Annotated in this window: 48 protein-coding genes and 1 tRNA gene (1 of these 49 running past the window's edge); 33 read left to right on the plus strand and 16 right to left on the minus strand. The window is 67.0% G+C overall.

The window, feature by feature from the left end; all coding sequences use genetic code 11:
* Positions 1–525: 525 nt before the first annotated feature.
* The 3 genes from AC07PZ_RS27180 to AC07PZ_RS27190 all read left to right on the plus strand — a co-directional run bounded on the left by AC07PZ_RS27180 (position 526) and on the right by AC07PZ_RS27190 (position 7,586).
* Positions 526–4,221 carry a DUF748 domain-containing protein gene (locus tag AC07PZ_RS27180; protein WP_495298279.1) on the plus strand — a complete coding sequence of 1,232 codons (3,696 nt, stop codon included), beginning with the start codon at positions 526–528 and terminating at the stop codon, positions 4,219–4,221.
* A gap of 90 nt (positions 4,222–4,311) precedes the next feature.
* Positions 4,312–7,152 (plus strand): DUF349 domain-containing protein, encoded by a 2,841-nt coding sequence (locus AC07PZ_RS27185; RefSeq protein WP_495298280.1) that lies wholly within the window; start codon positions 4,312–4,314, stop codon positions 7,150–7,152.
* The gene (locus tag AC07PZ_RS27190) at positions 7,149–7,586 is read left to right on the plus strand and encodes a GNAT family acetyltransferase (protein ID WP_495298281.1); all 438 of its coding nucleotides are present in this window, start codon (positions 7,149–7,151) and stop codon (positions 7,584–7,586) included. Before AC07PZ_RS27185 ends, AC07PZ_RS27190 begins: the two co-directional genes overlap by 4 nt.
* A 41-nt stretch (positions 7,587–7,627) precedes the next feature.
* Here AC07PZ_RS27190 and AC07PZ_RS27195 read toward each other — a convergent pair whose 3' ends face one another.
* The 5 genes from AC07PZ_RS27195 to AC07PZ_RS27215 form a co-directional block, all read right to left on the minus strand.
* Positions 7,628–8,425: a M90 family metallopeptidase gene (locus tag AC07PZ_RS27195; protein WP_495298282.1), complete on the minus strand. Its 798-nt coding sequence runs from the start codon at positions 8,423–8,425 to the stop codon at positions 7,628–7,630.
* Positions 8,425–9,192 (minus strand): UDP-2,3-diacylglucosamine diphosphatase, encoded by a 768-nt coding sequence (locus AC07PZ_RS27200; protein ID WP_495298283.1) that lies wholly within the window; start codon positions 9,190–9,192, stop codon positions 8,425–8,427. Before AC07PZ_RS27200 ends, AC07PZ_RS27195 begins: the two co-directional genes overlap by 1 nt.
* 21 nt (positions 9,193–9,213) lie before the next feature.
* Entirely contained in the window at positions 9,214–9,726 is a 513-nt protein-coding gene (locus AC07PZ_RS27205) for a peptidylprolyl isomerase (RefSeq protein ID WP_495298284.1), read from the minus strand.
* Between the two features lie 14 nt (positions 9,727–9,740).
* Positions 9,741–10,316, minus strand: a complete 576-nt coding sequence (locus AC07PZ_RS27210) for a peptidylprolyl isomerase (RefSeq protein WP_495298351.1) — start codon at positions 10,314–10,316, stop codon at positions 9,741–9,743.
* 80 nt (positions 10,317–10,396) lie between these two features.
* Entirely contained in the window at positions 10,397–11,005 is a 609-nt protein-coding gene (locus tag AC07PZ_RS27215) for a tetratricopeptide repeat protein (protein WP_495298285.1), read from the minus strand.
* Positions 11,006–11,195: 190 nt separating this feature from the next.
* Here AC07PZ_RS27215 and cysS point away from each other — a divergent pair, with 190 nt between their 5' ends.
* The 6 genes from cysS to AC07PZ_RS27245 all read left to right on the plus strand — a co-directional run bounded on the left by cysS (position 11,196) and on the right by AC07PZ_RS27245 (position 16,793).
* Positions 11,196–12,572: a cysteine--tRNA ligase gene (gene cysS / locus AC07PZ_RS27220; protein WP_495298286.1), complete on the plus strand. Its 1,377-nt coding sequence runs from the start codon at positions 11,196–11,198 to the stop codon at positions 12,570–12,572.
* A 14-nt stretch (positions 12,573–12,586) separates the two neighbouring features.
* Entirely contained in the window at positions 12,587–13,237 is a 651-nt protein-coding gene (locus tag AC07PZ_RS27225; RefSeq protein ID WP_495298287.1) for a DNA-3-methyladenine glycosylase family protein, read from the plus strand.
* A 16-nt stretch (positions 13,238–13,253) separates the two neighbouring features.
* Positions 13,254–14,234, plus strand: coding sequence for an acetyl-CoA carboxylase carboxyltransferase subunit alpha (locus AC07PZ_RS27230; protein WP_495298288.1), 981 nt, complete (start codon positions 13,254–13,256; stop codon positions 14,232–14,234).
* 44 nt (positions 14,235–14,278) lie between these two features.
* Entirely contained in the window at positions 14,279–15,247 is a 969-nt protein-coding gene (tilS, locus tag AC07PZ_RS27235; protein WP_495298289.1) for a tRNA lysidine(34) synthetase TilS, read from the plus strand.
* A 155-nt stretch (positions 15,248–15,402) separates the two neighbouring features.
* A complete protein-coding gene (locus AC07PZ_RS27240; RefSeq protein ID WP_495298290.1) occupies positions 15,403–16,674 on the plus strand; it encodes an aspartate kinase in 1,272 nt (423 codons plus the stop codon).
* Positions 16,675–16,700: 26 nt separating this feature from the next.
* Positions 16,701–16,793: transfer RNA gene (locus tag AC07PZ_RS27245), tRNA-Ser, on the plus strand.
* A 142-nt stretch (positions 16,794–16,935) separates the two neighbouring features.
* On the opposite strand, the gene AC07PZ_RS27250 is transcribed toward AC07PZ_RS27245, so the two are convergent.
* The 3 genes from AC07PZ_RS27250 to AC07PZ_RS27260 all read right to left on the minus strand — a co-directional run bounded on the left by AC07PZ_RS27250 (position 16,936) and on the right by AC07PZ_RS27260 (position 18,722).
* Positions 16,936–17,424, minus strand: coding sequence for a hypothetical protein (locus AC07PZ_RS27250; protein ID WP_495298291.1), 489 nt, complete (start codon positions 17,422–17,424; stop codon positions 16,936–16,938).
* 44 nt (positions 17,425–17,468) lie between these two features.
* On the minus strand, positions 17,469–17,669 hold the full coding sequence (locus tag AC07PZ_RS27255) for a hypothetical protein (RefSeq protein WP_495298292.1): 201 nt from the start codon (positions 17,667–17,669) through the stop codon (positions 17,469–17,471).
* A 678-nt stretch (positions 17,670–18,347) separates the two neighbouring features.
* Positions 18,348–18,722 (minus strand): hypothetical protein, encoded by a 375-nt coding sequence (locus AC07PZ_RS27260; RefSeq protein ID WP_495298293.1) that lies wholly within the window; start codon positions 18,720–18,722, stop codon positions 18,348–18,350.
* A gap of 640 nt (positions 18,723–19,362) precedes the next feature.
* On the opposite strand from AC07PZ_RS27260, the gene AC07PZ_RS27265 reads away from it, so the two are divergent.
* A complete protein-coding gene (locus tag AC07PZ_RS27265; protein WP_495298294.1) occupies positions 19,363–19,854 on the plus strand; it encodes a hypothetical protein in 492 nt (163 codons plus the stop codon).
* Here AC07PZ_RS27265 and AC07PZ_RS27270 read toward each other — a convergent pair.
* On the minus strand, positions 19,835–22,177 hold the full coding sequence (locus AC07PZ_RS27270; RefSeq protein WP_495298295.1) for an ATP-dependent DNA helicase: 2,343 nt from the start codon (positions 22,175–22,177) through the stop codon (positions 19,835–19,837). The genes AC07PZ_RS27265 and AC07PZ_RS27270 overlap by 20 nt on opposite strands.
* Positions 22,178–22,372: 195 nt before the next feature.
* On the opposite strand from AC07PZ_RS27270, the gene AC07PZ_RS27275 reads away from it, so the two are divergent.
* Positions 22,373–22,852, plus strand: coding sequence for an SET domain-containing protein (locus AC07PZ_RS27275; protein WP_495298296.1), 480 nt, complete (start codon positions 22,373–22,375; stop codon positions 22,850–22,852).
* Between the two features lie 42 nt (positions 22,853–22,894).
* Here the strand turns inward: AC07PZ_RS27275 and AC07PZ_RS27280 are convergent, their stop codons facing one another.
* Complete coding sequence (locus AC07PZ_RS27280) at positions 22,895–23,812, minus strand: LysR family transcriptional regulator (RefSeq protein ID WP_495298297.1); 918 nt, start codon at positions 23,810–23,812, stop codon at positions 22,895–22,897.
* A 173-nt stretch (positions 23,813–23,985) separates the two neighbouring features.
* On the opposite strand from AC07PZ_RS27280, the gene AC07PZ_RS27285 reads away from it, so the two are divergent.
* From AC07PZ_RS27285 to AC07PZ_RS27355, 15 genes are all read left to right on the plus strand, one after another.
* On the plus strand, positions 23,986–24,903 hold the full coding sequence (locus AC07PZ_RS27285) for an alpha/beta hydrolase (protein ID WP_495298298.1): 918 nt from the start codon (positions 23,986–23,988) through the stop codon (positions 24,901–24,903).
* A gap of 202 nt (positions 24,904–25,105) precedes the next feature.
* Positions 25,106–26,347: an efflux RND transporter periplasmic adaptor subunit gene (locus tag AC07PZ_RS27290; RefSeq protein ID WP_495298299.1), complete on the plus strand. Its 1,242-nt coding sequence runs from the start codon at positions 25,106–25,108 to the stop codon at positions 26,345–26,347.
* Between the two features lie 37 nt (positions 26,348–26,384).
* Positions 26,385–29,681: an efflux RND transporter permease subunit gene (locus tag AC07PZ_RS27295; RefSeq protein ID WP_495298300.1), complete on the plus strand. Its 3,297-nt coding sequence runs from the start codon at positions 26,385–26,387 to the stop codon at positions 29,679–29,681.
* 33 nt (positions 29,682–29,714) lie between these two features.
* On the plus strand, positions 29,715–31,166 hold the full coding sequence (locus tag AC07PZ_RS27300) for an efflux transporter outer membrane subunit (protein WP_495298301.1): 1,452 nt from the start codon (positions 29,715–29,717) through the stop codon (positions 31,164–31,166).
* Between the two features lie 115 nt (positions 31,167–31,281).
* Positions 31,282–32,790 carry a cobyric acid synthase gene (locus AC07PZ_RS27305; protein WP_495298302.1) on the plus strand — a complete coding sequence of 503 codons (1,509 nt, stop codon included), beginning with the start codon at positions 31,282–31,284 and terminating at the stop codon, positions 32,788–32,790.
* Positions 32,791–32,794: 4 nt separating this feature from the next.
* The gene (gene cobT / locus AC07PZ_RS27310; protein WP_495298303.1) at positions 32,795–33,835 is read left to right on the plus strand and encodes a nicotinate-nucleotide--dimethylbenzimidazole phosphoribosyltransferase; all 1,041 of its coding nucleotides are present in this window, start codon (positions 32,795–32,797) and stop codon (positions 33,833–33,835) included.
* 7 nt (positions 33,836–33,842) lie between these two features.
* On the plus strand, positions 33,843–34,625 hold the full coding sequence (gene cobS / locus AC07PZ_RS27315) for an adenosylcobinamide-GDP ribazoletransferase (RefSeq protein ID WP_495298304.1): 783 nt from the start codon (positions 33,843–33,845) through the stop codon (positions 34,623–34,625).
* Positions 34,622–35,176, plus strand: coding sequence for a histidine phosphatase family protein (locus AC07PZ_RS27320; RefSeq protein ID WP_495298305.1), 555 nt, complete (start codon positions 34,622–34,624; stop codon positions 35,174–35,176). Before cobS ends, AC07PZ_RS27320 begins: the two co-directional genes overlap by 4 nt.
* Positions 35,177–35,333: 157 nt before the next feature.
* A complete protein-coding gene (locus tag AC07PZ_RS27325; protein ID WP_495298306.1) occupies positions 35,334–36,878 on the plus strand; it encodes a Fic family protein in 1,545 nt (514 codons plus the stop codon).
* 99 nt (positions 36,879–36,977) lie between these two features.
* Positions 36,978–37,373 carry a hypothetical protein gene (locus AC07PZ_RS27330; RefSeq protein ID WP_495298307.1) on the plus strand — a complete coding sequence of 132 codons (396 nt, stop codon included), beginning with the start codon at positions 36,978–36,980 and terminating at the stop codon, positions 37,371–37,373.
* 110 nt (positions 37,374–37,483) lie between these two features.
* Positions 37,484–38,797, plus strand: coding sequence for a TolC family protein (locus tag AC07PZ_RS27335; RefSeq protein WP_495298308.1), 1,314 nt, complete (start codon positions 37,484–37,486; stop codon positions 38,795–38,797).
* Between the two features lie 32 nt (positions 38,798–38,829).
* Positions 38,830–39,393, plus strand: a complete 564-nt coding sequence (locus AC07PZ_RS27340; RefSeq protein WP_495298309.1) for a hypothetical protein — start codon at positions 38,830–38,832, stop codon at positions 39,391–39,393.
* A complete protein-coding gene (locus tag AC07PZ_RS27345; protein ID WP_495298310.1) occupies positions 39,390–40,529 on the plus strand; it encodes an efflux RND transporter periplasmic adaptor subunit in 1,140 nt (379 codons plus the stop codon). Before AC07PZ_RS27340 ends, AC07PZ_RS27345 begins: the two co-directional genes overlap by 4 nt.
* Before the next feature lie 10 nt (positions 40,530–40,539).
* The gene (locus AC07PZ_RS27350) at positions 40,540–43,659 is read left to right on the plus strand and encodes an efflux RND transporter permease subunit (protein ID WP_495298311.1); all 3,120 of its coding nucleotides are present in this window, start codon (positions 40,540–40,542) and stop codon (positions 43,657–43,659) included.
* Positions 43,660–43,700: 41 nt separating this feature from the next.
* Positions 43,701–44,084 (plus strand): hypothetical protein, encoded by a 384-nt coding sequence (locus tag AC07PZ_RS27355; RefSeq protein ID WP_495298312.1) that lies wholly within the window; start codon positions 43,701–43,703, stop codon positions 44,082–44,084.
* 28 nt (positions 44,085–44,112) lie between these two features.
* Here AC07PZ_RS27355 and AC07PZ_RS27360 read toward each other — a convergent pair whose 3' ends face one another.
* The 3 genes from AC07PZ_RS27360 to AC07PZ_RS27370 all read right to left on the minus strand — a co-directional run bounded on the left by AC07PZ_RS27360 (position 44,113) and on the right by AC07PZ_RS27370 (position 46,721).
* Positions 44,113–44,934: a ParB N-terminal domain-containing protein gene (locus AC07PZ_RS27360; RefSeq protein WP_495298313.1), complete on the minus strand. Its 822-nt coding sequence runs from the start codon at positions 44,932–44,934 to the stop codon at positions 44,113–44,115.
* Between the two features lie 77 nt (positions 44,935–45,011).
* A complete protein-coding gene (gene nth / locus AC07PZ_RS27365; protein WP_495298314.1) occupies positions 45,012–45,659 on the minus strand; it encodes an endonuclease III in 648 nt (215 codons plus the stop codon).
* 63 nt (positions 45,660–45,722) lie between these two features.
* Entirely contained in the window at positions 45,723–46,721 is a 999-nt protein-coding gene (locus AC07PZ_RS27370) for a GlxA family transcriptional regulator (protein WP_495298315.1), read from the minus strand.
* Between the two features lie 142 nt (positions 46,722–46,863).
* Here AC07PZ_RS27370 and AC07PZ_RS27375 point away from each other — a divergent pair, with 142 nt between their 5' ends.
* The 3 genes from AC07PZ_RS27375 (at position 46,864) to AC07PZ_RS27385 (ending at position 49,830) form a co-directional block, all read left to right on the plus strand.
* On the plus strand, positions 46,864–47,532 hold the full coding sequence (locus AC07PZ_RS27375) for a DJ-1/PfpI family protein (RefSeq protein ID WP_495298316.1): 669 nt from the start codon (positions 46,864–46,866) through the stop codon (positions 47,530–47,532).
* A gap of 50 nt (positions 47,533–47,582) precedes the next feature.
* A complete protein-coding gene (locus AC07PZ_RS27380) occupies positions 47,583–48,569 on the plus strand; it encodes a tripartite tricarboxylate transporter substrate-binding protein (RefSeq protein WP_495298317.1) in 987 nt (328 codons plus the stop codon).
* Between the two features lie 73 nt (positions 48,570–48,642).
* The gene (locus AC07PZ_RS27385; protein ID WP_495298318.1) at positions 48,643–49,830 is read left to right on the plus strand and encodes an aminotransferase-like domain-containing protein; all 1,188 of its coding nucleotides are present in this window, start codon (positions 48,643–48,645) and stop codon (positions 49,828–49,830) included.
* A 39-nt stretch (positions 49,831–49,869) separates the two neighbouring features.
* Here AC07PZ_RS27385 and AC07PZ_RS27390 read toward each other — a convergent pair whose 3' ends face one another.
* Positions 49,870–50,097: a hypothetical protein gene (locus tag AC07PZ_RS27390; protein ID WP_495298319.1), complete on the minus strand. Its 228-nt coding sequence runs from the start codon at positions 50,095–50,097 to the stop codon at positions 49,870–49,872.
* A 75-nt stretch (positions 50,098–50,172) separates the two neighbouring features.
* On the opposite strand from AC07PZ_RS27390, the gene AC07PZ_RS27395 reads away from it, so the two are divergent.
* Positions 50,173–50,526: a DUF6172 family protein gene (locus AC07PZ_RS27395; RefSeq protein ID WP_495298320.1), complete on the plus strand. Its 354-nt coding sequence runs from the start codon at positions 50,173–50,175 to the stop codon at positions 50,524–50,526.
* Positions 50,527–50,559: 33 nt separating this feature from the next.
* On the opposite strand, the gene serB is transcribed toward AC07PZ_RS27395, so the two are convergent.
* On the minus strand, positions 50,560–51,273 hold the full coding sequence (serB, locus tag AC07PZ_RS27400; RefSeq protein WP_495298321.1) for a phosphoserine phosphatase SerB: 714 nt from the start codon (positions 51,271–51,273) through the stop codon (positions 50,560–50,562).
* A complete protein-coding gene (gene mfd / locus AC07PZ_RS27405; protein WP_495298322.1) occupies positions 51,270–54,752 on the minus strand; it encodes a transcription-repair coupling factor in 3,483 nt (1,160 codons plus the stop codon). The genes serB and mfd overlap by 4 nt, the downstream gene beginning before the upstream one ends.
* 143 nt (positions 54,753–54,895) lie before the next feature.
* Here mfd and ispD point away from each other — a divergent pair, with 143 nt between their 5' ends.
* The 3 genes from ispD to AC07PZ_RS27420 all read left to right on the plus strand — a co-directional run.
* Positions 54,896–55,612, plus strand: a complete 717-nt coding sequence (gene ispD, locus AC07PZ_RS27410) for a 2-C-methyl-D-erythritol 4-phosphate cytidylyltransferase (protein WP_495298323.1) — start codon at positions 54,896–54,898, stop codon at positions 55,610–55,612.
* Entirely contained in the window at positions 55,609–56,115 is a 507-nt protein-coding gene (gene ispF / locus AC07PZ_RS27415) for a 2-C-methyl-D-erythritol 2,4-cyclodiphosphate synthase (protein WP_495298324.1), read from the plus strand. Before ispD ends, ispF begins: the two co-directional genes overlap by 4 nt.
* A 217-nt stretch (positions 56,116–56,332) precedes the next feature.
* Positions 56,333–56,645, plus strand: the 5' portion of a protein-coding gene (locus AC07PZ_RS27420) for a hypothetical protein (RefSeq protein ID WP_495298325.1). Its footprint extends 242 nt past the window's final position; the window shows 313 of its 555 coding nt (coding positions 1–313); it begins with the start codon at positions 56,333–56,335; its stop codon lies beyond the right edge, outside the window.

Genomic DNA, 56,645 nt, shown 5'->3' on the forward strand with positions numbered 1-56,645 from the left:
TGTGGATGGGTACGAATCAGGTCCGCGCAAAAGGGGAGGGGGCGCGGTCGTCTGATCAAGCCGGTTAATTCGGCAGCGGATTTCAGGGTGCCGGGCTGCAGGGGCAGCGCCGGGCCAGCGGCATTCTAGGAGTGGCTAAATACACGGTCAAGGATAAAGGAATTGATCGTTAGTTCTTTTTAGTCTAACGATGCATGCAGTCCGGCGCGAATATTTCAGTTATCGACAATGAAAAAGCCATTGAAAAAGCTATGAACCGGGCCGTTGCAAACCCTGTTGCGACGCTTTAACCTGAACCCGCTCGAGCATTTCGAGCATCTGCCGACGCCGATCGACATTGGTGCCAACCAGATGTCTGGCGAAGGCTCCCCTTGGCGGTAATCTCTTGCCGCCAGCGCAGTCGGAACGATTCAACTTCCGATCCTGCGGAACAGATGGCATGGGTCTTGAGCCCGCCATCGAGCCCGGAAGTTCGGACCGCAAAGTCCGGCTTCCGGGCTTTCTTGTTTGCGGCACACTCATGCGATGAATGCCGCCTCGCTGAGACATAACAAATGGGTCCGACGTGCAGCGGTGCTGCTGTTGGCATGGCTTGCGCTGTGGCTGCTGACATGGTTGGCGGTGCCTCCTCTGATCAAGAGTCAGCTGCAGCGGATCGCCAGCGAAAAGCTGGGGCGGCAGGTCACGGTCGGCCGTGTCGATTTCAAGCCCTGGACGCTCGAGCTCACGTTGAGTGACTTGCACATCGCCGGCCGCGATGGCGGCTTACCGCAGGTGGCCATCCGGCGCCTCTATGCCGACGCCGAACTCCAGTCCATCCTGCGGTTCGCGCCCGTGATCGATGCGCTGCAGGTCGACGCCCCGGCGGTGCGGCTCACGCGGCAGGCCGACGGCCGGTACGACATCGACGACGTCCTCGCGAAGCTGGCAAGTCCCGCTGGCACGCCCTCTGGGGACATGCCGCGCTTCGCTATCTACAACATCGCGATTTCTGGCGGATCGGTCGATTTCGACGACCAGGTCATCAAGCGCCAGCACACCGTGCGCGAGCTCATGCTGCAGGTGCCGTCCCTCAGCAACCTGGGCGCCCAGCGCGATGTGCAGACCCAGCCCAGGCTGGCGTTCACGATCAACGGCAGCGTCTTCGATTCGCAAGCCCTTGCGCTGCCGTTCGCCGAAAGCCGCAAGACGGATGCGCACCTGAGTTTCAAGGGGCTCGACCTCGCGCCCTATCTGGGCTACATGCCGGCCGGCCTGCCGGTGAAGCTGCAGTCGGGCACGCTGGACGCCGATCTGCAAGTGGATTTCGAGCGTGCGGCCACCGGCGGTCTGAAGGTCACCGGAACGGTCCAGGCCCATGGCGTCAAGGTGGCGGACGCGCGGGCGCACGATTTGCTGGCGTTCCAGTCGCTCAAGCTCGAACTCGCGGACCTACGGCCGCTGGAGGGTGTCTTCCAGTTCGGAGAGATCGCCCTGGACGCGCCTCGTCTGACGGTCGCGCGCGACGGCAGTGGGCGCCTGGACCTGCTGGCGACCGATCCGGTGACCGGCGCCACTGACAAACCGGTTGCGCAGGCGCCGGTTCCCGCTGCAGGCTCGCCGGTGGTCAAGCCGTCGCCGCAGCCGATTCGCGTCGATGTCGCCAGGCTGCGGCTCCAGGGCGGTGAGGTCGGCTGGCGCGACGCGACCACGCAGCCGGCTGCGGCGATCGACCTCACGCAACTGGCGGTCGAGGCGAGCGGCATCCGCTGGCCGATGGAAAAGCCAGCCCGGTTCAGCGGTGCGGCTGCCATCGGCGATGCGACTTTGAAGTTCAAGGGCGAGGCGACGGACAAGCATGCCGATGTCGAGACCGATGTCGCAAGCCTTCCTCTGTCGCTGGCCGCGCCGTATCTGGCGCAGAGCCTGGTGCCCTCGCTGGACGGGAAGCTGAGTGGTCAGATCGACGTCGCCTGGGCGGCGCCGGACCTGCGCCTGAAAGCGCGCCGGCTCGCGGTCGACGGGCTCGCCCTGACGCAGGCGAAGACGGCATTGGCGAGCATCGGGCGTTTCGAGTTGGTCGATGCGCAAGCCGACATGACGAGGCACACGCTGGCCATTGCGTCGGTCACCGCAACGAATCCGAAGGTGAGCGTCGAGCGCGACAACCAGCGGCGCTGGATGTTCGAGCGCTGGCTGCGCACGCCCGATGGCGCACAGGCTGCACCGGTTGCCGCGCCCAAGCCGGCGGAGGCCGAAGTGCCTCCTGCCGGTTCCAACACGCTGCCGTGGGGTCTGACCATCGGCAGCCTGGCGGTCGAGGGCGGCGCGGTGTCCTATTCGGACAAGGCGATCGCCACGCCGATCGCCGTCGAGGTCAGCGACCTTCGGGTCAACCTGCAGAAGCTCGCGCCAGGCACCAGTGCCGTGTCGCCGCTGCAGGTGTCCGGCCGTATCGCCGCAGGGCGGGCCGATCCGGGCCGGATCGACTACAAGGGCAACCTGGTGCTTGCTCCACTGTCCGTGGATGGCCGGCTCGAAGTCTCGGCGGTACCTGCGCATGCCTTCAAGGCCTATTACGCGGATGCGTTGAACATCGACATCCGTCGCGCTTTCGCCAGCTACCGTGGAACGTTCCGGCTGGCGTCCACGCCGGCAGGCGTCGACGTCCGCCTGTCGGGCGACAGTGCGCTGGAGGACTTTCGGGCCAACAGCGCGGAACTGACCCAGTCGCAATCGCCCGGACTCGAGCGCGCCAACACCCAGTTGCTGGGCTGGAAGGCCCTCGGACTGCGCGGCATGCAGGTCGCGATGGTGCCGGGCGCGCCGCTCACGGTCGATGTTCGCGAGACGACGTTGACCGATTTCTTTGCGCGCGTGATCGTGGAGCCGAGCGGACGACTCAATCTGCAGAACCTGGTGCGCAGCGCTGCGGCGGAAGCGCCCGCTGCCACGCCGGCCGAGACGCAGCGTGAGCGCGGCGGCGCCACGGTCACGACGCGCGCGCCGACGCCCGAGGTGACCCGTGCCGACAATGCCTCGCCGCGTTTGAATTTCGGGCCGATGAGCCTCGTGAATGGACGGATCGACTTCACGGACCAGTTCGTCAAGCCCAACTATTCCGCGGACCTGAGCGAACTCACTGGCAAGCTGAGCGCGTTTTCGTCGCGACCTGCGAGTCCCGAGGCCGGCATGGCCGATCTCGAACTCCGCGGAAAGGCCCAGCAGACGGCGGCGCTCGATATCACCGGCAAGATCAATCCGCTCGCGAAGCCGCTGCAGCTCGACATCACCGCGAAGATGCGCGACCTCGACCTGGCCCCGCTCACGCCGTATTCGGTGCGCTATGCCGGCCACGGCATCGAGCGCGGCAAGCTGAGCATGGACGTCAACTACCAGGTCGCGGCAGATGGGCGGCTGACCGCCACCAACAAGCTGGTTCTGAACCAGTTGCAGTTCGGCGAGGAAGTCAAGGACGCGCCCAACAGCCTGCCGGTGCGGCTGGCCGTGGCGCTGCTGGCCGATCGCAACGGTGTGATCGATGTCGATGTGCCGTTGAGCGGCTCACTCAACGACCCGCAGTTCAGCATCGGTTCCTTGATCTTCAAGGCGATCGGCAACCTGATCGTGAAGGCGGTGACGGCACCGTTCAGTCTGTTGACGGGTGGTTTTGGCGGTGGAACGACGGAATCGAGCGCGGTCGCATTCGATCCCGGCTCGTCGGATCTGCCTGCGAAGGTCGACGCGAGCCTCGACAAGATCGCCAAGGCACTGAACGATCGTCCCGGCCTGCAGATGACGGTTGTCGGTACCGCCAACCTCGAGAAGGAAGGCGAGGCGTACAAGCGCCAGCGGTTGCGCCAGCTCACGCAGTCGGAAAAGCGTCGCGCGGCCGTGCGCGGCGGCCTGCCGGCGACCGCGGATGTCGCTCCGGTGACCGATGACGAGTACCCCGCGCTGTTGACGGCGGTCTACAAGCGCGCAGACATCACCAAGCCGCGCAACCTTCTCGGACTGGCCAAGGATCTGCCTCAGAAAGAGATGGAAGATCTTCTGCTCGCGAGCATTCCGGCGACCGAAGAGTCGATGCGCCAGCTCGCTGTCGAGCGTGGCGCCGCGGTGCGTGATTACCTGCTCGGGCGGCAGGTGCAAGGCAGCCAATTGTTCCTGGGCGCGGTGCGAACCGGGGCTCCGGACGCAGCCTGGAAACCCGCGGCCGAGCTCAATCTCGCGACGCGTTGACGCACCGATGCGCGCGTCGGTGAAAATAGAGGGGTTTGCCGGCTTTCGTCGGCCTCCAGCTTTTCCATCTTCGACAACGATTTGCGCGCAGTGACCTCTACTTCTTCCAAGCCTCACGACCTCCAGTCCCTCGACACGCTCACCGGCGGTGCGTTCACCGCCCCTACATCTGGCGAACGCGCGCAGCGCATTCGCGACTGGCTTGCGGGCAACCCGACGCAGGAACAGATGCAGGAGGTGTTCAAGGAACTGAGCGGCCGCGACAAGGGTGCCGCGCGCGTGCTGCGCGAAAAGCTCGACGAAATCAAGCGTGCCAAGGGTCAGGAGGCGATCGCCGCCGAATGGGCCCAGAGGGCCGAAGCGCTGCTGGCCCAGACCAAGCTGAACATCGCCGACGCCATGGCCTGGCAGCGTGATGCGGCCAAGGCCGGCGCGCCGCTGTCGCGCGAACCGTTGGCCGGCTTCAAGGTGAAACTTGCCGAACGCGTGAAGGGCATCGACGACCTGCAGCACCGCGTCCAGGTGCAGCGCGAAGCGGCCGTACTTCTTGCTCAGCGCTTCGAAGTGCTGTCGACCAAGGGCTGGCGCGATGCCCAGGCGGCCGAAGAAGCCCTGCGTGCCGACGTGGCGCACTGGCAGCAGCAGGCCGCCGATATCGCGGCCGACGCCAACTGGAACAGCCTGGACGCGCGCTTTGCGCCCCAGCTCGATGCCTCGAAGGCGCAATTGCTCGTCGTCTCGGACGCCTTCCACGGCGCGCTGGCACAGACGCTGGCCGCAGCGGCCGATGCCGCAGCGCCGCTGCCGCCGGTCCCGGTCTGGGCCGACGAACTGCGTGCCGCACGCGGGCTGCCGCTCGAATCGGCGCCCGCAGCGCCGGCCAAGCCGGCCGCACCCAAGGTCGACCCCGAAAAGCGCGCAGCGGCTCAGGAAGCCGTCACCGTCGCCCTCACCAAACTCGAACAACAGACCGCCGAAGGCCACGCCAAGGGCAGCTCGGGTGCAGCGGCCGCGCTGCGCGCCGTGCTCAAGGAACACGGCAAGCTGGTCGAGTCCCCGCTCGAGGCACGCGTGCACGCTGCGCTGGTGGCTGCCGGCGAACTCGAAGGCTGGCAGCGTTGGAGCGCCGACAAGGTCCGTGAAGAACTCGTCGCCAAGGCAGAAGGGCTGCTCAAGCGCCCGGAAGGTCAGGCACTCGGTGGCCGCAAGATGCAGGAAACGCTGCGTTCGCTGCGTGACCAGTGGAAGCAGGCCGACCAGGGCGGTGCACCCAACCATGCGTTGTGGAAGCGCTTCGACGAAGCCTGCAACGAAGCCCACAAGGTGGTCGAAGCCTGGCTCGAAAAGGTGCGTGCCGATGCCGCCGAGCATCGCGCGCACCGCGTCGCGCTGATCGAAGAGGTCAAGGCCTGGGTTGCCGAGCATGCGGCCGGTGCCGACCTGAAGGCGCACAACCGCGCGCTGCATCAGTTCGCCGATCGCTGGCGCGATGCGGGCCATGTCGGCGAGAAGGTGTTCGCCGAACTGCAGTCGCAATGGAACGAGGCCTTCGGCGCGGCGCGTGCGCCTTTCGAGGCCGCCCAGAAAGCCAGCATCGACCGTCGCCAGGCCATGATCGCCGAGGCCATCGAACTGGGCGCTGCGCCGATGCTGCGCATCGACGCGGTGAAGGCGCTGCAGCAACGCTGGCAGGCCGAGGCGCAGAGCGTGCCGCTCGATCGCCGCCATGAACAGAAGATGTGGGATGCGTTCCGCGCACCGATCGACGAAGCTTTCAACCGCAAGACCGCCGAGCGCGAGAAGGTGTCCTCGCAAATGAGCGAGCACGATCGCTACGTGCTCGATGCCTCCAAGGCGCTGGACGCCGCCAACAGCAGCGGCGACGCGCAGAAGATCCGTGCAGCCGTCGCGCGCCTCGAAGGCGCACTCCGCGGCGAAGCGCCCCCGCCGGCCCCGCGTTCGGCAGCGAAGGAGGGGGCGGACGGTCCTGCCGTCGGTGCAACCGAAGTCGTTGCACCAGGCCAGGCCGCCGCCGAATTCGGCGAAAGTGCCCAGGTCGAACCAGCCGCTGGCGAGGCGAAAGCGCCCGCGCCCGTGTCGTCGGACGCGCCCGAAGGCGTGGTGCCGGCAGCACCTGCTCCTGCCGGCGATCTGATCGCGCCGGAAGGCAGTGCCGATGCCTCCGCGCTCGCCGATGCCGGCGACCGCGACGCTGGCGCTGCGCCAGCCGCACCCAAGGCGCCGCCCAAGCCCGTGGTGGCTGCTCGCCGCGGCGATGATCGTCCAGGCAGCCGCCAGGCCGAACCCGCAGGAGGCCGTGACGGCCGCTTCGGTGGCGACCGCCGCGATGGCCGTAGCGGCCCGGGCGGACGTCCCAATGACCGTGGTCCGCGCCCGGATGGACGCGGCAACGACCGCGGAGGCCCGGGCGCCGGCCGCTTCGGTGACCGCCCACCGCGTGAAGATCGCGGTCCTCGCCTCGGCGACGCTGCATTCCGTGCACAGCGCGAAGCGCTGGAGCGCGCCGAAATGTCTCTGCGCAAGTTGGCCTCGCAAGCCCATGGCGAGGCGTTGACGCAATTGCTCGGTGCGTGGGAGAAGCGCGACACCGCACAACTGCCGGGCGTGCAGGAGCTCGGCCGTGCCGTGAGCCCGGCCGTGCGCGGCAATTGGTCGCAGGCGATCGGTGCAGCGCCTTCGGGCGATGCTGGCGAAGCGTTGCTGCGCCTGGAGATGGCGGCGGAAGTGCCGACGCCGGCAGACCAGATCGATGCGCGCCGTGCCCTGCAGCTCAAGCTGCTCACCAAGCGCGGTGATCCGACGCCGGCCGAAACCTGGGGCCAGGACGCCGGCAAGGTGCTGGCTTCGGCACACGACGCTGCGGCTGCGCGCCGCTTGCAGAACGCGCTGAAGGCCCTGTTGCGCAAGTGAGCGTCGACCAGCCTTTCGCGCTCCGTGCATTTCAGCAAGACGACGCAGACGCCGTCGTCGCGCTGTGGCGCGCTTGCGGTCTGGTACGCCCCTGGAACGACCCGCACAAGGACATCGCCCGCAAGCTGAGCGAGCAGCCGGAGCTGTTCCTGGTCGGTTGCATCGGTGCGGAGGTCGTGAGCTCGGCCATGATCGGCTTCGATGGCCATCGTGGCTGGGTCTACTACCTTGCCGTGGCTCCCGGCATGCAACGCCGCTCGCTCGGCCGCGCGATGATGGAGCGCGCCGAGCAACTGCTCATCGAGCGAGGCTGTCCGAAGATCAATCTCATGGTTCGGAGCGACAACAACGCAGTCGTCGCTTTCTATCGCGAGCTCGGCTACGCCGAGGACAAGGTGACGGTGCTGGGCAAGCGCCTGATTCCGGACATCTGAGGCTCTCGATCGATCTCAGGTCGCGGTGAGATGCCCTGAGTTCAGGCGACTCGATGGTCAGGCAAGAAGAACGTGTCGAACAACTGGATCAGGGTCGGAAATTCGTCGCCTAATGCTGCGCGGTTGACGAAGTAGGCCTCGCAGGCCACCGCGAAGAACTCGCTGGGCGATTCGGCACCGTAAGGATCCAGCCATGGCGCTTCGCCGCCGAAGCGTTCGGCCATGATGGTTTTTTCGCGGAATGCCTCGAAGGTCGGTTGCAGCACGGACATCCATGCGGCGCGGGCGGCACGTGCCGAAGGCTGGCCGCCAAAGCCACTGGGCAGGTTGGGGCAGCCATCGGCTTCGCCGCCACGCATGTCGATCTTGTGGGCGAATTCGTGGATGACGACGTTGTAGCCGTCGCCTGCCGTGACGCTGCTGGCCAGCACGTCCTGCCAGCTCAGCATGACCGGCCCGCGGTCCATGGCCTCTCCGGCGACGACCTCGTCGTACTCATGGACGATGCCGGCCTCGTCCATCGTCGTGCGCCGCGCGACCACTTCCGAGGGGTGGACCACGATGCCAACGAAATCGTCGTACCAGTCGAGCCCGCCATGCAGGTGCAGCACCGGCAGCACGGCTTGCGCGGCGATCGACAGCGCGACCTCGTCGGTGATGACGAAGCCATGCGCGCCATGGAACTGCTTGTCGCGCAGGAACTCGGCGGTGAGTGCGCGCAGGCGTGGCAGATCGGCGGCTGCCCGCTCGACCAGGAAAGGGTAGCGGGCGAGTACGTCCGACCATGCCGTATCGGAAATGTCCGGGGCGGCACGCAGGCTGCGCAACCACTTGAACATCAGCGGAGGTCGACGCGCTGTGCGCCGGCCGGCGTGAGGCAGAGCACCTGCGCGCGCGGTGGGTGCGCGGTTGCGTCCCAGTCGCTCAGCACGATGCGCTGCAGGTCATCGCCGAGTTCGTGGCGACCTGGCCGGTGCGTGTGGCCATGGATGAGCACCGGTGCATCGGCGCGTTTCAGCCAGTCGCGCGCAGCGCCACTGTCGACGTCGGCCCAGACCATGTCGGGGCTGCGCTTTCGGTCCTCGCTCTGGGTGCGCATCGTGCGTGCGAGGGCGCGGCGTTCTTCGAGCGGGCGCGCGAGAAAGGCGCGTTGCCACTCGGGCGTGCGCACCTGTGCGCGGAACCGCAGGTAGTCGGTGTCATCGAGGCACAGCGCATCGCCATGGCTCAGCAGCCAGCGCGCGCCATGCAACACCAGCACGGTCGGCTCGTCGAGCAGCGTGAATCCGCATGCCTCGGCTGCGGAAACACCAACCAGGAAGTCGCGATTGCCGTGCATGAAGAACACCGGCTTGCGCATCGCCGTCTCGTGCAGCAACGCGGCGCATCGCGCCTCGAAGCCGGGCAGGGTGCACGCGTCGTCGCCGATCCACACCTCGAACAGGTCGCCGAGGATGAAGATCGCATCTGCCGGCGTGGTCTGCAGGTAACCGCGCCAGACATCGAAAGTAGCCGGGTCGCTTTCCTGCAGATGGAGGTCGGAGATCAGGTCGACCGTGCGCCAGGCTGCCGGCGCGACGATCTCGGCGAATGCCCGGTCGGTCATGCTGCAGCTCGGTGAAGCGGCTTATTCGACCGTGACGGTCGCCTTTTCGATCACCACGTCTTCGACGGGCACGTCGTCATGGAAACCCTTGCGGCCGGTCTTCACGGCCTTGATCTTGTCGACCACTTCGGTGCCGGCGATGACCTTGCCGAACACGGCGTAGCCCCAGCCTTGCGCGGACGGTGCCGTGTGGTTCAGGAAGCCGTTGTCGGCGATGTTGATGAAGAACTGCGCGGTCGCGGAGTGCGGCGCGCTGGTGCGAGCCATGGCGACCGTGTACTTGTCGTTCTTCAGGCCGTTGTTGGCCTCGTTCTCGATCTCGGCGGCCGTCGGCTTCTGGGTCATGCCGGGTTCGAAGCCGCCGCCCTGGACCATGAAGCCGGGAATCACGCGGTGGAACACGGTGTTGTCGTAGTGGCCCTTCTTCACGTAGGCGATGAAGTTGTCGACCGACTTCGGCGCCTTGTCGCGATTCAGTTCCAGGGTGATCGTGCCTTGGCCCTTGATGCTGAGTTCGACTTGGGGATTGCTCATGGAATGCTCCTTGGTTACTTCGCCACGACGGTGGCGGATTGGATGGTGATGGGTTCGACCGGCACGTCCTGCATCCGGCCGTTGTTGCCCGTACGCACTGCGCGGATTTTGTCGACCACGTCGGTGCCCGCCACGACCTTGCCGAATACGGTGTAGCCGTAGCCATCCGGATTGGGTGCGTTGAGCATGGCGTTGTCCTTCACGTTGATGAAGAACTGCGAGGTCGCCGAATTCGGGTTGCTCGTGCGTGCCATTGCAATGGTGTAGCGGTCGTTCTTGAGGCCGTTGCTTGCCTCGAGCGGTACCGGCGGACGCGTCGGCTTTTCCTTGAGGTCGGCCGTGTAGCCGCCGCCCTGGATCATGAAGCCGTCGATGACGCGATGGAACACCGTGCCGTCGTAATGCCTGGCCTTCACGTATTCGAGGAAGTTGGCCACCGTCTTGGGGGCCTTGTCGGGTGCCAGCTCGATGACGATGTCGCCTGCCGAGGTGGCCAGCTTGACGCGTGGCGCCTGCTGCGCAAGGGCGGATGACGCCAGCACGAAGCCCGTGACGAGCAGCAAGGCCGCGCGGCGTGTGGTGGAGGACATGTTCAAGAAAAACTCTCTTTCATGGAATTCGCGTCGACGCGCAAACCCGCGCTGGCACGCGGAATGGTCTGCGTGGCGGATCAGCGCCGCACCGCTTTGCGCGCTTCGGGCGGCGGCGGCGGAAGCGTGCCGGCCGATGGCGCATTGAAGATCTGACGGATCAGCGCGAGCTTCGGCGGCACGCTTGCGCTGGCCGGGTCGAGTTGCTGGACCTTGCCATAGGCTTGCGCCGCAAGCCGCGCATACACGTCGCCCAGGTTTTCCTGGGCGGTCGTGTATTTCGGGTTGAGCTTGAGCGATGTTTCGAGCGCCGCACGGGCCTTGTCGAACTCGCTTTGCTGCGCATACAGCGCCGCCAGATTGTTGTAGGGCTCAGGCAGTTCGGGGAAGTCCTGCGTGAGCTGCGTGAAGGCGGCAATGGCATCGGCCTGCTTGCCTTGTTCGGTGAGGATGACGCCGCGAAGGAAGCGCATCTGCGGGTCCCGGGGCTTGCCGGCGATGTACGCGTCCGCCTTGCTCAGCGCTTCGGTCGGCTTGCCGGTGCGCAGCAACTGATTGACGTCGGCGTAGTCGTCTGCATGGGCGACGCCAGACAACCCGATGGCCAGCAGGATCGCGGCGATTGCGGACGACGTGCGTGGCAGGCTGAGCAGGTGGCGAAGGACAGGGGGGAAGAAGACGGCGTTCATGGAAGCCTCGGGAGAGCGGTGGATGCGGGCTTCGAAAAACACCCGAAAATACCCGGCAGGGGCCGTTTATACTTCGAACGATTGTAGCCGAGGGGCCGCGCCCAACCCCTCGTGCGAACATCCCCTTTCCCTCTGAAAACTCCGTCGTCGGCCCGCCTGGTGCGAGCGCCTGACGAGGCTTCCCGAATCTATGAGTCTGCGCATCTACAACACGCTTACGCGTGAACTGGAGAACTTTTCCCCGCTGCAACCCGGTCACGTGCGCATGTACGTCTGCGGCATGACGGTGTACGACTTCTGTCACATCGGGCATGCCCGCTCGATGATCGCCTTCGACGTGGTGCAGCGCTGGCTGCGGCAGGGCGGCCTGGCGGTGACTTACATCCGCAACATCACCGACATCGACGACAAGATCATTCGGCGTGCCGTCGAGAACGGCGAGAGCATCCATGCGCTCACGGCACGGATGATCGATGCGCTGCACGAAGATGCCGACGCGCTCGGCGTCGAACGGCCGACGCACGAACCACGCGCGACGGCCTACGTGCCGCAAATGCTGTCGATGATCGGCGCGCTCGAGCACAAGGGCCTTGCCTACCGCACGCCGGGTGGCGACGTGAACTATGCGGTCCGCAAGTTCGCAGGCTACGGCAAGCTCAGCGGCAAGTCGCTCGACGAATTGCATGCGGGCGAGCGGGTCGCGGTGCTCGACGGCAAGGACGACCCGCTCGATTTCGTGCTCTGGAAGAGCGCCAAGCCGACCGAGCCCGACGAAGTGAAGTGGGCGAGCGAGTTCGGTGCGGGCCGCCCCGGCTGGCACATCGAGTGCTCCGCCATGGCCTGCGAGATGCTCGGCGAGACGATCGACATCCATGGCGGCGGCGCCGACCTTCAGTTCCCGCACCACGAGAACGAAATTGCGCAGAGCGAAGGCGCAAGCGGCAAGCCGCTCGCCAGCTATTGGATGCACAACGGCTTCATCAACATCGACGACGAGAAGATGTCGAAGAGCCTCGGCAACTTCTTCCTCATTCGCGACGTGCTCAAGAACTTCGATGCGGAAACGATCCGTTTCTTCGTCGTCCGCGCGCACTATCGCAGCCCGCTGAACTACAGCGACGCGCATCTGAATGATGCCCGTGCCTCTCTCAAGCGGCTGTACACCGCGTTGCATCTGGTGCGGCCGGCGTCGGTCGAGATCGATTGGCGCAGCGGCCATGCCGCGCGCTTCAAGGCAGCGATGGACGAGGACTTCAGCACGCCCGAGGCGGTTGCGGTGTTGTTCGACCTGGCGGGAGAAATCAACCGCACCCAATCGGCCGAACTGGCCGGGCTGTTGCGTGCGCTCGGTGCCTGCCTGGGCATCCTGCAGTCGGATCCGCAAGGTTTTCTGCAGGCCGGCACGTCGCTCGACGATGCAACGATCCAGGCGCTGATCGGCCAGCGGGCTGCGGCCAAGGCAGCGAAGAACTTCGCCGAAGCCGACCGCATCCGCAACGACCTTCTCGCGCAGGGCATCGTGCTCAAGGATTCGCCGACCGGCACGACCTGGGCCGCGGCCCAGTGAGCGGGGAGATACGCATGGCTACCGCAGCGAAACCGGCCGTCAAGATCATCACGCCCGACTACTGGGACGAGGCCTGTCGCCACCTGGCGAAGAAGGACCGCGTCATGAAGCGCCTGATCCCGCAATTCGGCGGCGCCAGTCTCGAGTCGCGCGGCGACGCGTTCGTCACCTTGGCGCGCAGCATCGTCGGTCAGCAGATTTCGGTGAAGGCCGCGCAGTCGGTCTGGGACCGTTTCGAACTGCTGCCGCGCAAGATGACGCCGGCCAACGTGCTCAAGCTCAAGGTGGCCGACATGCGCGCCGCGGGGCTGTCGGCGCGGAAGGTGGAGTACCTGGTCGATCTGGCCATTCATTTCGATTCCGGCGCCGTTCACATCGATGCCTGGAAGGACATGACCGACGAGATGATCATCAGCGAGCTGGTGGCGATCCGTGGCATCGGCCGATGGACGGCCGAGATGTTCCTGATCTTCCACCTGATGCGCCCGAACGTGCTGCCGCTGGACGACGCGGGCCTGATCAGCGGCGTGAGCCACAACTACTTTTCGGGCGAGCCGGTGAGCCGCAGCGACCTGCGCGAGGTCGGCGTCGGCTGGGCACCGTATTGCAGCGTGGCGACTTGGTATATTTGGCGGTCGCTCGACCCCGTACCGGTCGCTTATTGAACACAGGAGAAAGACGTTGGCGAAACGAACCTTCCTCGATTTCGAGCAGCCGATTTCCGAGCTCGAAAGCAAGATCGAAGAGCTGCGCTACGTGCAGACGGAATCAGCGGTCGACATCTCGGAAGAGATCGACCAGCTCAGCAAGAAGAGCCAGCAGCTCACCAAGGACATCTACAGCGATCTGACGCCCTGGAAGATCACCAAGATCGCCAGGCATCCGGAACGCCCCTACACGCTCGATTACGTCAACGAGATCTTCACGGACTTCGTCGAGCTCCATGGTGACCGGCATTTCTCGGACGACCTGTCGATCGTCGGCGGCCTGGCGCGCTTCAACGGCACGCCCTGCATGGTGCTCGGCCACCAGAAGGGCCGCGATACCAAGGAGCGGACAGCGCGCAACTTCGGCATGAGCAAGCCGGAGGGCTATCGCAAGGCACTGCGGCTCATGAAGACGGCCGAAAAGTTCAAGCTACCGGTCTTTACCTTCGTGGATACGCCCGGCGCGTACCCAGGCATCGATGCCGAGGAGCGCGGGCAGTCCGAGGCGATCGGCCGCAACATCTTCGAGATGGCGCAGCTCGAGGTGCCCATCATCGTGACGATCATCGGGGAGGGCGGCTCGGGTGGCGCGCTCGCGATCTCGGTCGGTGACCAGTTGGTCATGCTGCAGTATTCGATCTATTCGGTGATCAGCCCGGAGGGTTGCGCGTCGATTCTCTGGAAAACCAGCGAGAAGGCCAAGGACGCGGCCGACGCGCTCGGCATCACCGCACATCGGCTGAAGGCGCTGGGCCTGGTCGACAAGATCGTGAACGAACCGGTCGGCGGCGCGCACCGTGATCATCGCCAGATGGCCGCGTTCCTGAAGCGTGCGCTCAACGACGCGTTCCGTCAGGTCAGCGACCTGAGCGTCAAGCAGTTGCTCGAGCGCCGCTACGAGCGGCTCCAGAGCTACGGGCGCTTCTCGGACACCAAAGCCGACAGCAGCAAGTAGCGTCCTCGCGACGTGTCGGGCGGTTGGCGTTCTGCTCTTTACCCATGCAGAACCCTGCGAACTCATTGAATCCCGTCGACGCGGCGCTGGCCGGCTGGCCTGCGCCGTTGCCCCTGGGCGTTGCCTACAGCGGCGGCGCGGATTCCACCGCCTTGCTCCATGCAGCAGCTGCGCGCTGGCCGGGTCAGGTTCACGCGTTGCATGTCCACCATGGCTTGCAGGAGGCCGCGGATGATTTCGAGCTTCATTGCAGGACCACTTGCGCGCGTTTGGGCGTGCCTTTGCATGTCGGGCGTGTCGACGCGCGCCATGCGGCCGGCGATAGCCCCGAGGACGCCGCGCGGCGCGCGCGCTACGCCACCCTGGCAAGCCTTGCGGCATCCGCTGGACTGATGCATGTGGCGCTCGCCCAGCATGCCGACGACCAGGTCGAGACCTTGCTGATCGCACTCAGCCGAGGCGCCGGACTCGACGGGCTCGCCGGCATGCCGGCGGAGATGACGCGCCATGGCATTCGATTCCACCGACCGATGCTGGCCTTGCATGCCGCAGCTGTCCGCACATGGATATCGGCCAGCGGGACGCCCTGCGTCGAGGATCCGACCAATGCCGATCTGCGCTACACACGCAACCGGATCCGCCGCCTGGTTCTGCCCGCGCTCGAGAGTGCGCTTCCGCAGTTTCGCGAGACCTTCGCGCGGTCGGCGCGCAATGCGGCGCGTGCAGCGGGTTTGTTGACAGAAGCGGCCGCGATCGACGTTGCGGCAACCGGCGCTCCGCCGTCGATCGCTGCGCTTCGTGCATTGCCACGGGAGCGTCGAGCCAACGCGCTGCGCCACTGGCTCCGACGCGACCACGAAGCCGTGCCCAGCGAGGCACAACTGCAGCAACTGCTGGACCAGCTCGATGCGTGCAGTACGCGCGGCCATCGCATCCGTTTGAAGATCGCCGCGGGGCGGGTCGAACGCGAAGGCGACTTGCTGCGTTGGTACAATGTCGCGCCTTTGCCTTGACCTTCAGTCTTTGCGCTGAAAGCGGTGTCCGATGTTCCGGTATGCCACTCCATGGGTCGACGGCAGGCGGCGAATGCCATGCAGGTTACAGAGCTCAGGCGGTAATCCGGCAATCGCCATGACAAGCCCAAGAATCTTTCTCCTTCACTTCACCCATGGCATTGATCGTTCATAAATACGGCGGCACGTCGATGGGCTCGACCGAGCGCATCAAGAACGTCGCCAAGCGCGTCGCCAAGTGGTCGCGTGCCGGCCACCAGATGGTGGTCGTTCCCAGTGCCATGAGCGGCGAGACGAACCGGCTGCTCGGCTTGGCCAAGGAACTCGCATCCGGCCAGTCGGGCGGCAGCAGTCACGACCGCGAACTCGACATGCTCGCTTCGACCGGCGAGCAAGCCTCGTCGGCGCTGCTGGCGATTGCACTGCAAGCCGAAGGCATTCCTTCGGTGAGCTATGCAGGCTGGCAAGTTTCGGTGCGTACCGACAGCGCCTTCACCAAAGCCCGCATCGAGAGCATCGATGACGCACGCGTGCGCGCCGATCTCGCGGCAGGCAAGGTCGTGGTCATCACGGGCTTCCAGGGCGTGGACGACGCAGGCAACATCACGACGCTGGGCCGTGGCGGAAGCGACACCTCCGCCGTGGCGATTGCCGCTGCCATGAAGGCCAGCGAATGCCTGATCTACACCGACGTGGATGGCGTGTACACGACCGATCCACGTGTCGAGCCCGATGCGCGTCGTCTGGCCACCGTGAGCTTCGAGGAAATGCTCGAGATGGCGAGTCTCGGCTCCAAGGTTCTGCAAATTCGCTCGGTGGAGTTTGCAGGCAAATACAAGGTGCCATTGCGCGTGCTGTCGAGCTTCACGCCCTGGGACATCGACATCAATGAAGAAGCCAAGTCCGGCACGCTGATCACTTTCGAGGAAGACGAAAACATGGAACAAGCCGTCGTATCCGGCATTGCGTTCAACCGCGACGAGGCCAAGATCTCGGTCCTGGGCGTGCCTGACAAGCCAGGCATCGCGTATCACATCCTCGGCGCCATCGCCGATGCGAACATCGAGGTCGATGTGATCATCCAGAACCTGAGCAAGGATGGAAAGACCGACTTCAGCTTCACCGTCAATCGCAACGAGTATGCGAAGGCGATGGACCTGCTCAAGGCGCGCGTGCTGCCGTCGCTCGGCGCTGCCGACATCGTCGGCGATACGAAGATCTGCAAGGTCAGCATCGTCGGTATCGGCATGCGGAGCCATGTGGGTGTGGCGAGCAAGATGTTCCGCGTGCTGAGCGAAGAAGGCATCAACATTCAGATGATTTCCACGAGCGAAATCAAGACCTCTGTCGTGATCGACGAAAAATATATGGAGCTGGCCGTTCGGGCACTGCATAAAGCTTTCGATCTGGATCAAGCCGGCGCCTAAAGCTGGCATAATGCTGACTTCTTTCAGGAACTGTGACCGAGTGGCCGAAGGTGCTCCCCTGCTAAGGGAGTATGGGGTGTAGAGCCTCATCGAGGGTTCGAATCCCTCCGGTTCCGCCAATTAACCCGTTGTTATGCAACGGGTTTTTTGGTTTCTGGGGGGCGCTAAACCTACTGTGGTCCTGTATCGACTCAGGCGGCCCTCGTTTTCTCATCGCCATCGATCTTCTGCGCGGTCTGCTACTGTCGACGATGCGCGGCACTACCGCTCGTCCTGAGGCGGATCTCGCCACCCTTCGTCGGTGTTGGTCGCCATCCGGATGATGAGCCAGCTCACGAGTGCGCCTAGCGCGTACCCAGCCAGCACCTGGAACAAGTCGGCTCGACCCATCTGTCGCTCGATGACGGCGATGATCAGGGCGACCCAATAGCCTGCATACCTCGCCGGCTGACGGTATATGTCGAGCGCATCGGCAACGGCCCAAAGTGCCACCGGCCATATGCCGGCAGCCAGGGTCGTCCGTACATCGACTCGCCCGAAGACAAACGGAGCATTGGAGACGCCGCTGTCGATGTGCGCGTAGGTATAGGCGAGGGTGGCCGCCAGGGCACATCCGCAAACTACATACCAAAGGATGGCTACTTTGGGTCGACGAGATGCCTCGAGGTATGCGGCGACGGCGAGCGCGAGCACCGCCATGGCATGAAGCCCGGTCGCGAGTGCGAAGCGCAGCAGTTCCAGCTTGCTCATGATCGTTCCCTCACGCAGAGACATGCTGCGAGGGCGGCGGATATTCAGCGCTTGCGGCGTGCTCCGAATTTATTTCGGAACGCACGCAGCGCTGAGGCGCCAAAACTCAGCACGGTTATCAGAAGCAGCACCAGGAAAAGCAGACCCAGGAGAAGGGCCAGATCCTGTTCAGTGGGAATGAAATTGAGCAGCACGAATAGCGCGACGAGCGTTGCTCCAAGATACGAATTGATTTTCCAGCTCACACGTTCCCCTTTTTGGTAGCGAACTCCAACTGAACGTCGAGGCGGGCAGACGGTGCACATGTTTGGTGACAATCGCAAGATTTTGTGAAAAATTGCGCACCCGGGTAGGGGATCTGGCTGGAATCGCAGCCGCGGTTTGGCGCCAGGGCCGAACTGTGGCGACTGAAAGGGTTTCAAGAGGCTTGCGGGTCCGCTATGGAGGATGGGCGGAGCCATCGATCAATTCGCCTGTGCCGCACGAGAGCTGGTGAACTGGAGGGTCGAGGCCTCTGGGGGCTGACTGAGCGAGGTGATCAATGTCAGGTAAGGCCCTCTAGCTCACTTGAGACGTGCCGGCTGAAGACAAGGCACCGAGCGGCCGTCAGTTGGCAACGTACAGCAGATGTGGCCGCTTCATATGCAGGCATTTATCCGCAGAATTTCCGGTGGACCTATCGCTGTCGGGCATCACACCTGAGAACAGCTGGATTCAGTCTCGTGCCAAGACCCTGAAGCGTCTGACGGGTTTCCGCCGATGTCGTCATCGCCCTCAACAGGCGCTCAAGACCCCAAGAAAAAAGGCCCGCACGGTGGCGGGCCGAAAGAACCAAAAGCGGTTCTGAGGGGAAGACCACATTCTTGGCTTGGATGTCGGAGATTTTGTGGAGCCCCCAGTACCCGCGACACGTTGCTGCATGCTCAATCCAGCGGGACTTTCAAATGCCGCTTCAGCCCGAAGGCCTGCTCGAGCTTCTGTGCGACCGACTGCATCGCGCCGAAGGCGGAGCTCTGCTTCTGGTGGCTCATTCCCTGGTGGAGGCTGATCCACGTCGTGCTTTCCACAACGTGCTGCAGCACCTCGCGATCGAGGTCGCTGTCGGTCAGGTGCAAAGGGGCGCGGCGGTTCGCTTCCAGGGCGGCCTGCATCTGCCGCACCCGGCCCGTTGCGGCGAACAAAAAGTGCTCCAGGCTGCGTCCGGTTCTCCGGCCCGGCCGCGTTGGCTCCCAGTCGGTCAGGCTGTGCAGCACTGCGGCCCGTTCGGACGGCGTGAGTCGCAATTCAATATCTTTCATGGATCTACCTCGCTGAGGTTGGCCGGCAACGCGCTGACGACGATGAAAGTACGTACCTCTGTGTACGCACTGCGTCGGCTGCTGGATGCGGGCTGGAGGAATTCGCAAACATGCGCCGCTCGAGGGGCCTGGGGAAAAGACGTCAGGCCATCCGATCGGCCTTGGCGCATGACGTGTCAGTAGCGGCTATCGAGCACTCATTTTCGCACTTGGACGGCTGCCAGAAATATTTCAGAAAAGCAACCGGCACTACCCTTTGTTGGTCCTCTTATTGTGCAAATTCACACAGATTGTTGACATCTGTTTCACATCCCTCAAGAATCCGGTTGCAATCTGTCACGAGTTGGCACGGCTCTGGTTTCAGGCGGTAACGCCGAGGCGAGATGGCATCGATGTCGGATAGCGCGGAGCCAGCAGGCTCCCGGGCAATTCCTGCAGCCGCAGGGGACCTGCAGAACAGGCGAATGAAGAGGTGGGAGAAGAGTGAAAGTGATCAGGCCGGTTGCCAGGGCGCATCGAGGATGCGTCCATGTACCGGGGCCGTGAAAGCGGCTTGGCCTGATCGTGGTCAAGCGCTGCGCAGATGACGCGTCGCGCTGTGTGGAGACCGTGCATGCACGCCCATCGGAAGGAAATGAATATGGTCGAAAGAATCAGAGCGGAGATGGCTGCGCTCTTCGACTCACGCGAAAGCAAGGAAGCGTTGGCCGCCAGGCTCTACGCCCAACATGAGAAGGAACGCGACGGTTTTGTCGCAGCGTTCAATGCACGTTCGGAAGCGCTCATCGAGCCTGTATTCAGAGCGTTTCAGAGCACGGTCACGTCCAAGGGGCTGATCTGCTATGTGGATGCGCAGAAGGGCGTGTATGCGCCGACGCGCCGCGTGAGCGCATTCGTCACGTTCGGCATCGGCGAGCGCGCGACGTCCTTGCGTCCCGGAACCGGGGCGCGAGGCAACTATGTGAAGGTTCTCGCGGACACCGCCACGCGCTATGTGGTGGTGACGCACGTGAGGCCGACCGCCCAGCCTCTGGATCTTGAAGCCGACGGTGAATCGGTTGAGCTGTCCAAGGTCGACGAATCGTTCCTGCACCGCCATCTGGCCAAACTGGTCAAGGTCTATTTCGACTGACTGGCATACCGCGCATCGGCTGCATTTCAATCGTCCACCACGCAGGCAGGAGCCGCCGGATGCGCGCCTCCGAAAAGCGCTCATCCATCAGATAGAGGACACCGCAGTCCTGCTCGGTCCGTATGACCCGGCCCGCCGCCTGAACGACCTTTTGAAGGCCCGGATAGAGGTAGGTGTAGGCCCAGCCGTCTCCGAAGTGGGATTCCATGCGCGTGCGCATGACCTCGTTGGCTGCGTTCTGCTGCGGCAGGCCGAGGCTGGCGATGAAGGCGCCGATGAGTCGGCTTCCAGGGAGGTCGATGCCTTCGCCAAAGGCACCCCCGAGGACGGCGAAGCCGATGCCTTGGCCGTCAGGGCGGAAGCGCGCGATGAAATCGTCGCGATCTGCCTCGGGCATGTTGCGCCGCTGGCTCCAGACCGGCACGCCCGGATGGCGCAGGACGAAGGCATCGCGCACGCTCTCCAGGTAATCGAAGCTGCTGAAGAACGCGAGGTAGTTGCCTTGCCGGTCGGCGTACTGGCGCGCGATCAGCGACACCAATTGATCGCGCGTTTTTGCACGGTCGCGGAAACGGGTCGACAGGTCGGTGGCAACGCGCACTGCCAGCTGGCTGCCGTCGAAAGGCGAAGCCACTTGAAGCGTCGCCGTGTCTTCGGGCAGCCCCAGGGTCTGCCGGTAGAAGTCGAAGGGCGCCAGCGTGCCGGAGAAGCATGTCGCTGAGCGGCAGGCGCCAAAACGGCTGGCCAGAAAGGGCGCCGGAATCAGGTTGCGGATCGCCAGATGACGGGTGCCCAGATCGCCGAGCGTGCTCTCGAACACCGAATGCGTGTCGAACGCGTCCGCCAGCCGACCGAAATGGATCGTGTCGAAGAAGAACTGCTGGAGAGCGCCGTGTGCATCCTCGGGCCGCTCCGCGAAGTGATCCGCGATGGCCGACGTCGTGCTCTGCAGCGCCTGCACGAACTCACCGTCGAGCGCGTCGGCTGCCTCGTAGTCCGTCGCCTGGCTGTCCTGGATCGATCGCCAGGCGCGCTCCAGGCGGTTCAGCGCCGACTTCACGGCCGCCGGCGCCACAGGGCGAAGCATGTCCAGCGTCTCGCCGGCCAGTTCGGCCGTGTACATGCCGCGCGCGCGGTCGAGCAGGTTGTGCGCTTCGTCGATCAGCAGCGACACCCGCCATTCCTCCTCCTTCATCATCGCGAAGAGGAAGGCACTGACGTCGAAGTAGTGGTTGTAGTCGCCGACCACCACGTCGCACCAGCGCACCAGTTCCTGCGACAGGAAGTACGGGCAGATGCCGTGCGCCAGCGCGATGCGGCGCAGCGTCGGCCTGTCGAGCCAGGCCGTCGAGACGGCTTCGGAGCGCGCTGCCGCGACGCGGTCGTAGAAGCCGCGCGCAAGCGGACACGCCTCGCCATTGCAGGCGCGCCCGGGGTACTCGCAGACCTTTTCGCGGGCGGTGAGTTCGATCACGCGCAGCGGCTCGCCTTCCGCCGACAGATGGCGCAGCGCTTCGAGCGCCACTGGCCGCCCGGAGGTCTTGGCCGTCAGGAAATAGACCTTGTCGATCTTGTTCAGTGCACGCGCCTTCAGCAAGGGGAAGAGGGTGGCCAGCGTCTTCCCGATGCCGGTCGGCGCCTCGATCAGCAGATGGCGTCCGGCCGCCGCACCGAGGTAGACCGATTGCGCGATATCGCGCTGCCCGGCACGGAATGCCGCATGCGGAAAAGGCAGCGCAGCGAGGCTGGTGCTCAGCGAATCGTGATGCCGTGCCTCCTGCACCGACCAGCTCTCGTAGGCATCGCAGAGCGCCCCGAAATGGGTGCGGAGGGCGTCTGCGTCGCAGCGTTCCTCGAGCACGGTTTCTTCGTCGGTGGCCAGGTCGAGGTAGACCAAGGCCACGTCGATCTGCGCGAGCGACTCGCGCTGGCACAGCAGCCATCCGTAGACCTTGGCCTGCGCCCAGTGGAGCGCGCGATGGTTGTCGCGAATGGCGTCGAAACGTCCGCGGAAGGTCTTGATCTCCTCGACGCGACGGCGTTGCGGGTCGTAGCCGTCGGCACGGCCGCGCACCTGCAGGCCGCCATGCACCGCCTTGAGTGCGATCTCGCTTTCGTATCCCGCACCACGGCGCATCTGCACACGCAGATGGCCCGCGCTGCCTTGCTGCGCGGTCGGTGCGGGGACGAAGCGGAGGTCGATGTCGCCCTTGCGCGCGGTGAAGGCGCAGAGCGTCCGCACCGCGACGCGCCGCAGCGCGACCTCGGCCACCTGCGAAGTCACGCCTTCACCGAAGCCGGCATCGGAATCGTGTGAAGTCATGGCGTCGGTGGGAGCGGTCATGGGCTGGACAAATATACAGGCAGCGACAGGGCCGCTCGGCATGCAATGTGCATGCGTTGGCGGCTGCCTTGCGCCGACGCCCGATGCGCATTGACCGACGCCTGCCACGGTCGCGCGTTAGTCTTCGGGCCTTTTCCTGATTTCCTGATGCGACAGCTCGCGATCGATACCGCCATGACAACAAGCAAGAAAGCCGTCTCTTCCACGCCTGGCATCCGCGTCGGCCCGAGCACCATCCATGGGCTCGGCGCCTTCGCCACCCGCGACATGCCCGCCGGCACCTTTCTCGGCTTCTACGACGGACGGCGCTACAACGCCGAACAGATCGCGGCCAAGACGTGGGATGACCAGCTGACCTATCTGTTCACGCTGTCCGACGGCATGACCATCGACGGCGGCAAGGGCGGCAATGCCACGCGGCATCTGAATCATTGCTGCGATCCGAACTGCGAAGCGGTCGAGGAATACGACGATGCCGGACGGCTGCTGCTGCGGTTCCAGACGCTGGAGGCGGTGGAGGCGGGCGACGAGTTGTTCATCGATTACTCGCTGACCGCGGACGACGGCTCCGCGCCGTCGGACTATCCATGCCACTGCGGATCGCCCAACTGCCGCGGCAGCATGCTGGCGCCGCCCGAGGAGCCGTTGCAGTAGGCGCCGGCGGTGCCCGCATCGCCCGCCTTGGTCGTGCCGAATTCAGCTTCGCTGCTGCAGCAGCGGCTCCTTCGCGAACAGCTCTGCAGCCCAGTCGACGAACGCACGGACCTTCGCGCTCAGGTGGCGGTTCGGCGGGTACACGACGTACACGGGCAGCGCGTCGCGCGTCCAGTCGGGCAGCACCTCCACGAGTTCTCCGCGGTCCAGGTACGGTTGCGCCACGAATCGCGCGACCTGGGAGATGCCGAGCCCGGACAACACCGCATGCGTGTGCGCGTTGTTCTCGTTCACCGCAACGCTGTAGTAGCCATTGACCTCGATGCGCTCGCCCGCCTTGTTGAACTCGTCGGCGAAGAGCCGGCGCGTGCTGCCCGAGAAATACCCTACGACGCGGTGCTTCTTTTCGAGCTCGCTGGGATGCTGCGGTACGCCATAGCGCTTGAGGTAGCCCGGCGAGGCTGCCGTGATGAACGCCAGGTTGCCGATGCGGCGCGCGACGAGCGACTGGTCGGCGATCTCGCCGCCACGGATCACGCAGTCGACGTTGTCGGCGATCAGGTCCACGTTGCGGTCGCTCACGCCGACGTCGAGCTGGATGTCCGGATAGCGCGAGAAGAAATCGTGCAGCGCGGGAATGATGATCAGGTTGGCGGTCGACGACGCCAGGTCGATGCGCAGCCGCCCCTGGGGCGTGGCTTGCGCGTTGACCATGCTCGACTCGAGATCGTCGAGGTCGTTCAGCAGCCGCGATGCGCGTTCGTAGTACGCCGCACCGTCGGGCGTGACCGTCACGCGGCGCGTGGTGCGGTTCAGCAGCTTGACGCGCAAGCGCGCTTCGAGCGCCTGGATCTGCTTGGTGACGGTGCCCTTCGGTATGGCCAGCGAATCGGCCGCGCGCGTGAAGCTGCCGGTCTCCACCACCCGTGCAAACACCCGCATCGACTGGATCTGGTCCATCTGCTCTCCTCACTGTGTTCATGTACAGCGTTGCGCTGCGTGGCGCGAATTCTCACACGCAGCATGCCTCGATTGTTACGTCTCAGGAAACGGTGCAATGGCAAAGCTGCGATTTCATGTGCGCTTGCGCACCTTATATTTCCTACATCCCACACCGACCGCAGGTACACCCCATGTCCAGCATCTTCAGCCCTTCGTCGCCATGCGCTTCCGAGCCTACGGCCGCCGCTGCATTGCGGACGGGCGAGACCGACATCACGATCGAACTGAAGGGCCGTGACCCTGTCGCCGCACGCACCTATGGCGTGCAGGCTCGGCGCTCCGGCGCAGGCGACACGCCGCTGGTGCTGCACTTCCATGGTGGCAACTTCGTCTGCGGCGGACTCGACAACGGCCGCAGCGTGGCCCGCATGCTGGCCGATGCCGGCGCGGTCGTGGTGTCGATGGCCTATCCGCTCGCGCCGCTGCATCCGTTCCCCGATGCGATCGAGGTCGGCTACGAGGCGCTCGAATGGCTCTACAAGCAGCGCACCAAGCTGGCCGGCCGTGGCGCCCGCGTGTTCCTGGCGGGCGAAGAGGCTGGTGGCAACCTGGCTGCAGCGCTGGCATTGATCGCCCGTGACCGTGCGCATCCGCCGCTCGATGGCCAGATCCTGCTGTCGCCGATGCTCGATCCCTGTGCCGGCACGGCGTCGCTGCGCAAGGCGACCGGCGACATGACCGGTTGCAAATACGCGGAAGGCTGGCAGAAGTACCTTCGCTCGCCGCGCGACGCGGAGCATCCGTACGCCGTGCCAGGCGCCGCGCGCCGGCTCGCCGATCTCGCGCCGACGCTGGTGCTGACCGGCCAGGACGACCCGATGCGCGACGAGGCGCTGACCTATGCGCGGCGCCTCGGCGAGGCGGGCATCCCGGTGCGCAGCAGCGTGATCGCCGCCGCGCAGAACTGGCCCGACGCGCTGGCCGACCCCACGGTCGATGGCCGATGTAGCTGTTCCGCCGCGGTGTCCGAGCAGCTCCGAAGCTTCTTTGCAACGTCGAAGGATGCGGTGGACGTGAAGACAGCCGACGCGCCCCAGCCACCGCACTAGCCGCGGGCGGCGCCAGCGGGGCGCCGGCCACTGCAATCCGACGCGGCTCCCGAGCCTGCCGGCAACGGCAGCGCTCCCTTTTCAACTCTGAACCTTTTCCTGGCTACCGGCGATCCCGGCAGCCGGACTTCCTGTCGCCCGGTGCTACCGCTCCGGGCTGGCCTTCTGCATCCGAAATAAGCACTTCCGAGGACGGACCATCATGAACAAGCAACTTGCCACCCAAATTTCCGCCGCCGGCCGGCGCAGCTTCTGGCCTGCCGTGACCGCCTTGACGGCCGTCGCAGCGATCGTCTCGGCCATCTTCGGTACGCAGCTGAGCAACGCCGAAGCCCCGGCACCGGCCGCTGCCCCGCCGGCCACGCCGGTGTCGGTCGCGACGGTCGCCGCGAGCGACATCACCGCCTGGGACGAGTTCTCGGGCCGGCTCGAAGCCGTCGAGCGGGTCGACGTGCGCTCCCGCGTGGCCGGCGCCGTGCAGGCGGTGCATTTCAAGGAAGGCTCGCTGGTGAAGAAGGGCGACCTGCTGATCACCATCGACCCGGCACCGTATGCCGCCGAGGTCGAGCGCGCCGAGGCGCAGGTCGCATCGGCCCAGGCCCGCACCGCGTTCAGCCGCAGCGAACAGGAGCGCGCCCGTCGCCTGTGGGACGAGCAGGCGATCGCCCAGCGCGAATTCGACGAGCGCACCAATGCCGGCCGCGAGGCCGAAGCCAACCTGCGCGCCGCCCAGGCCGCGCTGCAGACCGCACGCCTGAGCCTCGGCTACACGCAGGTGCGTGCACCCGTCGCGGGCCGCATCGGCCGGCTCGAGGTGACGGTGGGCAACCTGGTGGCCGCCGGCCCCGGCGCACCGGTACTGACGACACTGGTGTCGGTCAGCCCGATCTACGCGAGCTTCGACGCGGACGAGCAGATCGTCGGCAAGGCGCTCAAGGACCTGTCGGGCACCAGCGGCGCGCGCGGCGCGATCGATCGCATTCCGGTCCAGATGGGCACGGCCGCCGTCGACGGCACGCCGTTCGAAGGCCGGCTGCAGCTGATCGACAACCAGGTCGATGCCCGCAGCGGCACGGTGCGTGTGCGCGCCGCATTCGACAACCAGGACGGCTCGCTGATCCCCGGCCAGTTCGCCCGCATCCGCATGGGCCAGGCGCACACGAGCAAGGTCGTGCTGGTGAGCGAACGTGCGGTCGGCACCGACCAGAGCAAGAAGTTCGTCTTCGTCGTCAACGCCGACAACAAGGCCGAGTACCGCGAGGTCGCGCTCGGTGCGCCGGCCAACGGACTGCGCGTGGTCGCCAGCGGGCTCAAGCCCGGCGAACGCGTGATCGTCAATGGCCTGCAGCACGTGCGCCCCGGCGCACTGGTGGCACCGCAGGTCGTGCCGATGGACGCCGCATTGGCCAAGGCGCAGGCCGCTACCAAGGTCGCACTGAAATAAGCGGCGCGCCCCGCGCTGCCGCTCGCGAAAGCACATCATGAATCTATCCAAGTTCTTCATCGACCGACCGATCTTTGCCGGCGTGCTGTCGGTGCTGATGGTCGTCGCCGGGCTGATCGCCCTGCGCGGCCTGCCGATCTCCGAATACCCGGAGGTCTCGCCGCCATCCGTCGTCGTTCGCGCCCAGTACCCGGGCGCCAATCCGAAGGTCATTGCCGAGACCGTCGCCACGCCGCTGGAAGAGCAGATCAACGGCGTCGAGGGCATGCTCTACATGGGCAGCCAGGCGACCACCGACGGCGTAATGACGCTGACCGTCACCTTCAAGCTGGGCACCGACCCGGACAAGGCGCAGCAGCTGGTGCAGAACCGCGTCGCGCAGGCCGAGCCGCGGCTGCCCGAAGAGGTGCGGCGCCTGGGCATCACGACCATCAAGAGTGCACCCGATCTGACGATGGTCGTGCACATGGTGTCGCCCAACAACCGCTACGACATCAACTACCTGCGCAACTACGCGGTGCTGAACGTCAAGGACCGGCTCGCGCGCATCCAGGGCGTGGGCCAGGTGCAGATCTTCGGCGGCGGTGAGTATTCGATGCGCGTCTGGCTTGACCCGCAGAAGGTTGCGCAGCGCGGCCTGTCGGCCAGCGACGTGGTGGCGGCCATCCGCGGCCAGAACATCCAGGCCGCGGCCGGCGTGGTCGGTGCATCGCCAGGCCTGTCGGGCGTCGACATGCAGTTGTCGATCAACGCGCAGGGCCGCCTGCAGAGCGAAGAGGAATTCGGCGACATCATCGTGAAGAGCGGCACCGACGGTGCCGTCACCCGGCTGCGCGACATCGGCCGGCTCGAACTCGGCGCGGCCGACTATTCGCTGCGCTCGCTGCTCAACAACGACGCCGCCGTCGGCATGGGCGTGTTCCAGTCGCCCGGCTCGAACGCACTCGACATCTCGCGCGACGTGCGCCAGACCATGGACGATCTGGCGAAGTCCATGCCGGAAGGCGTGGAGTACCGCATCGCCTACGACCCGACGCAGTTCGTGCGCGCTTCGATCGAATCGGTCATCCACACGCTGCTCGAAGCCATCGCGCTGGTGGTGCTGGTCGTGATCCTGTTCCTGCAGACCTGGCGCGCATCGATCATCCCGCTGCTGGCCGTGCCGGTGTCGGTGGTCGGTACCTTCGCGGTGCTCCACGTGCTGGGCTTCTCGATCAACGCACTGAGCCTGTTCGGCCTGGTGCTGGCGATCGGTATCGTGGTCGACGATGCGATCGTGGTGGTCGAGAACGTCGAGCGCAACATCGAGGCCGGCCTGACGCCGCGCGAAGCCACCTACAAGGCGATGCGCGAGGTGTCGGGCCCGATCATCGCGATCGCGCTGGTGCTGGTGGCCGTGTTCGTGCCGCTGGCCTTCATCAGCGGCCTGACCGGGCAGTTCTACCGTCAGTTCGCGGTGACCATCGCGATCTCGACCGTGATCTCGGCGATCAACTCGCTCACGCTGTCGCCCGCGCTGGCTGCCTTGCTGCTGCGCGGCCACGACCAGCCGAAGGACGCGTTGACGCGCGGCATGGACAAGACGCTCGGCTGGCTGTTCCGCGGCTTCAACAAGCTGTTCCATCGCGGCTCCGAGGCCTACAGCGGCGGCGTGAAGGGCGTGATCTCGCGCAAGACGCTGATGCTCGTCATCTACCTGGCGCTGATCGGCGTGACCTTCGGCCTGTTCAAGGCGGTGCCGAGCGGCTTCGTGCCGGCGCAGGACAAGCAGTACCTGATCGGCTTCGCGCAGTTGCCCGACGGCGCCACGCTCGACCGCACGGAAGACGTGATCCACCGCATGGGCGAGATCGTGAAGAAGAACCCGAACGTCGAGGACGCCATCGCCTTCCCGGGCCTGTCGATCAACGGCTTCACCAACAGCTCGAACTCGGGCGTGGTGTTCGTCACGCTCAAGCCATTCGACCAGCGCAAGCGCAAGGACCAGAGCGGCGGCGCCGTCGCAGGCCAGCTCAACCAGCAGTTCGGCGGCATCCAGGACGCCTTCATCGTGATGTTCCCGCCGCCGCCGGTGGCCGGGCTCGGCACCACGGGCGGCTTCAAGATGCAGATCGAGGACCGCGCATCGCTCGGCTACGACCAGATGGACGCGGCGGTCAAGGCCTTCATGGCCAAGGCCTACCAGACGCCCGAGTTGGCCGGCATGTTCACGAGCTGGCAGGTCAACGTGCCGCAGCTCTATGCCGACATCGACCGCACCAAGGCGCGCCAGCTCGGCGTGCCGGTGACGGACATCTTCGACACCATGCAGATCTACCTCGGCAGCCTGTACGCGAACGACTTCAACAAGTTCGGCCGCACGTACTCGGTGCGGGTCCAGGCCGATGCACCGTATCGTGCCCGTGCCGAAGACGTCGGCCTGCTGAAGGTGCGCTCGACCTCGGGCGAAATGGTGCCGCTGTCGGCGCTGATGAAGGTCAATTCGAGCTTCGGCCCGGAACGCGCCATGCGCTACAACGGCTACCTCGCGGCCGACATCAACGGCGGCCCCGCACCGGGCTTCTCGTCGGGCCAGGCGCAGGACGCGGTCGCACGCATCGCCGCCGAGACGCTGCCCAAGGGCATCAGCTTCGAGTGGACCGAGCTGACGTACCAGGAGATCCTGGCCGGCAACTCCGCCTTCCTGGTGTTCCCGCTGGCGATCCTGCTGGTGTTCCTGGTGCTGGCCGCGCAATACGAAAGCCTGACGCTGCCGATCGCGATCATCCTGATCGTGCCGATGGGCCTGCTCGCGGCCATGACCGGCGTCTGGATCTCGGGCGGCGACAACAACGTGTTCACGCAGATCGGGCTGATCGTGCTGGTCGGGCTGAGTGCGAAGAACGCGATCCTGATCGTCGAGTTCGCCCGGGAGCTCGAGTTCGCGGGGCGCTCGCCGGTGCAGGCTGCCATCGAGGCCAGCCGGCTGCGTCTGCGGCCGATCCTGATGACCTCGCTGGCCTTCGTGATGGGCGTGCTGCCGCTCGTGCTCTCGACCGGTGCCGGCGCTGAAATGCGCAGCGCCATGGGCGTGGCGGTGTTCGCCGGCATGCTCGGCGTGACGGCCTTCGGCCTGTTCCTCACGCCGGTGTTCTACGTGCTGATGCGCCGACTGGCGGGCAACCGGCCGTTGAAGCTGCACGGCGGCGTGCCGCACGACGTCGAGGACTTCGCGCCGGCCGGCGACCTGTCGGTGAGCCATGCCGGTCATGGCAACCACGGTGCGGGTACTTCATCCGGTGGCGGCGGCGGGCTGCGTCCGCAGCCTGCGGCACCGCGCCACCCCGACGCCTGAGCGCGTCGCGAATCAAGTTTCAAGGAGTCTCACATGACCCGACTTTCATCCTCCCCGGCGCGCCGGCCGCTGCGTGCGACCTGGCTGCCGTTGATCGCAGCATTGGTGCTGGCCGGCTGCGCGTCGACCGCGGTGGTGCCGCCAATGACCGGCGCACCCACGCAATTCAAGGAAGCCGCCGCCGCCAAGGCCAGCGCCGTGCAGGCGCCTGTGCAGCCGGCCGGCGACTGGTGGCGCGCCTTCAACGATCCGGTGCTCGACGGCCTGGTCGAACGCGCTGCCGCGCAGAACACCAGCATCCAGCAGGCCGCCGCGCGGCTGGCCGAAGCCCGGGCGTTGGCCCGCACGGTCGACGCCGATCGCTCGGTGCAGGTCGGCCTGGGTGCCGGTGCGAATCGCGCCGCGGGCATCGACCGCACCACGACCGGCCAGGCCGGCACCTTGTTGACGGCCGGTGCCAGCGTGTCCTACGAGCTTGACCTGTTCGGCCGGCTCTCCGGTGCCAGCCAGGCCGCGGCGCTCGACGCGCAATCGCGCGAAGCCTTGCTGCAGAGCGCGAAGCTGCTGGTACAGGCCGAAGTCGCGCAGGGCTACCTGCAACTGCGCGCCACCGACGCCGAACGCGTGCTGATGCGCGAGACCGTGGCCGCCTACCGCGACACGCTCACGCTCACCGAACGTCGCCAGCGTGCCGGCGACCTGGCCGAGCTCGACGTCGCACGCGTGCAGACCGAGCTGGCGTCCACCGAATCCGACGCGCTCGCGCTCGATCGGCAGCGCGCGCTGCTCGAACACGCGCTGGCCGTGCTGACCGGCGATGCCGCATCGAGCTTCAGTCTGGATGCGGGCGAATGGACGACGGCGTTGCCGACCATTCCGGCCGGACTGCCATCGACCGTGCTCGAACGCCGGCCCGACGTGGCCGCGGCGCAGCGCACCGTGATGGCCGCACAGGCGCGGGTCGGCGTTGCGCAGACGGCCTGGTTCCCGACGATCTCGCTGACGGGCGCAGGCGGCTACGGGTCGCCGGACCTGGGCGACCTGTTCAAGTGGTCGGCCCGCTCGTGGGGCATCGGCGCGCTGCTGTCGCTGCCGCTGCTCGACGGCGGCCGGCGCGAGGCGGGCGTGCAGAGCGCATCGGCCCAACTCGACGGCGCGCTCGCCAGCTACCGCAGCGACGTGCTGACGGCCTTCCGCGAAGTCGAGGACCAGCTGTCCTCGCTGCGCCTGCTCGACGAGCAGGCAACCGTGCAGGCGAGGGCGGTGGCCTCGGCCCGCCGTGCCACATCACTGTCGGATTCGCGCTACCGCAACGGCATGGTCAGCCAGCTCGACCTGCTCGATGCGCGCCGCAGCGAACTGCGCAACCGTCGGCAGGCGCTGCAGGTGAAGTCGGCGCAGTACCAGGCGACGGTGGGGCTGATCCGTGCGCTGGGTGGTGGATGGGACGTGCCGGGGGCGACGAAGGTTTCGCGTCTCGACTGATCGACGGACCATCGGCTGGCCAGAGAAGAAGAGCGGCACTGCGGCTCTTCGTCGCGTCCTCGGGGACAATGCGGCGATGAGTCAAAAGGTGGACAGCGCCGGAGCCCGCTGCATCATGGTCCTCGGCACCACCAGCGGTGCCGGCAAGAGCTGGGTCACGACCGCGCTGTGCCGCTGGTATGCGCGGCAGGGTTTCAAGGTCGCGCCGTTCAAGGCGCAGAACATGAGCAACAACGCGCGGGTCGTTGGCCCCGCGCCGGTCGCTTCGTGTGCTGCGCCGTCCCCCGTGGACGCCGATTTTCCCGGGGACCGCCCGACTGAAAATCACGGCGGCGAGATCGGCAGCGCGCAGTACTTCCAGGCGCTCGCGGCGCGGGCCGTGCCGGAGGTGCGGATGAATCCGCTGCTGCTCAAGCCCGAGCGCGACACGCACAGCCAGGTCGTTCTGCTCGGCCAGGTGAATGCCGAACTCACCGGCCTGCCATGGCGTGGCCGCAGCGAGCGCGTGTGGCCGTACATCGCCGCATCGCTCGATGCGCTGCGCGCCGAAAACGACATCGTGGTGATCGAGGGCGCGGGTTCGCCGGCCGAGATCAACCTGATGGCCAGCGACATCGTGAACCTGCGCGTGGCCCGCCATGCGAACGCGCGTTGCCTGCTGGTGACCGACATCGACCGCGGCGGTGCCTTCGCCCATCTCTACGGCACCTGGGCGCTGATGCCCGAGGCCGACCGCGCATTGCTGCACGGCTTCGTGCTGAACCGCTTCCGCGGCGACGCGTCGCTGCTGGCGCCGGCGCCGCAGCAGCTCGAAGCCCTGACCGGCGTGCCGACCGTGGCGACCCTGCCGATGTGGTGGCAGCACGGCCTGCCGGAAGAAGACGGCGTCTTCGATGACCGCAGCACCGCGCGCGGCGACGTGACGACCACCGTCGCCGTGGTGGCCTATCCGCGCATCAGCAATCTCGACGAATTCCAGCCCCTGAAGAACGTGCCCGGCGTGCGCCTGCGCTGGGCGCGCAGCCCGGCGGACGTGTCCGATGCCGACTGGATCGTGCTGCCCGGCTCCAAGCACACCAGCGGCGACCTGGCCTGGCTGCGCTCACAAGGCCTCGACCGCGCGATCGCCGCGCACGCGGCGCGCGGCGGCAGCGTGCTCGGCATCTGCGGCGGGCTCCAGATGCTGGGCGAGGCGCTGATCGATCCGCACGGCATCGACGGCAACGCGCCGGGGCTCGGCCTGCTGCCACTGGTCACCGTGTTCGCGCCCGACAAGACGGTGCGCCAGCGCGAGGTCCGCTTCGCTGCGTTGCGCGGGCCGTGGGCCGCCTTGTCCGGCGTCGCGGTCGGCGGCTACGAGATCCACCACGGCCAGACCGCGCCGCATGCCGCCATGGCCGCGGCAGGCGATGTCGCGCAGGCCGTGATGCCCGACGGCCTGGCCTGGCAGAACGCTGCCGGCAACGTGCTCGGGCTCTACCTGCACGGCCTGTTCGAAGACCCGGCGGCGTTGCGGGCCCTGTTCGGCGCCACCGCGCCCACGCTGGACGCCGTCTTCGACGGCCTGGCCGACTTCATCGACACCCATTTCGCACCCGGCGTACTCAACGCCCTCATCGACTGACGCCATGACCACCACTTCCCTGATTCCCACGATCGACGACCTGAACGACGCAGCGCTCGCTCAGCGGCTGCAACACGCGATCGACAACAAGACCAAGCCCGTCGGCGCGCTCGGCCGGCTCGAAGCGCTCGCGCTGCGGATCGGCAGCATCCTTGGCAGCGACCTGCCGGCGCTGCTGCAGCCGCAGATGCTGGTCTGCGCCGCCGACCACGGCCTGGCGGCGCGCGGCGTCTCGGCCTATCCGAGCGACGTGACCTGGCAGATGGTCGAGAACTTTCTCGCGGGCGGCGCAGCGGTGAGCGTGCTCGCGCGCCAGCACGGGCTGGCGCTCACGGTGGTCGATTGCGGTGTGCGCCACGACTTCGCGCCGCGCGACGGCCTGGTGGTACGCAAGATCGCGCCCGGCACCGCCGATGCGTCGGCCGGCCCGGCGATGACGCCCGCCCAGTGCGAGGAAGCGATCAACAACGGCAGGGCGCTGGTGCGCGAAATGCCGGGCAACGCGCTGCTGCTGGGCGAAATGGGCATCGGCAATTCGTCGGCCGCGTCCATGCTGCTCGCACGGCTGGCCGGCCAGGACATCGACGCCGTCACCGGCACCGGCACGGGGCTCGACGCGGCCGGCCGCGCGCGCAAGCGCCAGATCCTCGGCGAGGTGCTCGCGCTGCACGCCACGGCGACGTCGCCATTGGCGGCACTGGCCGCGTTCGGCGGCTTCGAGATCGCCACGCTGGTCGGCGCCGTGCTGCAGGCAGCGCAGGAGCGGCGCGTGATCGTGCTCGACGGTTTCATCGCGAGCTCCGCCGTGCTGGTCGCGAACGCGCTGCAACCGAAGGTGGTGCAGCGCTGCGTCGCAGCCCATCGGTCGGCCGAACCGGGCCATGCGCTGCTGCTGAAGTACCTGGGACTCGAGCCGCTGCTGCAACTCGACCTGCGGCTCGGCGAAGGTTCCGGCGCCGCATTGGCCTGGCCGCTGCTCGAGTCGGCCTGCCGCATCCTGCGCGACATGGCGAGCTTCGAATCCGCGGGCGTCTCGCGCGCCTGAGGCAGCGATGCGCCGCGGCCTGCGCCACTTCCTGCTCGCGCTGCAGTTCTTCACGCGCATCCCGGTCACCGGGCGGCTGGCTGCGTGGGTCGGCTACAGCCCCGCGATGCTGCGGGCGAGCGCGGCGCATTTCCCGGCGGTCGGCTGGTTGGTCGGGGCGATCGGCGCGGCTGCGTTCTGCGCTGCGTTGTCGCTGTGGTCGGGCATGGTTGCCGCGGTGCTGTGCGTGATCGTCACCGTGCTGTTGACGGGCGCGTTCCACGAGGACGGCCTCGCCGACGTGGCCGATGGCCTCGGCGGTTCGCAGCGGCGCGAGCGGGCGCTGGAGATCATGAAGGACTCGCGCATCGGTGCCTTCGGCGCGATCGCGCTGGTGCTGGCACTGGGCTTGAAGGTTGCGCTGTTGACCACGCTGGCCGGGCAGGGCGTTGCACTGGCCTGCGGCGCGGTGCTGGGCGCGCATGTGCTGTCGCGCTTTGCACCGCTGCTGCTGATGCGCACGCTGCCCTACGTCGGCGGCGATGGCGGCAAGGCCAAGCCGCTGGCCGATGCGGTCAGCGGGTCGGCGCTGGCGGTCGCACTGCTGTGGTCGCTGCCGGCCGCGGCATTGCTGCTGCATCAGCACGGCGCGCTGCGTGGCGCGTCGGCGCTGCTGGCGATGGCTGTCGTCACGGTGCTGCTGGGCTGGCAGTTCCGGCGCCGGCTGGCCGGCTTCACGGGCGACTGCCTGGGCGCGACGCAACAGGTGGCCGAACTCGCGATCTACCTCGCGCTGGCGGCACGCGCATGAGGCTCTGGCTGATCCGCCATGCGCCGGTGGACGCCGCGCCGGGGCTTTGCTATGGCGCGAGCGATCTGCCCGCGCAAGCGGCGGAGACGCAGCGTGCCGCCATCGCCATGGCGCCCCAATTGCCGCAAGGCATCGTGCTGCACAGCTCGCCGCTTCGGCGCTGTACGGCACTGGCGCAGGGCATCGGCGCGTTGCGGCCCGACCTCGACAGCCCGGTGCTCGACCCGCGTCTGGCCGAGATGGATTTCGGCGCATGGGAGATGCAGCCCTGGAAGCAGATCGCACGTGCCGACATCGACGCCTGGACCGCCGACTTCGCCGACACGCGGGCTGGTGTCGGCGGCGAAAGCACACGCGGCTTCATGCAGCGCGTGGGCCTGGCCTGGGATGCATGGCATGCCACGGGCCGCGATGCCGCCTGGGTCACGCATGCCGGCGTGATCCGCGCCGTGTGGCTGCTGCAGCGCGGCGTGCGCTGCCCGCGAGACGCCACCGAGTGGCCGGTGCAACCGATTGCCCATGGGGAATGGTTGACGGTCGAGGTGGATTGAACAGCTTCTGTGGTTTATTATCGTTTTCGCGAAAAATCATATTCCTGGTATCAATTTTGATTTGAACGGACAGTTTTCGCTGGGATGAAGATATCGTTTTCGATAAAAAAACCAAGATTTTTATCAAAATAGCGACTTTGAAAAGGATTCCGTTGCCATGCAGGTCGGCTTCAAGGCTTTGGAGGCGCACTACGGTGTGGTGGTGGCTCAGCCGTTGCGAGTCGAATCCCGTATTGGTACTGCTCGTGTCCGCCGGGAAGATGACGGGCATGTGCAGAACCAGTATCCGGCCAGCTATCGCCCCGAGGACGAGTTTGCCGGTCACTTCGCATTCGGCCTCAAGTACGAGGAAATCCATCTCGAATTCCTTGCGCGCCTTTTTTTGGTCACGGGGCCCGAACCGGTGGAGGCATGGTGCCGACGCGAGCCTTTCGGTCAGTACGCCCGCCGGGCAGGTTTCCTCTACGAATGGTTGACCGGAGCGCAACTGGATGTGCCGAACCTGAACAACGGCGCCTATGTCGACCTTCTGTCCCGCGAGGCGTATCTGACCCGGACCGAACCGCAGCGGGAGCGTCGGTGGCGGATCAACAACAACCTGCCGGGGACACGAACCTTCTGTCCGCTGGTACGCAGAACCGAGGCGCTTCGAGAGGCTCTGCGGTTCGACGCGGCGGCGGGCCTGGCCGAACTGGACAAGTCCTTCGGTGCAGATGTGCTCATGCGTACGGCCAGCTGGTTGACCTTCAAGGAGTCCAGGGCCAGTTTCCTGATCGAGAAGGAGGCAGACCAGGCAGACAGGATCCAGCGTTTTGCCCATGTCATCGCCCAGTACTGCGGCCGAATCCCGGCGCCATTGAGCAACGCCAGCCTGCATGCCTTGCAGGCTGGAATCCTGGGCCATGACGCACTGGGCCTGGGGCTGAGGCGTTCACCGGTCTTCGTCGGTCAGGCCAGCCTCCGTGACGACATCGTTCACTACATTGCGCCGCACTTCGACGATGTGCAGCAGTTGCTGGACGGGCTCGCGGCGTTCGAAGAAGCGACCCGCGGTGCCGAACCCGTGGCACGTGCGGCGGCATTGGCATTCGCCTTCGTCTATATCCATCCGATGCGCGATGGAAACGGACGTATCCATCGCTTCCTGATCAACGACACATTGCAGCGTGACAAGGCCATCCCGGACGGTGTGGTTCTGCCGGTGTCGGCCACCATCATCAGTTCCATCGCGTTCAGGGCTGGTTATGACCGGTCGCTCGAGGTGTTCTCGCGTCCTTTCATGCGCAGATATGCCACGGCCTACCGCTTCGGCGAGACGATCACCTGCGACGATGGAACGCGCACCAATTTCCACTTCGATGCCTATGGCGATGCACTCTTCGTGTGGCGTTACCCGGACCTGACCGAGCAGGTGCTCTATACGGCCCAGGTGATTGCGCACACCATCCGCACGGAGATGGCCGACGAGGCCAGGGTGTTGCAGAGATTCCAGCGTGCTCAGGAGCGCCTGAAAGAGGTGCTGGAGATGCCGAATCAGGACGCCAACCGGCTGATCCGCTCGGTCAAGGAAAACGGTTGGCAAGTGTCTGCAAAGCTCAAGAAAGAGTATCCGCGCCTGGAGGACGAGCGGACCGCCTTGCGTGTGCTGGAAGCCGTGCAGTCGGCGTTCGAGGATCGCGAGTCGGTGCCCATCGTGCGTTGATCGAGGCCGGCAAATGCGCGACTGCCGAACCAGGTTCCGCGTCCCGTATTCACCTTGACCCAGTGTGCTCTTGGACACTGCAGCTAGACTCGCCGCGCCATGCGCCGTCTCCTGCTCGTACTGATGATGCTGATCGTCTCGCTCCAGTCCACCTGGGCGGCGGTGGGCGAGTTGTGCGCGCATGAAAGCGGCAGCGGCGCGCGGCATCTGGGCCACCACGAACATCGTCACGACGCGAAGGCGATGCGCATTGCCGACAACGCCGATGCACCCGCTGCGTTCAGCGACGACGTGAACGATGTCGAAAGGGCGCAGGCCGCCTATCACGCCGACTGCGCCACCTGCCATGGACACGGAACGCCGGCCACCATGGCCTTCGCGGGCCTGTCGTCGCCCGTGCTGGACGCCGCCCCGGGCCGCAGCCTCTACCGTCGGCAACTGACGGACCGCGCGCTCGACAACCCCTTGCGACCGCCGTCGCCACACCTCGCCTGAGTCTCCGGCGGGGTCGTCCTTTCCTTTCCCCGGTGCGCCGCCCTGGCGCGCCTTGCCTCGCCGGTTGGTTTTGATTCGCGGGCGTTCGCCCGCAACCAACGAGGTTGATCATGAACATCCCACCCTGGACATCCAGGGGCGCGAGGCGACGCTTGTCGCGCCTCGTCCTGTGCGCGCCGCTCGTCTGCGGCGTGCTGAATCCGTCGAATGCGTCGGCGCAGCAAGCGGCCGATGCCGCCGCCGTTCCCACTGCCGCCACGCCGGTCACACCGGTCACGCTGAAACAGGCCGTCGATGCAGCGCTGGCGCGGTTGCCGCAGACCCGTGCGGCCGACGCCCGGCGTGACGCCGCCGCAGCCCGTCTCCGGGCCGCCGGCCACTGGATGCCCGAGCCCATGGCGCTGGAGCTGTCGGCCAAGAGTGACCGGCTGCAGACCAACCAGGGCGACCGCGAATGGGTCGCCGGTATTGCTGCGCCGCTTTGGCTTCCCGGCCAGCGCGACGGCGCCATCGCGCTGGCCGATGCGGCGCGGAACGCCATCGACAGCCAGCTCGCCGCTGCCCGCTGGCGTGCCGCCGCCGCGGTGCGCGAAGCCTGGTGGGCCGTGCAGGGCGCGCGCGAGGCCCAGCGCACGGCGCAGTCGCGCGGCGACCACGCGCAGCAACTGGCGGCCGATGTGGCGCGGCGTGTGCGGGCCGGCGATCTGTCGCGTGCCGACCAGCACCAGGCCGATGGCGCATCAGCTGCGGCGGAGGCCGAGTTCGCCCTGGCGCAGTCGGCGGCGAGCCGGGCTGCGCAGAACCTTCGCGCGCTGACCGGCCTGCCGCTGGCGGCGGCGCTCGATGTGCGCGGCGAAGCAGTTCCCGCGCTGGCGGCCGATGCGGCGCTGGCCGTGCATCCGTTGCTGCGTGACTTGGCCGACAAGGCCGAGGTGGCGCGCCGCACGCGCGACCTGGCCGGCATCGAGAAGCGCGCCAACCCGGAGCTCACGATCGCCACCTCACGCGAGCGCAGCGGCATCGGCGAGCCCTATGCACGCGCGCTCACGATCGGCCTGCGCATCCCGTTCGGGTCGAGTGACCGGCATGCCGCGCGGCTGGCCGAAGCCTCGGCCGACCAGACCGAAGCGGAGATCGCACTCATGGCCGAAAGCGAGCGCATCGCCGCAGACATCGCATCCGCACGCGAGCAACTCGCCGCCGCCGAAGTCGTGGCCGAAGCGGCCGCGCGGCGGGCCGTGCTGGCGCGCGAAGCGCGTGGCTTCTACGACAAGTCCTTCCGCCTCGGCGAGACCGACCTGCCGAACCGCCTGCGCATCGACCTCGAAGACACGGAGGCCGAACGCCAGAGCGCCCGCGCCCGCGTCGACCTGTCGGCGGCCGTCTCCCAACTGCGCCAGGCCCTCGGTCTCCTGCCGGAATGACCGTGCACCATGAACCCATTCGGAATCTGTCCATGACACATCTTTCGCTTCCGGCCTCGGCGGGCATCCTGCTGCTGGCCTTGCTTTTCGGCGCCGCCGTCCATGCCGACGATGGCCACGGCCATTCGCACGGCGATGCCGCACCCGCATCCGCCGGCCCGGTGCTGCCGCGCTTCACGGCCACCTCGGAGCTGTTCGAACTGGTCGGCGTGCTCGACGGCCGCACGCTCACGCTGTACCTCGACCATGCCGCGGACAACAGCCCGGTGAAGGACGCCCGGCTCGAGATCGAACTCGGCGGCGCGCCGCTGACGCTGAAGCCGCACGGCGACGGCGAGTTCGAGGCCGTGCTGACGGCCGCGCCGACGCCCGGCCAGACGCCGGTCACGGCCACCGTGATCACGCCCGCTGCGTCCGATCTGCTGGCCGGTGAGCTGGACATCCATGAGGACGCGCACCACGAAGAGGACGCGGCAAAGCGTCCGATGCGCATCGCCGCATGGGCGCTGGGCGGCATCGCCTTGCTCGCGTTGCTGGCCTGGACGGGACGCCGCCTTCTGGCAGGCAGCCCGCGCCGCGTCGGAGGTGCCGCATGACGCCGCATCGACTCGTCCTTCGCGCGTCGAGCGCATTGCGCGGGGTCGTCATCACGGCGGCCATCGCCGGCACGGCGACGGCTTTTGCCGACGCAGGCCATAGCCATGGCGAAGCACCCGCCGCGGTCAGTGCCAACGGTCCGCAGCGCCTGCCCGACGGCAGCGTGTTCCTGCCGAAGCCCGCGCAACGCCAGATCGGCGTGCGCATCCAGGCGGTCGACATCGCGGCGCTGCCGCAGACGGTCGCGCTCAACGGCCGCGTCGTGATGGACCCGAACGCCGGCGGCCGTGTGCAGCCGCTGGTGGCGGGCCGCATCGAGGCCGGCCCGCGGGGCCTGCCGTCCCCGGGGCAGGTGGTGAAGAAGGGCGAGCTGCTGGCCTATGTCGTGCCATCGACCGGCAGCCTCGAGCGCGCGGGCCAGCAGTCGCAACTGGCCGAACTGCGCGCGAGCCACACGCTGGCCCGGAAGCGTTTGGCGCGCCTGAACGAACTCGCCGACACCGTGCCGCGCAAGGACATCGAGGCCGCAGAAAGCGAGCTGGCGAGCCTCGCCGCGCGCATCGGTGCGATCGGCGCCGGGCTCGACACGCGCGACGCGCTGGTCGCGCCGGTGTCGGGCGTGGTCGCGTCCGTCGACGTCGTGCTCGGTCAGGTGGTGGATGCGCGCGAGTTGCTGTTCGAGATCGTCGATCCGGCGCGTCTGCGGGTGGAGGCACTGGCCTTCGACGGCACCTTGCCGGCGCAGGTGGCCGGTGCGTCCATCGCGGCCGGTGGGCAGCGCGTGCCGCTGCGCTTCGTCGGCGCCTCGCGCACCTTGCGCGACCAGGCCGTGCCGCTTGTGTTCGCAGCCGAGGCGGGTGCGGGCGCGCTCGCCCGGTTGTCGATCGGCCAGCCGGTCCGCGTGATCGTGCAGACACGCACGCCGGTGCAGGGCGCGGCCGTGCCGTCGGCGGTGCTGATGAAGAACGCCGCCAACCAGACCACGGTGTGGGTCAAGGTCGCACCGGAGCGTTTCGAGCCGCGCGTGGTCATGACCGAGCCGCTCGACGGCACCACGGTCGCCGTCACCTCCGGCCTGCAGGCCGGCGACCGCGTGGTCACCCAGGGTGCCACGCTGATCAACCAGATCCGCTGAGGGCCGTCGCATGTTCAAGTGGCTCCTCCACAACAGCCTGGCCAACCGGCTGCTGGTGCTCATCGCGGCGCTGGTGCTGATGGCCTTTGGCGCCTTCACGCTGTCGACCACGCCGGTCGACGTCTTCCCCGACCTCAACAAGCCGACCGTCACGCTGATGACCGAGGCCGGCGGCATGGCCGCGGAAGAGGTCGAACAGCTCATCACCTTTCCGCTCGAGACCACGATGAACGGGCTGCCCGGCGTCGAGTCGGTGCGCTCGGTGTCGTCGGCCGGGCTGTCCTTCCTGTACGTGACCTTCGGCTGGAACACCGACATCTTCCGGGCGCGCCAGCTGGTGGCCGAACGGCTGTCGTCGATGGAAGAAGCGATCGCGCCCGGCGTGGTGCCGCGCATGGGACCGATCAGCTCGGTCATGGGCGAGATCATGCAGATCGCGATACCGGTCGACACGTCGAAGGTGTCCGCGATGGCCGTGCGCGAGTACGCCGACTGGGTGCTGCGCCCGCGGCTGCTCGCGGTGCCGGGCGTGGCGCAGGTCATTCCGATCGGCGGCGAGGTGCGCCAGTTTCAGGTGCAGCCGGACACGGTGCGGATGGCGGCGCTGGGCATCACGCACGAACAGCTCGAAGCGGCGCTGAAGGGCTATTCGTCGAACACGTCCGGCGGCTTTCTGGAGCTGAACGGGCGCGAGTACCTGATCCGCCACCTTGGGCGCAGTTCGCGGCTCGATGACCTGCGCAACCTCGCGCTGACCGCGCGCGACGGCCGGCCGGTACTGCTGCGGCAGGTCGCCGGTGTCGACTTCGCCGCCGCGCCGAAGCGTGGCGATGCGGGCTTCGAAGGCAAGCCGGCGGTGATCCTCGGCATCCAGAAGCAGCCGACGGCCGACACCATCGGCCTCACGCGCACGATCGAGGAAGCGCTCGCGGGCATGAAGACCTCGCTGCCGTCCGGCATGGAGGCGCCGCGCGTCACCTTCCGCCAGGCGAGCTTCATCGAAGCCTCGATCTCGACGCTGAAGGGCAAGCTGGTCGGCGCGGCGATCTTCGTCGCGGCGATCCTGTTCTTCTTCCTCGGCACGCTGCGCCCGACGCTGATCGCGCTGACCGCCATTCCGGTGTCGATCCTCGTCACGGCGCTGGTCTTTCGCTACTTCGGCATGTCGATCAACACCATGACGCTGGGCGGCCTGGCGATCGCGATCGGCGGGCTGGTCGACGACGCGGTGGTCGACGTGGAGAACATCCTGCGCAGGCTGAAGGAGAACCGGCTGAAGCCGGCAGCCGAGCGGCTGGGCACGATCGCGCTGGTGGCCAAGGCGTCGATGGAAGTGCGCTCCGGCATTCTTTACGCGACGGTGATCATCGTGCTGGTGTTCGTGCCGCTGTTCGCGCTGCCGGGGCTCGAAGGCAAGCTATTCATTCCGCTGGGCATCGCGTTCATCGTGTCGACGCTGGCGTCGCTCGTGGTGTCGGTCACGGTCACGCCGGTGCTCAGTTCCTTCCTGCTGCCGCGCATGAAGAGCCTGGACCACGGCGACACGAAGGTGCTCGCGTGGCTCAAGGCGCGCTACCGCAACGGGCTGGCGCGCGTGCTCGCACGGCCGAGGGCGGCGCTGTGGGCCGCGGGCGCCGCGGTGCTGCTGGCCGGCGCGGCGGTGCCGTTCTTCCCGACCACCTTCCTGCCGCCGTTCAACGAAGGCACCTTCCTGATCGGCATGCGGCTGAACCCGGGCGTGACGCTGGCCGAAAGCGCCGCGCTGGCGCGCCAGGCCGAGGTGCTCGTGGCGCAGGTGCCGGAGGTGGTGCACGTCGGCCGACGCAGCGGCCGTGCCGAGCTCGACGAGCATGCCGAGGGCGTGCACGTCAGCGAGCTCGACGTCGGCCTGCTGCCGACCGCCGAGCTGAAGCGGCCGATGTCGGAGATCGCAGCGGACATTCGTGCCAGGCTGGCGAACCTGCCGGCCGCGATCGCCATCGGCCAGCCGATTTCGCACCGCATCGACCACATGCTGTCGGGCGTGCGTTCGCAGATCGCGATCAAGCTCTTCGGCGAGGACCTCGACACGTTGCGCGGCCAGGCCGACGTGCTGCGCGCGCGGCTGGCGGCGATCCCGGGGCTGGCCGATCTGGAGATCGAGAAGCAGGTGCTGGCGCCACAGATCAAGGTGCGCGTCGACTATGCCGCCGCCGCGCAGTACGGCGTGCCGGTGCCGCAGGTGCTGACCGCGCTGCAGAGCCTGGTCGAGGGCGAGAAGGTCGCGCAGATCATCGAGGGCGGCCGACGCTTTGCGCTGGTCGTGCGGTTGCCGGAAGAAGCACGCTCGATCGATGGCCTCGGCCGCATCCTGATCGAGACGCCGAGCGGGCGCATCCCGCTGTCGACCATCGCCAGCATCGAGGACGGCGACGGCCCGAACCAGATCAGCCGCGACGATGGCAAGCGGCGCATCGTGCTGTCGGCCAATGCGCAGGGCAGGGCGCTGTCGGACGTCGTCGCCGACATCCGCGCCGCCGTCGCCGCCACACCGCTGCCCGAGGGTTATTTCGTGACGCTGGGCGGCCAGTTCCAGGCGCAGGAAGAGGCCGCGCGGCTGGTCGGGCTGCTGTCGATCGCCTCACTGGCGCTGATGTTCGTGGTGCTGTACGGCCGCTACCGATCGGCCGTGCTGTCGGCGCTGGTGATGGCGAACATTCCACTGGCCTTGGTGGGCGCAGTGGTGGGCCTGTGGCTGTCCGGTCAGCCGCTGTCGATCGCGGCGCTGGTCGGCTTCATCACGCTGGCGGGCATCTCGGTGCGCAACGGCATCCTGAAGGTCAGCCACTACGTGAACCTGATGCGCTTCGAGGGCGAACGCTTCGACCAGCCGATGGTCGTGCGCGGCTCGCTGGAGCGGCTCGCGCCCGTGCTGATGACCGCGCTGGTGACGGCCTTCGCGCTGGCGCCGCTGCTGTTCGAGGCCGAGCGCCCCGGCACCGAGGTGCTGCATCCGGTGGCGGTGGTGATCTTCTCGGGGCTGATCAGCTCGACGCTGCTCGACACCTTCCTGACGCCCGCGATGTTCTGGCTGTTCGGCCGCAAGGCGGCGCAGCGGCTGGCGGACGACCGCACGGCCGACGCGCTGTGATGGCGCGCATTTTTATCTCCAACCTTCACCCAAGGATTCGCATGAAGCTTCACACCCTGATGGCCGGTACCGCACTGGCCGCATCGCTCCTTTCCAGCCCGGCAAGGGCGCACGGCGACGACCACGCGCACACGCCGCTGCATGGCGGCGTGGTCACCGAGGTCCGTGACATGGACTACGAACTGGTCGCCACGCCGACGGTGATGCAGCTGTACCTGCGCGACCACGGCGAGCCGGTCGACGTGTCGACGGCGAGCGCCAAGCTGACCTTGCTGGCCGGCACCGAGAAGCAGGAGGTCGAACTGAAGCCGACGGGCGACAGGCTCGAAGCGGCCGGCAGTTTCAAGGTCGGCGCCGGGACCAAGGCCGTGGTCGTGGTGACGGTGGGAAGGAAGGCCTCGACGGCGCGTTTCAGCCTGAAGTAGAGGCCGCGACGGCGGCCGGGCGTGGCGGTCAGCCCAGTTGCCGCAGCAGTTCCATCACCTGCTTGCGCAGGGCCGTGTTTTCCTTCGTCAGCTCTTCCACGCGCTTTTCCAGTGCCTGGACGACGTCCGGATCGGCGGACTCGCTCGATCCGCGGCTTTCAGACGGCTCGGCGGACGGGTCGCGTTCCGCACGCGGCTTGCGCTTGGCTTCGCGCACGCGCTTGGCCGCCTGCTTGAGTTCGTCCTTGCCGCCTTGTGCCGCCGCGACCTGTTCTTCCGCCGACAGGCTGGACACGGCTGCCGCTGCGTTGAGCGAGATCGCGCCCGACTTGAGAGCGGCGACCACTTCCGGCGCGGCCTGCTTCTGGATCTTCTCGATCATCACGACCTGGCCGCTGCTCAGCCGGGCCGCCTTCGCGATGTCCTCGCGGCTGTTGAGCGGCGTGCCCGTGGCGGCTGCGTCGTCGTCCGACCACGGCGGATCGTTCGGGTCCGCCGCTTCGACCTGGGCGATCTTCTGCGCCCTGCGCGCCGACACGATGTCCTTCTTGCGCAGCGCCAGTACGCCGCGCTGGAAGTCCGACACGCTGCGCCGGCCCAGGTGCTGGTCGATCATCCAGAGGTGCACGTCCTCGATCGACTGGAAGCGCGTGTTCTGCACCGTCTGGAAGGGCAGGCCGTGCTTCTGGCAGATGCCGTAGCGGTTGTGGCCGTCGACCAGCACGTCGCCCCACAGCACCAGCGCGTCGCGGCAGCCCTCGTCGAGGATGCTGCGTTCCAGCGACTCGTATTCCTCCGGCGTCAACGGGTCGATATAGGCTTGGAGTTCTTCGTTGACGACGATGTTCATGGGGGGCGGGGATCGGTGGCGGAGCCGGGGATGGCGAAAGGGGCGGGATTCTAAACGTGCGCCCCGGGGCGCGCCGTTCAGGCGGTCTTGGGCGCGGGCGTCTTCGGCTTGAAGTCGCAGTACGGCGCCACCGCGCATTCCCAGCAGCGCGGCTTGCGCGCCACGCAGACGTAGCGGCCATGCAGGATCAGCCAGTGGTGCGCATGCAGACGGTAGTCGGGCGGCACGCGCTTTTCGAGCTTCAGCTCGACTTCCAGCGGCGTCTTGCCGGGCGCCAGGCCCGTGCGGTTGCCGACGCGGAAGATGTGGGTGTCGACCGCCATCGTCGGCTCTCCGAAGGCCACGTTCAGCACCACGTTGGCGGTCTTGCGGCCGACGCCTGGCAGCGCCTCCAGTTCGGCACGCGTGCGTGGCACCACGCTGCCGTGCAACTCGACCAGCATCCGGCAGGCCTCGATCAGGTGCTTCGCCTTGCTGCGGTACAGGCCGATGGTCTTGATGTAGCTCTCCAGCCCCTCGACGCCCAGGTCGAGGATCGCCTGAGGCGTGTTCGCGACCGGGAACAGACGCCGCGTCGCCTTGTTCACGCCCACGTCGGTCGCCTGTGCCGACAGCAGCACCGCGGCCAGCAGCTCGAAGGGCGTGGTGTATTCGAGCTCGGTTTCGGGTGTGGGGTTGACCGCCTGCAGCGTGGCGAAGAAGGCGACGATGTTTTCTTTTTTCATGGGATCTCGATTGTCCGGCGGTTGTCGGCGCCCGGCTTTCGGCCGACCGGTCGTGCAGACCGCTCAGGCCGCCGCGAAGCGTTCCCGGTAGCCGGTCGGCGACACATGCAGATTGCGCGTGAAGACGCGCCGCATCACTTCTTCGGAGCCGAAGCCGCACTGCTGCGCGATCGCCTTGTTGCTCAACTGGTGCGCCTCCACCAGGCGGCAGGCCTGCTCCAGCCGGACGCGCTCCACCGCGTGCGCCGGCGTGGTGCCGGTCTGCGCGACGTAGAAGCGCGCGAAGGTGCGCGGCGTCATGCCGAGCCGGTCGGCCATCTCTGCAACGCTGAGCGGGCTGCGCAACTGCGTGGCGATCCACTGGTGCAGCTGCGCGATGCGGGTGTCGCCGGCCGTCTGTTCCAGCAGCGCGCTGCTGAACTGCGACTGGCCACCGGGCCGCTTGTAGAACACGACGAGCTTCTTCGCGACCGCCATCGCGATGTCGCGCCCGGCGTCGGCCTCGACCATGCCGAGCGCCATGTCGATGCCGGCCGTCACGCCGGCGGAGGTCCAGAACCGGCCGTGGCGCAGGTAGATCGCGTCGTGCTGCACGGCGACTGCCGGAAACTGCGCGGCCAGTTGTTCGCAGGCGGCCCAGTGCGTGACGGCGCTGCCGCCGTCGAGCAGGCCGGTGCGCGCGAGCACGAAGGCGCCGGTGCAGACGGACGCGAGCCGTTCGATGCGCGGGGCGGCGCGGCGGGTCCAGTCGGCGAGCGCGGTGGCGGCTTCGGCCTTCGCGGCGGCCGCCGGCTGGCGTGCCGGCTGCCAGACGCCCGGACCGCCCGGCACCACCACGGTGTGGACCGCCTGCACGAGCCGCTTGGGCAGCGCGCGCGCCAGCAGCTCGACACCGCTCGAACTGCGCACCGCACCGCCGTCGAGCCCGCAGACGCGGGTGTCGTAGAGCGGCTGGCGCCCGGCGGCGCGCAACTCGTCGTTGGCGGTCGCGAAGACCTGCAGCGGGCCGCTCACGTCGAGCAGCTGGAAGTCTTCGAACACGAGGAACCAGATCGCGTGCATGGCTTGGGATGGGTCTCGGCGGTGCGGAATCGCCGGTATGAGGGCTTGGCAGGAATGGTGGGGTGTTTGTCGCAACAGACAAGCGAGCCAATCCTACACTGACCCGCATCGCTGCCTCAGCACTAACCGAAAGCGCCTTCCCATGAACATCGGCATGCTCGTATTTCCGGACATCACCGCGATCGACTATGTCGCTCCGGCAGACCTGCTGGTCCGCATTCCCGGCGCCACGCTGAACCTGGTGTGGAAGCACACCGACACCATCCGGACCGAACTCGGCTGGGAGTTCCGGCCGACGGCGTCCTTCGAGAGCTGCGGCCAGCTCGACATGCTGGTCGTGCCCGGCGGCCCGGGCATCGGCGCGTTGCTGGACGACGAGGAAACACTGCAGTTCCTCGCGCGCCAGGCGGCCGGCGCGACCTGGATCGTCGGCATCTGCACCGGCCCGTTGGTGCTCGGCGCGGCCGGCCTGCTCGACGGCTACAAGGCTACCTGCCACTGGGCGTCGCACCAACTGCTCGAGCTGGTCGGTGCCGTGCCGGTCGACGAGCGCGTGGTGGTCGACCGCAACCGCATCACCGGCGCGGGCATGACCTCGGGCATCGACTGCGCGTTGCAGGCCATTGCGCTGGCCAGCAGCTCCGAGGTGGCACAGGGCGTGCAACTGTTCGCCGAATACGACCCGCAGCCGCCGTTCGACACCGGGTCGCCGCACAAGGCTCCGGCCGCGATGGTCGCGGCGGCGCGCGCCAAGGTGCAGCCCATCGTCGCGCAGCGCGCTGCGTTGTTGTCGGCGCGCCGCCGCGCCTGAGATCCGTTTCGTCTCTTTATTTCATCCACACGCATCGCCCGAGGTTCGCCATGTCACCTGTGTCTCGCTCCTTCGCCCGCCTTCTGTGGCGCTCACTGCTCGTCGCCGCGCCGCTGTGTGCGGTGTTCGGCGCCCATGCGCAGGGTTATGCCGGCCCGGTGCGCGTGCTGGTCGGCTACCCGCCGGGCGGCCCGGCCGACACGGCGGCGCGCATCGTCGCCGAGAAGCTGGCGGTCGAACTGGGCCAGCCGGTGGTCGTCGACAACAAGCCCGGCGCCGGCGGCCAGATCGCCGCGCAGGCCCTGAAGGCCGCGCCGGCGGACGGCTCGGTGCTCTTCATGAGCAACACGCACACCGTGGCGATGGTGCCGCTGACGATGAAGACCGCCGGCTTCGCGCCGGCAACCGACTTCCGCATGATCGGCACCGTCGCGACCTTCGAACTGGCGCTGGCCGTGCATCCGAAGACCGGCGCGACGAACCTGCAGGAGCTCGGCGCCTGGCTGGGTACGCACCGCGGCGAAGCGGGCATCGGCGTGCCGGCGCCGGCCAGCGCGCCCGAATTCGTCGCGGGCAAGGTGTCGCGCGTGCTGAAGGCCGACACGGTGCCGGTCGCCTACCGCGGCGCGGCGCCGATGGTGAGCGACCTGCTCGGTGGCCAGATCGCGGCGGGTGTCTCGGGCATCTCGGACTTCCTGCAGTACCAGCAGGCCGGCAAGCTGCGCATCCTGGCCGTCAGCCGGGCCACGCCGCTGCTGCCCGGCGTGCCGTCGTTCTCGCAGGCGGGTGTGGCCGGGCTGGACAACACGACCGACTTCCTCGGCCTCTACGCCCCGGCTGCGCTGGCGGACGCCGTGGTCGTGCGCTACAACACCGCGCTGAACCGCGTGCTGGCGCAGCCGGAGGTGGTCGCCAAGCTGCAGGGCTACGTGATGACCGTGGCGCCGAGCACGCCGGCGGAGCAGGCGCAGCATCTGGCGCAGGTGTCGAAGGCGCTGGCCGGACTGGTGCAGGAAAGCGGTTTCGTTCCCCAGTGAACCCGACCAGTACTTGAATTGGAGACAATCGTGGCTTGCTTCGGCAAGCCACGCCCATCCAGGAACCAGACCCATGCAATTCGCATCCCGCCTCGACAACGTCGAAACCTCCGCCATCCGCGAACTCTTCAAGCTGCTGGGCACGCCCGGCATCATCAGCTTCGCGGGCGGCTTTCCCGACAGCGCCATGTTCGACGTGGAGGGCCTGAAGGAAGCCAGCGCGAAGGCGCTGAACGAGGAACCCGGCGGTGCGCTGCAGTACGGCGCCACCGAAGGCTACGAGCCGCTGCGCACGCAGCTCTCGGCCTTCATGAAGACCAAGGGCGTCGACGTCGACCCCAGCGGCCTGATCGTCACCACCGGCAGCCAGCAGGCGCTCGACCTGCTGGGCAAGACGCTGATCTCGCCCGGCGACAAGGTGATCGTCGAAGGCCCGACCTTCCTCGCGACCATCCAGTGCTTCCGTCTTTACGGCGCGCATCTGATCAGCGCACCGGTCGACGCCAACGGCGTGAAGACCGACGAGCTCGAAAAACTCATCGCCGAGCACAAGCCGAAGTTCGTCTACCTGATCCCGACCTTCGGCAACCCGAGCGGCGCCATGCTGAGCCTGGAGCGCCGCAAGAAGGTGCTGGAGATGGCCGTCAAGTACCAGACGCTGATCGTCGAGGACGACCCGTACGGCGACCTGTACTTCGGTGAAGCGCCGCCGCCGTCGATCATGTCGCTGAGCAGGGACGTGCCCGGCAGCCGCGAATTCATCGCGCACTGCGGCAGCCTGAGCAAGGTGCTGAGCCCCGGCCTGCGCATCGGCTGGATGATCGCGCCGGCCGAGCTGCTGGCCAAGGCGACGATGTGCAAGCAGTTCAGCGACGCCCACACCAGCACCTTCGCGCAGGCGACGGCCGCGCAATACCTGAAGAGCGGTCGCATGCCCGCGACGCTGGCCAACGTGCGCAAGGTCTACGGCGAACGCGCGCAGGCGATGGGTGCCGCGTTGAAGCGCGAGCTGGGCGATGCCATCGAGTTCACGCAGCCCAATGGCGGCCTGTTCTTCTGGGCGCGGCTGACGGGCGCGAACGGCAAGCTTGCGGATGCGAACGTGCTGGCGAAGAAGGCGATCGAGCAACTGGTGGCCTTCGTGCCGGGTGCGCCGTTCTTCGCGGAGAACCCGGACGTCGCGACGCTGCGGCTGAGCTTCGCGACGGCGAACGTCGAGAAGATCGAAGAAGGGATCGCCCGCCTGGGCAAGGCTGTCTGAGCCCTTGCAGGCCTGGAGGCGCGCCGAGCGCCTCCGGATTCAGGGCGATCGATGCAGGCGCGGCGCCGACAGCAGCGCCAGGTTGTCCGCGATCGCCGCGTCCAGCTGCCGGTGCTTTCCGGTCAGCCGCGACAGCGTCATGATGGTCTGAAGGGCCTTCAGGTCCTTCACACTGGGCGCGACCTTGATCTGCGCGATGGCCGCGGCGGTGTTGCCGCCGTGGACCAATGCCATGACCTTCCCGGCCCAGTCGTTTGCGCGTGCCATGCGTAATCCTCGTCTTTCAATGGAGCGCCGACTGTACACAGCCGGCCCGCTCCCCATCCCCGGTGACAATCACCCATGAGAAAAACATTCCAGCTCCAGCCCGAAGGCAAGAACCGCGACCGCGTCCTCGAGGCCATCAAGCACGAAGTCCGCAAGTACGTCCAGCGCGAGCGTCGCCGCGCATTGCCCGAAGGCGTCGACTTCTGGGACTTCGACTGCCGCTTCGGCGCCACGCAGGAAACGGCCGAAGTCGTGCACCTGGCGGCGCTCACGGGCCTGATGAACGACATCGCCAAGGCCGAAGGCCCGCAGTTCTACGTCGAGATCCTGGCCAAGCACGGCAAGCGCAAGCCGCGGCCCGCAGGCGAATCGGCCGATGCCGCCGATGCCACCGTCGACCGCGCGCCTGACGCGGACGCCGAAGACTGAACTCCCATGCCGCTGCGGCGGCTGCCACGGAATTCAGACGGCCAGCACTTCCAGCAGGCGATCCAGCCCGCCTTCATTGATCGCCACCATCGCCTGTTCGCGCACTTTCGGCTTGGCGTGGAAAGCGACCGACAGGCCGGCTTCGCCCATCATCGGCAGGTCGTTCGCGCCGTCGCCCACGGCGATGGTCTCGGCGGGCGAGATGCCCATCAGCGACGCCACTTCCAGCAGCGTGCGGCGCTTCTCGGCACCGTCGCAGATGTCGCCCCAGCTCTGTTCCACCACGCGCCCGGTCAGCTGGCCCGCAGCCTCGTCGAGCAGATTCGAGCGTGCGAAGTCGATGCCGAGTCGCGCCTTCACGCGGTTCGCGAAGAAGGTGAAACCGCCGGACACCAGCAGCACCTTGAGCCCGGCGGCCTTGCAGGCAGCCACCAGCTCGCTCGCGCCGGGGTTGAGCTTCAGTCGTTCGTCGTAGACCTGTTGCAGCGCGCTCACCGGCACGCCTTCGAGCAGCGCGACGCGGCGCCGAAGGCTTTCCTTGAAGTCCTTGATCTCGCCCCGCATCGTGGCTTCGGTGATGGCCGCGACCTCGGCCTTCTTGCCGACCGCGTCGGCGATCTCGTCGATGCATTCGATGTTGATCAGCGTCGAATCCATGTCGAACGCGATCAGCTTGAAGTCGGCAAGCCGTAGGGGCGGCGTGAAGCGCTGGAGGACCAGGCCCGGGGAGGTTTCGGCGATGTTCATGCAGGTTCTGTTTGCTTGTTGGTGGGTTGACCCAGGCTGCGCAGCACGTCGCGGACCATCTGCGCACGGTCCTTCGGTTCCTTGAGTTCGCGTTCGATGCGCAGCTTCTCGTTGCCGGCCAGCTTGATGTGCCGGTTCTTCTGGATCAGCTGGATGATGTTCATCGGGTCGACCGGCGGATCCTTCTTGAACGTGATGTTGATCACGCCCGGCGCCGCGTCGACCTTGACCACGCCGTAAGGCCGCGCCAGCACGCGCAGCCGGTGCACGTCGATCAGCGTCTGCGCCTGCGTCGGCAGCTTGCCGAAGCGATCGACGATCTCTTCGAGCAGGTGGTCGATCTGCTCCGGCGTCTTGGCGGTCGCCAGCTTCTTGTAGAACGACAGGCGCAGGTGCACGTCGCCGCAGTAGTCGTCGGGCAGCAGGGCGGGCGCATGCAGGTTGATCTCGGTCGTCACGTTGAGCGGCGACAGCAGGTCGGGTTCGCGGCCGGCCTTGAGCGCGGCGACGGCTTCGCTCAGCATCTCGTTGTAGAGCTGGAAGCCGATCTCCATCATGTTGCCGCTCTGGTTTTCGCCCAGCACCTCGCCGGTACCGCGGATTTCCAGGTCATGCATCGCCAGGTAGAAACCGGAGCCGAGCTCTTCCATCTGCTGGATCGCCTCGAGCCGCTGCGCCGCATGCTTGGTCAGGCCGTCGATGTCCGGCACCATCAGGTAGGCATAGGCCTGGTGATGGCTGCGGCCGACGCGGCCACGCAGCTGATGCAGCTGCGCCAAACCGAACTTGTCGGCGCGGCTCATCACGATGGTGTTGGCGCTCGGCACGTCGATACCGGTCTCGATGATGGTCGAGCACAGCAGGATGTTGTAGCGCTGCGCCACGAAGTCGCGCATCACGCGTTCCAGTTCGCGCTCGGGCATCTGGCCGTGCGCCACGGCGATGCGGGCCTCGGGCAGGATCTCCTCGAGCTTCTGGCGCCGGTTCTCGATGGTCTCGACCTCGTTGTGCAGGAAGTAGACCTGGCCGCCGCGCTTGAGCTCGCGCAGCACGGCCTCCCGGATCACGCCGTTGCCTTCGGTGCGCACGAAGGTCTTGATGGCGAGCCGGCGCTGCGGCGCGGTCGCGATCACGCTCAGGTCGCGCAGGCCTTCGAGCGCCATGCCCAGCGTGCGCGGGATCGGCGTGGCGGTCAGCGTGAGCACGTCGACCTCGGCGCGCATCGCCTTCATCGCCTCCTTGTGGCGCACTCCGAAGCGATGCTCCTCGTCGATGATCAGCAGCCCCAGGTTCTTGAACTTGACGGACTCGCTGAGCAGCTTGTGCGTGCCGACGACGATGTCCACGCTGCCGTCCGCGAGGCCCTTGGCCGCGGCGGTGATCTCCTTGGCCGAGCGGAAGCGGCTCATCTCGGCCACCTTGACCGGCCACTTGCCGAAGCGGTCGACCAGCGTCTGGAAATGCTGCTCGGCCAGCAGCGTGGTCGGCGCAAGGAAGGCGACCTGCTTGCCGCCGGTGATGGCGATGAAGGCGGCCCGCAGCGCGACTTCGGTCTTGCCGAAGCCGACGTCGCCGCAGACCAGCCGGTCCATCGGGCGCGGCGAGATCATGTCCTGGATGACGGCATGGATCGCCGCCTTCTGGTCGGCGGTTTCGTCGAAGCCGAAGTCATTGGCGAACACCTCGTAGTCGGCGGCCGAGTAGCGGAAGGCATGGCCTTCGCGGGCCGCGCGGCGCGCATAGATGTTGAGCAGCTCGGCCGCGGAATCGCGCACCTGCTCGGCGGCCTTGCGCTTGGCCTTCTCCCATTGGCCGGAGCCGAGCTTGTGCAGCGGTGCCTCGTCGGCGCTGACGCCCGTGTAGCGGCTGATCTGGTGCAACTGGCTGACCGGCACGTAGAGCGTAGCCTTGTCGGCGTACTCGAGATGCAGCATTTCCTGCATCAACGGCTTGCCGTCGGCATCCTTGCCCTGGCCGAGGTCCATGTTGATCAGGCCGCGGTAGCGGCCGATGCCGTGGGCGGTGTGGACGACCGGGTCGCCCAGGTTGAGTTCGCTCAGGTCCTTGATCAGCGCCTCGACATCGCTGACCTGTTCCTGCCGCTTGTTGCGCCGACGGGTCGAGGGCGCGGCGGCGAACAGCTCGGTCTCGGTCACGAGGTCGATGCCACGCTCGAGCCACGAAAAGCCTGCGGCGAGCGCGGCGGTCGCGATGCCGATCTTCTCGTCCGAATCGGTATCGAACTCGGCCAGCGAATCGAAGGCCGGCGGGCTCACGCCGCTCGCACGCAGGAAGTCGAGCAGGCTTTCGCGCCGGCCTTCGCTCTCGGCCAGCAACAGCAGCCGATGCGGCGTGTTGCGGATGTGGTCCTTCAGCCGCGTCAGCGGGTCGTCCGCGCCGCGCACCACGGCGAAGGGAGGCAGGACGTCGAATTCCGCGTAGGGCGCCTCGGCCGTCGAACTGCCTCGCAGGGCGAGCTGCGCGTGCGGCTTGGCGCGGGCATAGAACTGCTCGGCGTCGAGGAACAGCGCATCGGGCGGCAGGGCGGGGCGCTCGGGGTCGCCACGTACCAGGCGGTAGCGCTCGGCCGTGTCCTGCCAGAAGTGCTGGAAGGCGGGTTCCATGTCGCCGTGCAGCACGACCGTCGCGTCGCTGCCAAGGTAGTCGAAGACGGTTGCCGTCTCTTCGAAGAACAGCGGCAGGTAGTACTCGATGCCGGCGGTCGCGACACCGTTGCCCATGTCCTTGTAGATCCGGCTGCGTGTCGGGTCGCCTTCCAGCAGCTCGCGCCAACGGTGGCGGAAGCGCCCGCGGGCATCGTCGTCCATCGGGAATTCGCGGCCGGGCAGCAGGCGCACTTCGGGCACCGGGTACAGGCTGCGCTGGCTGTCGGGGTCGAAGGTGCGGATCGAATCGATCTCGTCGTCGAACAGGTCGACGCGGAAGGGCACCAGCGAACCCATCGGGAACAGGTCGATCAGGCCGCCGCGCACGGCGTATTCGCCGGGGCTCACGACTTGCGTGACGTGGCTGTAGCCGGCCAGCGTCAATTGCGCCTTGAGCTTCGATTCCTCGAGCTTCTGCTTGGTCTTGAAATGGAAGGTGTAGCCGGCCAGGAAGGACGGCGGCGCCAGCCGGTAGAGCGCCGTAGTCGCGGGCACGAGCACCACGTCGGCTTCGCGCTGGCTGATGCGCCAGAGCGTGGCGAGCCGTTCGCTGATCAGGTCCTGGTGCGGCGAGAAGCTGTCGTAGGGCAGCGTCTCCCAGTCGGGGAACAGCGCGCAGCGCAGCGTCGGCGCGAAGAACGCCATCTCGTCGATGAGCCGCTGCGCGTCGTTGGCGTCGGCGGTGAAGATGGCGGTCGCGCGGCCCGCCCGCTTTTCGCGTTCTGCAAGCTGCGCCAGAAGCAATGCATCGGCCGACAGGGGCGGGCGGGGCAGCGTGAAGCGCTTGCCCGCGGTAAGGATGGGGAGGTCCATGGGGTGCCTGAAAAATGCAAAACACCCCGCGCGAACTGCGAAGGGTGTGTGCAGCGCGTTCGGCGCCGGCTGGCGGAGGACGCGAGCTGCAATTCTAGAATGGCGGCCCTTTCGCTGCCCGCTCCGGGCCACACCCCTTCACCATGTCCGTTTCCCGACTTTTCGTGCTGATTCCCTGCGCCGGCTCCGGCAGCCGTGCAGGCGGCGAAGGCCCCAAGCAGTACCGCCGCATCGCGGGTCGGCCCATGGTGGCTCACACGCTCGAGGCATTTCGGGCGCTGCCGGGTCGCTTCGAGAGCCTGGCGCTGGTCGTGGCGCCGGACGATCGGGACGTGGACGCGGCGCTGCCACGCTTCCCGGCCGAAGGCGAACATCTGCTGCGCGTCGGCGGCGCCAGCCGGGCGGCCACGGTGCGCAACGGACTGCTGGCCTTGCGCGCGCTCGGCGCGCATCCGAACGACTGGGTGCTGGTGCATGACGCCGCCCGTTGCCTCGTGACGCCGACGCAGATCGAGGCGCTGATCGCCGCCTGCGCGCACGACGCGGTCGGCGGCCTGCTTGCGCATCGCCTGCCCGACACGCTCAAGACCGCATCGCCGGTCGGACGCGTCGCCAGTACGTTGTCGCGGGCCGACAAATGGCTCGCGCAGACACCGCAGATGTTCCGCATCGGCATGTTGCTTGACGCGCTGGAGCGCATCGGCGACGCTGCCACCGACGAGGCCAGCGCGATCGAGCACGCCGGCCTCGCGCCGCTGCTGGTCGCCGGCACGGCACGCAATTTCAAGGTCACCTACCCCGAAGATTTCGCGATGGCCGAGGCGCTTCTGGCCACCCATCGCCACACCGACACGCCATGAATGCTTCCACGTCCGTTCCCGCACCTTTCAACATCCGCATCGGCGAAGGCTGGGACGTTCACCAGCTCGTCGCGGGCCGAAAGCTGATCCTGGGCGGTATCGAGGTGCCGCACACCACGGGGCTGCTGGGTCATTCCGACGCCGATGTCCTGCTGCACGCCATCACCGATGCCTTGCTCGGCGCTGCCGGGCTGGGCGATATCGGACGGCACTTTCCGGACACTGACGCGCAATTCAAGGGGGCCGATTCGGCGGTGTTGCTGGCGGAAGCAGCGCGCCGCGTGCGCGCTGCGGGGTGGGAGATCGGCAATGTCGACAGCACCGTGATCGCGCAGGCACCGAAGCTCGCGCCGCACATTCCGCTGATGTGCGAGCGCATTGCCGCGGTGCTCGGGATCGCGCAGGACCAGGTCAACGTGAAGGCCAAGACGGCCGAGAAGCTGGGGCCGGTGGGCGAGGGTCGCGCCATGGAAGCGCGTGCAGCGGTGCTGCTTCACCGCTGAAGCGGGGCGGCAAGGCGCAGGCCCAGATCGACCGGCATGGACAGCCGGATATGCCCACTGATGGCCTGGGGGCTGTCGCGCAGGAAAACTGAACTTTTCTTGTGGCCGTATACGAAAAATATACCGGCACCTAGCATCGCGCGCACCGTCCCTGGCAGCGGCGCCCGTCGAACGGCAGCTTCAGGCGAAGGCCCTTCAATCCATCCTGGTCGTGCCCATGAAACTTCGTTCCCTGTCCCTTTCCCTGCTGCTCTGCATGGGCCTTGCAGCCGTGTCGGCATCTGCGCAAACGCCTGACGTAGCCGGTCGATGGCAGAGCAAGGGCCTGGAGCCAGCCGGACCGATGTATGTCACCCGCGCATTCACCCTGACCGACAAGGAATGGGCCGTGGTGTTTCATGCCTTCGGCGATGCGCAAGGCGCGCAGCCTCTGTTCACCCTGAACGTGGGTGGCATCTACGTGATCGGCCCTGCGTCCGCAAGGGTGCCTGGCGCCTACGACGCGGTCTTCCCGGCGGATCATCGGCACA

Source organism: Variovorax sp. GW821-FHT10B04 (assembly GCF_059415645.1).

What these genes read in the sequence shown, in the direction of transcription:
- mfd (WP_495298322.1), bottom strand. Translation starts at nt 54,752, where the DNA reads ATGGACCTCCCCATCCTTACCGCGGGCAAGCGCTTCACGCTGCCCCGC.
- AC07PZ_RS27325 (WP_495298306.1), top strand. Translation starts at nt 35,334, where the DNA reads ATGCAGGTCGGCTTCAAGGCTTTGGAGGCGCACTACGGTGTGGTGGTG.
- cobS (WP_495298304.1), top strand. Translation starts at nt 33,843, where the DNA reads ATGCGCCGCGGCCTGCGCCACTTCCTGCTCGCGCTGCAGTTCTTCACG.
- nth (WP_495298314.1), bottom strand. Translation starts at nt 45,659, where the DNA reads ATGAAAAAAGAAAACATCGTCGCCTTCTTCGCCACGCTGCAGGCGGTC.
- AC07PZ_RS27375 (WP_495298316.1), top strand. Translation starts at nt 46,864, where the DNA reads ATGAACATCGGCATGCTCGTATTTCCGGACATCACCGCGATCGACTAT.
- serB (WP_495298321.1), bottom strand. Translation starts at nt 51,273, where the DNA reads ATGAACATCGCCGAAACCTCCCCGGGCCTGGTCCTCCAGCGCTTCACG.
- AC07PZ_RS27260 (WP_495298293.1), bottom strand. Translation starts at nt 18,722, where the DNA reads ATGAAAGATATTGAATTGCGACTCACGCCGTCCGAACGGGCCGCAGTG.
- AC07PZ_RS27355 (WP_495298312.1), top strand. Translation starts at nt 43,701, where the DNA reads ATGAAGCTTCACACCCTGATGGCCGGTACCGCACTGGCCGCATCGCTC.
- AC07PZ_RS27200 (WP_495298283.1), bottom strand. Translation starts at nt 9,192, where the DNA reads ATGACCGACCGGGCATTCGCCGAGATCGTCGCGCCGGCAGCCTGGCGC.
- ispF (WP_495298324.1), top strand. Translation starts at nt 55,609, where the DNA reads ATGAATGCTTCCACGTCCGTTCCCGCACCTTTCAACATCCGCATCGGC.
- AC07PZ_RS27350 (WP_495298311.1), top strand. Translation starts at nt 40,540, where the DNA reads ATGTTCAAGTGGCTCCTCCACAACAGCCTGGCCAACCGGCTGCTGGTG.
- AC07PZ_RS27385 (WP_495298318.1), top strand. Translation starts at nt 48,643, where the DNA reads ATGCAATTCGCATCCCGCCTCGACAACGTCGAAACCTCCGCCATCCGC.
- AC07PZ_RS27205 (WP_495298284.1), bottom strand. Translation starts at nt 9,726, where the DNA reads ATGAGCAATCCCCAAGTCGAACTCAGCATCAAGGGCCAAGGCACGATC.
- AC07PZ_RS27340 (WP_495298309.1), top strand. Translation starts at nt 38,830, where the DNA reads ATGACACATCTTTCGCTTCCGGCCTCGGCGGGCATCCTGCTGCTGGCC.
- ispD (WP_495298323.1), top strand. Translation starts at nt 54,896, where the DNA reads ATGTCCGTTTCCCGACTTTTCGTGCTGATTCCCTGCGCCGGCTCCGGC.
- AC07PZ_RS27265 (WP_495298294.1), top strand. Translation starts at nt 19,363, where the DNA reads ATGGTCGAAAGAATCAGAGCGGAGATGGCTGCGCTCTTCGACTCACGC.
- AC07PZ_RS27290 (WP_495298299.1), top strand. Translation starts at nt 25,106, where the DNA reads ATGAACAAGCAACTTGCCACCCAAATTTCCGCCGCCGGCCGGCGCAGC.
- AC07PZ_RS27300 (WP_495298301.1), top strand. Translation starts at nt 29,715, where the DNA reads ATGACCCGACTTTCATCCTCCCCGGCGCGCCGGCCGCTGCGTGCGACC.
- AC07PZ_RS27180 (WP_495298279.1), top strand. Translation starts at nt 526, where the DNA reads ATGAATGCCGCCTCGCTGAGACATAACAAATGGGTCCGACGTGCAGCG.
- AC07PZ_RS27345 (WP_495298310.1), top strand. Translation starts at nt 39,390, where the DNA reads ATGACGCCGCATCGACTCGTCCTTCGCGCGTCGAGCGCATTGCGCGGG.
- AC07PZ_RS27250 (WP_495298291.1), bottom strand. Translation starts at nt 17,424, where the DNA reads ATGAGCAAGCTGGAACTGCTGCGCTTCGCACTCGCGACCGGGCTTCAT.
- AC07PZ_RS27295 (WP_495298300.1), top strand. Translation starts at nt 26,385, where the DNA reads ATGAATCTATCCAAGTTCTTCATCGACCGACCGATCTTTGCCGGCGTG.
- AC07PZ_RS27330 (WP_495298307.1), top strand. Translation starts at nt 36,978, where the DNA reads ATGCGCCGTCTCCTGCTCGTACTGATGATGCTGATCGTCTCGCTCCAG.
- AC07PZ_RS27210 (WP_495298351.1), bottom strand. Translation starts at nt 10,316, where the DNA reads ATGTCCTCCACCACACGCCGCGCGGCCTTGCTGCTCGTCACGGGCTTC.
- AC07PZ_RS27370 (WP_495298315.1), bottom strand. Translation starts at nt 46,721, where the DNA reads ATGCACGCGATCTGGTTCCTCGTGTTCGAAGACTTCCAGCTGCTCGAC.
- AC07PZ_RS27380 (WP_495298317.1), top strand. Translation starts at nt 47,583, where the DNA reads ATGTCACCTGTGTCTCGCTCCTTCGCCCGCCTTCTGTGGCGCTCACTG.
- AC07PZ_RS27390 (WP_495298319.1), bottom strand. Translation starts at nt 50,097, where the DNA reads ATGGCACGCGCAAACGACTGGGCCGGGAAGGTCATGGCATTGGTCCAC.
- AC07PZ_RS27320 (WP_495298305.1), top strand. Translation starts at nt 34,622, where the DNA reads ATGAGGCTCTGGCTGATCCGCCATGCGCCGGTGGACGCCGCGCCGGGG.
- AC07PZ_RS27305 (WP_495298302.1), top strand. Translation starts at nt 31,282, where the DNA reads ATGGTCCTCGGCACCACCAGCGGTGCCGGCAAGAGCTGGGTCACGACC.
- cobT (WP_495298303.1), top strand. Translation starts at nt 32,795, where the DNA reads ATGACCACCACTTCCCTGATTCCCACGATCGACGACCTGAACGACGCA.
- AC07PZ_RS27280 (WP_495298297.1), bottom strand. Translation starts at nt 23,812, where the DNA reads ATGGACCAGATCCAGTCGATGCGGGTGTTTGCACGGGTGGTGGAGACC.
- AC07PZ_RS27395 (WP_495298320.1), top strand. Translation starts at nt 50,173, where the DNA reads ATGAGAAAAACATTCCAGCTCCAGCCCGAAGGCAAGAACCGCGACCGC.
- AC07PZ_RS27215 (WP_495298285.1), bottom strand. Translation starts at nt 11,005, where the DNA reads ATGAACGCCGTCTTCTTCCCCCCTGTCCTTCGCCACCTGCTCAGCCTG.
- cysS (WP_495298286.1), top strand. Translation starts at nt 11,196, where the DNA reads ATGAGTCTGCGCATCTACAACACGCTTACGCGTGAACTGGAGAACTTT.
- AC07PZ_RS27270 (WP_495298295.1), bottom strand. Translation starts at nt 22,177, where the DNA reads ATGACTTCACACGATTCCGATGCCGGCTTCGGTGAAGGCGTGACTTCG.
- AC07PZ_RS27275 (WP_495298296.1), top strand. Translation starts at nt 22,373, where the DNA reads ATGACAACAAGCAAGAAAGCCGTCTCTTCCACGCCTGGCATCCGCGTC.
- AC07PZ_RS27285 (WP_495298298.1), top strand. Translation starts at nt 23,986, where the DNA reads ATGTCCAGCATCTTCAGCCCTTCGTCGCCATGCGCTTCCGAGCCTACG.
- AC07PZ_RS27335 (WP_495298308.1), top strand. Translation starts at nt 37,484, where the DNA reads ATGAACATCCCACCCTGGACATCCAGGGGCGCGAGGCGACGCTTGTCG.
- AC07PZ_RS27195 (WP_495298282.1), bottom strand. Translation starts at nt 8,425, where the DNA reads ATGTTCAAGTGGTTGCGCAGCCTGCGTGCCGCCCCGGACATTTCCGAT.
- AC07PZ_RS27225 (WP_495298287.1), top strand. Translation starts at nt 12,587, where the DNA reads ATGGCTACCGCAGCGAAACCGGCCGTCAAGATCATCACGCCCGACTAC.
- tilS (WP_495298289.1), top strand. Translation starts at nt 14,279, where the DNA reads ATGCAGAACCCTGCGAACTCATTGAATCCCGTCGACGCGGCGCTGGCC.
- AC07PZ_RS27240 (WP_495298290.1), top strand. Translation starts at nt 15,403, where the DNA reads ATGGCATTGATCGTTCATAAATACGGCGGCACGTCGATGGGCTCGACC.
- AC07PZ_RS27360 (WP_495298313.1), bottom strand. Translation starts at nt 44,934, where the DNA reads ATGAACATCGTCGTCAACGAAGAACTCCAAGCCTATATCGACCCGTTG.